Origin of the sequence: Edaphobacter aggregans DSM 19364, assembly GCF_000745965.1 — a bacterium.
Taxonomy (GTDB): domain Bacteria; phylum Acidobacteriota; class Terriglobia; order Terriglobales; family Acidobacteriaceae; genus Edaphobacter; species Edaphobacter aggregans.
The window spans coordinates 1-57,671 of sequence record NZ_JQKI01000025.1; the positions used below are offsets into that span (position 1 = coordinate 1).

Here is a 57,671-nt window from a genome sequence, read left to right on the forward strand (position 1 = left end):
GTTTGATGAAATGCAGGAAATTGGCCATGAGCACGCCATCGAGCGCAGGCAAAGAGAGATCGCTCTTTCCCAGGTTCACAACCTCCTTGCGGATGGTTACGTCTTGATACCGGTCGGGAATCTGCGATAACGATCTTTCGTCTTTGTCTATGGCATGGATGACGCTGCCTGGGGGCAGCAACGTTGCGAGGGCGAGGGTAAATGTGCCGGTCCCGCAACCAAGATCGCACCATGTCTGCGCACGTGCTCCTACAATTTGGTCTATCCTAATCAATTCGGTTGCGTCAGCAATGTACATCGCAATTTGGCTCTGCGAGCCTGCTTCCTTCCGGCTTCAAGGTTATTGTCATCCATCCTTCAGAAACAACGCTTCCCGGGCCAGCTTTATTTCATGCATGATGAAATTCCAAAATTGACGGGTCTCCTCAAAATCGGCAACAATTTCACCGCCAATGGGCGACGCCCGGACGCTTACTAACCGCCCTTCTATTGCTGATCTGAAAGTTGGGAAGCGCTGCTTGGTTCCCAAGGTCAGCACGAAAGTCAGAGCCGTGATGTAGCCAACACCGCACAATTGGTTCGTTACCACTGGGAGAATGGGTTCGCAACCAGATTTGCATTGAAGTATCGGGGATCGCCCGTCACTTCTTGATCGATCCAGCTCGGAAGCGTAACCGATTGAGTCTCGTCCTTGAGTTCGATTTCCGCAATGATTAGTCCCCGGTTGTCGCCCTCGAACTCGTCGATTTCCCACACCAAGCCTTCGTGCGAGACGCGATACCGGGTCTTTTCAATTAGCGGCCGCTCGCAAAGCCGATCAAGCATCTCGTTCGCGTCGGCAAGCGGGATTTCATACTCATACTCGGACCGGGTCGCGCCGACACTCTCTCCCTTGATCGTGATGAACCCCTTATCCCCTGTGGTTCGCACGCGAAACGTACGCTCTTTGACTGTGCTGAGATATCCCTGGCGGTAGCATTTCCCGCCGTCCTGGCCGCGCCAGGTATTGCCTTTGACTAGAAACTTGCGCTCGACCTCTTTCGCCATGCGATTCTCTCCAGCCTATCGTGATTCATATTGCTGCTGCGAATCTACGCTGCCAAATCAAGAATGCGGCGAGTTTTACGATCAAGAGCTATGGAAGGGCAGGATCGTCTATGTTCGATTTGTCTGGTCGGAGATCACCCCGAATTCGGCTCACTTCGAGCAATCCTACTCGGATGATGGCGGCAAGACCTGGGAAATCAACTGGATCACGGACCAGACCCGTGACGGGTCTGTCAAAACACACTGAACGCCGTTAAATTTCTGAAGGAGAGTCGCACGACTGCGAGACAGTTGTCATTGACGCTTTCACAGAGGACGGCGCAAGTCCAAGTGTCACGCGCTCGAACCAGCTGAGCTAACCGCCCTCTAATAGTCCCTCTTCTTTTCTGAGAGGAACTTCGACAGCTGATCCGCAATCTGGACGTTGTTCAGGTCCGACATCGGGAAGTGCGTGTTGCCCCGAATCCCAATCTCGGGCAGGTGCACGACGGTGAATCGCCGCCATGGCGGTTCACAGCATCCCGCCACCGCTTGGCCATTTCGAAGAAAATGCGCCATTGCTCCTGGCCCGGATTCATGCTCGGCTTGTCGGGAATGTTATCGCCGTAATAAATGATGATCGGTATCTTCGTGAGCAGCATGAAATCCGATTTGGGCACCGTGATGGCGCTCAGCGGTCTGCCGCCGAGCGTCATGGACGGCGGCACCTCTCCCTCGGGAAAAGGAAAGTCGAAGCCCGGCTCGTAGGAAACGATGCCGCGGACATTTCTGTTCTTGATGGCCGTGCGCCAGCCCAGCCCGCCGCTCTGTGAGTGTGTAACGAGAATGCCCGGACCGATCTTGTTAAATAGCGCCGAAACAGCCTCCGTATTCACCTGCACGTCATACGGACCGGTGTTGGGGACCATCTGCCGGAAGAACTGGTTGAGCGCCTCCGGCTCGCGGGAGAACTGCACCTCCGGATAGAAGTCCGGCCAGGCGCCGAGCCGGAAGATGCCGAACCAGAGCTGCTCATCTGGTGTGGCAGTGATGTTGATCGGCTGCGTGCCGTGTGCGGCGCGGCCACGCCGCGGCTGGTCGATCAGGTAGACCGGGAAGCGGCGGCGCAGGAAGATGTTTTGGAACCCTTCGCGCCCATCCGGGGTGGTCTCCCACGTTTTGGCAGACTGCCCGTGGCCGTGCCAGAAGACGAGCGGAAGTTTTCTGGCATTCACCGGGACCTGGTAGAAGACGTAAGCGTGGTCGCCGTGCAATGTCTGGCCTGCGGGATCAGTGCCGGCGGGGTTGTACGCGCCCTGCTTAATGGGGTCGAAAGTGCCGGGCACCGTAATGACTTCCCCGCCGACAGCGAAGCTGCCTTGCTCCTGGATCATCAGCGGCTCAGGCTTACTCTTGTTGGTCTCTCGTGCGCCCGCTGAAGTGAAGAGGAAGACCGCCATCAGCCAGAGCGCAATGGCAGATTTCCGACGCTTGCTGCTCAGAGAATTTACCCTGGTGACCCTGAGGGCGGGGGATTCCAGGTTGCTCTTTTCAGGTTTCTGTTTTTGCATGATTTCTCCAGCGATTCGCCATTCGTAATTCATTTCTTCTCGAAAACTTCCCTGGCAACGTTGATGGCGTTAACCGCGTTGGGCCAGCCGGCATAAAACGCCAAGTGAGTGATGGTCTCGATCAACTCCTCCTGCGTCACGCCATTCTCGAGCGCTCTGATGAGGTGAGACCGGAGCTGGTCTGGACGATTCAAGGCAATCAGCGCGGCCACAGTCACCAGGCTTCGGTCACGCTTCGACAGCTCCGGGCGCTCCCATACGTCGCCGTACAGCACATCGTCAGTCAGCTCGGCCAACTTTGGGAGCAAAGTCGCCGATTGCCCCTTGAGACGGCCTAGGCTGTGCGCCGGCGTCGATGCTCGCTCCCTCAGCGTGGAGCGGCGCGCCGTACTGCGCCTCGCTTACCTTCTCTATCCAATCGACGGCCTTGCCGTCGAGCTGTTCCACGATGGCGATGTGCGCCATCGAACTGTTCAGCGCGGCCCCGTGCCAGTGCTTCTGGCCGGGCGGAATCCAGGCCACATCCCCCCGACGGATTTCCTCTACGGGATCGCCCCAGCGCTGCACCCGGCCCGTGCCCGCCGTCACGATCAGGATTTGGCCCAACGGGTGGGTGTGCCACGCGGTGCGTGCGCCGGGCTCGAACGTGACGAGGGAGCCGGAGGTGCGCGCCGGAGCGTTCGCCTGGAACAGAGGATCGACGCGGACGGACCCAGTGAAGTTCTCGGCCGGTCCCGGCCGGGAGGGTTGCGATCCACTCCGAATGATCCTTATCGCTTCCTGCTGCATAGGACTTTGGCTCTGCGCACCTGACACGAGCATGCAGAGTGAGATTCCAATCGCCATATGAATTCTCATCGTGGTCCTTCCTGGTGCCCCTCGCACTTGCTCCTTTTGCTCGGCATTGTAACCCGCGCCATGCTTGCCAGCTGCTACGGCAGAGGTCGCCGTTGAGATTGCGCCCTTAGCGGTAAGACATTCGCAGGATTGATTCAGGAAGGCGATCGCCCTGAATCGGGATTTTGGGAGCTGCCGTATTGATCTCTTCAATATCTTCCGACGTCAGTTTTGTGAAATTGGGTGCCGTAGCTTTGCGGCTGGCCTTGTTGAGATATCGATCTAGCGGCGCAGCGCTGATCCATAGCGCCGAAACACTTCCCTTAGCCACGGCAACCATACGAGCGTATGGGCAAGTAAGTAGTCGTCCGCATTGGAACCGTGTTGAAAAATGGATGACGCGTATTCAAAGTCCTGTGCACTGTAAGCGTGCCGCCATCAACGATCTTGTGGACGTCGACGCGACGTGCTGCATCCTGCCGGTACATGTTCATCCCCTCCAGCTTTGATGACGCTGGCTTTGCCGAGCGCTCTAATCCTCCTGGCTGAGCCAGCCCTCGAAGCGTGTCGCTCCAATATGCGAGTTGCCTCTCGGAACGAGGGATCGCTCGTCCAATTTAGCGCCAAAGTAACGGGCGTGCGTATCGATGACGACTTGGCGTTTGTCCTGGGTTGCGCTCAGAAATTGGCGGATGATTTCGTCGAAACGAAACCGCTCGGGACCAGCTAAATCGATGATGCCGTTGACTGGCGCTCCCAGTGTGACATCGACCAGCACGGCAACCACATCGTCCGACAGGACGGGCTGGATGAGGGCAGGGGGCACGCGAACCGTTTGCCCATCCGTGGGGAATTGAGCGGTGATCCTTCCGATGAACTCAAAGAACTGCGTAGCGCGGAGGATCGTATAAGGTATTCCTGCGGACTGGATCAACTTCTCCTGAGCGACTTTCGCGCGCAGATAGCCGCTATCAGGGATGCGATCGGCACCGACGATTGATACTGCAACGTGATGACCCACACCAGCGTCTGCCTCCGCCGCAAGCAGGTTCCGGGATGACTTCTCGAAGAACTCCAACACCGCCGCATCCTCAAAGGATGGTGAATTCGTCACATCGACAACAACCTCAGCATCCACCAACACATCAGGGAGTCCCGAGCCCGTAACGGCGTTGACACCGGAAGAAGGGGACGCTGCCACCGCCTCATGTCCGCGCTCATGGAGCCTGGGCACAAGTTTCTTACCAATCAGCCCACTGCCACCAATGACGACAATTTTCATGACACACCTCTCATAATTTTAAAGACCATGGTTGTTGAGAAACCATGCAGTCCATGAACGATCGCGTGCATGACCACGATCGTTGCTTCATGTTGAGCAATCTTCATCTTGTCTCCCTTAACTTGTTAACTGGCATAAGCCCCGGTGGTGTCAACGATCCACTCCAACGGTCGCGGTTGAAAATTCAGTTCGCGTTTTGCTTTGGCATTCGATACGCCTCGCATCTGAGTTCCGTAGTACACCGCATCCGCACCACTCGCTTTCAGGGCATCCTCAACCGATATCTGCGGCGGTGGTGGAGCGTTCAGCCATTGAGCGAACGCAGGGAGCCATTCGCGCACCGCCAAAGGTTGATCATTCGTAATCAGATAAATCCCAGGATTGCCTTGCTCTGCTGCTGCAACGGTAGCAATCGCCGCGTCCTCAATGTGTAACCACGACCAGACGCCTTCGCCATTCCCGACGATCGGGAACTGTTGCTGTCGCACCTGTTGGGCAACATCGCCGTCGGGGTTGAACCAGGTGCCGGGTCCATAGAAGAAGCCATAACGCACGGCGATCCCTTCTGTGTTGGGATTTTCCAGTAAACGATGCTCTAGCTAGCTCAGTTACTACGCGGGCATCTGCTGCAACCGCAGGCGAGGCGTCAAATGCTAGAGGCGTTTCTTCATCAGCCAATCCAGGACCAGGAACCGCCCAGAATGCGATCGACTGCCTCAGGTAACGCCGCACACCCGCCGCTTGCGAGGCTGCCAGCATATTGGCACCCCCTTCTAAACGGAGGCGATTGTTGAAGACGGCGGCGGCACTCATTGACTCACGGGTGTAGGTTCTGGGTAGGGCGGTGAGTTGTTCAATCACGATCTCCGGCTGAGCGCGACTGACAACCGCTTTGACCGCATCGGAATCAAATACATCGGCTATCGCAGGTACTATGCCTTGTTTCACGAAAGCCTGAGCTTTCTCAGGAGAACGAGTCAGAGCAACGAGAGCGTGTCCTTTGGCAAGCAATTCCGCGATCAGAGGACGTCCGATCGCTCCCGTCCCTCCTGCAATAAAAATTTTCATCTGTGAACCTCCTGTTGCTGAATTTCCGAGGCGATTCGAAGGTAGGTCATACCGCTCAGGTCGAGGCGGTAGCACCCGCGGATGTACGTAATGCGTATCAGCGCCGTGTCGCAGTCGGCGCAGCGCAGTATTGCACCCATCCCGTGTTGGTAAAGCATCAGTTCGCCGATGGGTCTCATTGTGCCGCAGCCCCCGCAGGTCGCCTCCGCGGCCGTCATCTCAAACCGAAAGATTTCATTCAGCAGTCCACCCGCCGCGTTGCCGTCCAACCTCAAATCGTTATCCTGCATGTCGCTCCATCTCCGGTGGGCCCGAATCGCTCCGTCTTGATGCGTCCGGGCTCGTAGCCTAATTCCCCTAAATGTGTGGCGACCGTCTCGACAAAATCGGTTGGGCCGCAAGTGAAAGCGAGCGGTTTTTCCGCCGGCCGCCAGGCCGTGTCCGCCAACATCGCCCGGTCAATCCTGCGCCCGTAACCCATCCAGTTCGGGGGCCGCCGTCTGGTTAAAGTGTGAATGACGCGGAGCGTAGGGTCGTGCGCGGATAAACGGTCGAGCTCCTCGCAGTAAATAATTTCTTCGTAGGACCGCGACGAGTAAAGGAGTCTGGTCGGAACCTTATTGCCGGTACTCGTGCGGTGGCGAATCATCGACATCAGCGGCGCGATGCCGCTTCCGCCCGCGGCGAGAAATAGCGGAGGGGCCGTCGTCCCCCCGTCGCGGGCGTCCCAGACAAAATAGCCGCCGATCGGCCCGCGAAGCTCGACCCGGTCGCCGACGCGCAACCCGTCGGTTAAATAAGGCGAAACCTCGCCGTCCTCGATGCGCTCGACCGTTAGCATCAGAATGTTTATCTCCCGGCGGCGAAGCGATGGAGTAGCTGCGCTGCGCCTGGTAACCGTCTTCCGCCGTCAGGCGCACATCGACGTGCTGCCCCGCTAGTACTGTGGCCGCAGCAACAACTACGTTGGTCAGCTAAACAGGCCGCAGCCCTCAGCATGCAACTCGTTCCACTTCCAGAGCTTGGTGTGGAGCGGTGCGTCTCTAGAAGGTTCCCGCGGCTGGTTTCCCAGCGCGCTCGAAGAGGCGAAGATCGAAGGATACAGCTGGCATTGCAACCGCCATACCTTTGCCAGTAGACTGGTTATGGCCGGGGTGGATCTGCGCACCGTCGCAGAGCTGCTCGGGCACAGGACACTCCAGATGGTCATGCGGTACTACCATCTCGCTCCCGAACACCAGGCCTCGGCGGTCAACCGACTGGTGAAGTTGGGAAACCGAAGGGACACCAAAGCGGACACCAGAGGTTCTGCGGCGAAAGCGATCCAGCGCAGGAAGGTCGCAAGTAGCTGAAAAATATGTTGTTATAATGCGGAGAGGTGGCAGAGCCCGGTTGAATGCACCTGACTCGAAATCAGACATAGTCGCAAGGCTATCGGGGGTTCGAATCCCTCCCTCTCCGCCATCCACCTCTCAATCCCCACAGCAACTTACCTGACGTTCTCCAGACGAGGCTGGTTGGCCGACTGCAGGCGTTGCGCCTGCTCATTCTGGCGGCTCGCCTCCTCGTTGCGCCCCAGCATACGGTACGCCTGACCGAGCAGGTTATGCGTCATCGCATTGCCCGGATCCATCTTCTCGGCGCGCTCCAGATACATCGTGGCATTCACCGCATCCTGCCGCTTCAACAGCACCTTTCCCAGCAGAATATAGGGCCCCGTTGCGTTCGGCTCGAGCAGCACTGCCTGCTGCAACGCCTGTTGCGCGCGCACGTAGTCTCCCGCGCGAGTATACGCATCGCCAAGCCGGTCGTAACTGCTCGCTTCCAGAGGATTGCGAGCCCGTTCCTTCTCGAACTCCGCGATCGCCTCGTCCACATGCTCTGCTGCCAGGGCAATCTCTCCCAACAGAGCGTGTGCCAGCGGCAGCGACGGGTCTAGAGCGAGCGCCTTCTGCCCAAACTCCTTCGCCACCGGAACGTACTCTCGGCGCAGCAGCATACGAGCCGCCAGCAGATAAGCCGAAGCCGAAGCCGGCGGAAAGCCATACTGTGCAGCGAAGGCGCGTCGCGCATCATCGTAGCGGCGCGTATCGATATAGCAGAGCGCCAGCACATAGCTGGGATCGGTCTTCGTCTCGGGTGTCCAGTTGTGCGCCGCCTCGAGCAACGGAATCGCCTCCGCGGGCCGGCCTAGCCGGAACAAAGTAAGACCGCGCATCTGCGTCGCCTCTTCATCGCCTTGATTCTGCTTAAGAGCATCGGCAAATGCAGCGTCAGCCTCGGCAAACCTCTTCTGCGTGTAGAGCGCCACGCCTCGCAACGTCTGGAGTCCCGCCGTAAGCGGCTGCTGCGCCGCTAGAGCATCCAACTGCTTCAGCGCATCGTCTGCGCGACCGCGATCGATCATCTTTCGCATTTCAGCCAGGCCAGGCTGCGGTTCAGCATTCTTCGCGGCAACCGCTCTGGCGCTGTCAGGCACCTGTGACGCTTGAGCATTGGCAGTCCCCACCCCTGCAACCAGAAGCCCCACTCCCAACGCTGCCCGTACAACATCGAGTCGCTTCATCCGGTTCCCCTGCAATCCTCCCGAGTCTAACTCGAAAACAGAAAGGGGAGCCGAAGCTCCCCTCCCTCTCAAAACAAATACGGTCAGCCTCAGAACTGAACTCTCACCACTAACTGCAGCTGCCGCGGATGAGACGAGCCGTCTGGAAAAGGTCCGCCGGCGATCGTTCCATCCTGTTCGATGTTGCCGCTCGGTGTCCCGTAGTTGATGTAGTTGAAGACATTGAACGCGTCCATGCGGAACTGAACCGTCGCAACCTCGCGAATCGGGAAGCTCTTCATCACCGCAAGGTCCGTATTGAAAAGATGCGGCCCGAAGACGCTGTTTCTGCCAATGTTCCCGATCTGGTTCAGCCCAGGTGCCGTAAATGGTGTCTGACTCAATGGTTTGCCCTTAAAGTAGGTCAGACCACTCCCCGGGAAACCTGAGTACTCATGCTGGAAGGCACCCGGATTTCCATTGACCAGGCAAGGCGCCGACGCCGGTATGCTCGTGTTGCACGAACCATAGGAAAGACTGAACGGGAGCCCGCTCGAGTAGTTCATCACTGGACTCAGCTGCCATCCGCCAATGGCGTAGTTCAGCGCAGGGGACACACCACTGAGGAAGGGCTTGTTCCGCCCAAAGGGCAGCTCATACAGGCCATAGAGGATGACCTGCTGCTGTCTCAGCGCGCTGTCACGTCCCTTCACCGCACGTATGTCCCACGTCGAGAAACCGGTCTGGTAGCTCACAGCTCGCTGCCATGCGTAGTTTCCGTTCAGCGACATCCCTTTAGAGAACTGCTTCGTCACCGTAATCTGCAGCGCGTTATAGTGCGTGTTGAAGCTATTGCTGTAGAACGTAACGCCGTTGGTCCAGCCGCACTGGCCAGGGCCGATAAGCGGGTCATTGACCTGTGCCTGATAGCCAGGAGTGGAGCACGCAGGAAGCTTCCCTCCGTAATAGCGCTGCAAATAGGTCGAATTGTTCGTCCCCCCGGATGGCGAGATGCCAAGCACCGGCTGGCCATTCGTCGCCCTCACTCCGTAATTCGTGGTCAGACTGACCCCCGGATCATAGTGGAGAGGCTGTCCGGTGACACTGAACTCCGCCGGCAGGGAGATCGCTGTCTCGTTGGGATTGGTCGTATTGCCGCTCACATCGCCAAGGGTATGCGTACCCTTGTTACCCACGTAGGCAACCGTAAATGACCACGTCGGGCTCAGAGACTGTTGCAACGCAAGGTTCCAGGCATCAAGCGTCGGAAGGAGCAGCGAGTTGGGACGTGCTCTTGAGTTGACCGCGTATCCGGGGTTGGGCAGGAATCCGTCCGCCGGAACCTGAATCCGCGTCGGATCGGAAGGCCCCTGCGCCAGATTGAACGCCTGACTGAGAGGACCACCAGTCTGCGTAATCTGCTGGTTCGAGAGCACAGGCAGATTCTGCGTCGCTGCATGTCCGAAGATCGAGCCGAAGACGCCAATATCAAAGCTGCGACCATAACCGCCGCGGATAACGGTCGACGGACGCCATTGGTATGCGATGCCCACTCGTGGACTATACGTATTGGTCGTTCTGCCCCAATTCATATTGCTGGCAACGTCGCCAACTCCAGCCACATTCAAATAGCCCGTATTCACGTCCAGCAGTGCGCCATTGCCGGCAGAATTGATCGTCTCGGGAAAGTAGACCTCGTAGCGAAGCCCGTAGTTCAACGTTAGCTTCGGCGTGGCCCGCCACGTGTCCTGCGCATAGAAGAAGGTGCGCTTCTGGAACTCCTTCGCGTTCGTCGATGTGCTCACATAGCGGTTGAAGCTGGTCACCGTTCCCAAGGCAAATGTTGCAAAGCCAAGGCCACCCTGGGGAGCACCCAGGATACTCGGGTTCGACGTCGGCGTATTGCTGAAGTGCAAAATTCCCGTTCTATCGTTATCGCTGGGGACACGAAGATTTCGTGCATAGCGAAGATCTGCGCCGAACTTGAGCGAGTGATTCCCCAGAACCTTTGTCCAGTTGTTCACTATCTGGTACTGGTCCTCTTTTTGTTTCAGCGGGCAGTTGCACCGGTCAACATTCAGTCCAGCGCCGTACTGTGGTCCCTGGCTCTGCGGGTTCGTAGTCGCTGCACCGGTCGTCGTGCCGACCTCCGCCAATTGAAAGCTCGGAGCGCCGCTCGTAATCGGATCCGCCGTGTTCATGCCCGGAATACCTAGTTGATTCGCAAGATCAACGCCCTGGTCGTACTTGGAGGTGTTGATGTTGTAGCGGAAGTAGCCGAGACGAATGTCCGTCACCAGCTTCGGGTTGAGCACAATGTCGGCTCCCAGCGCAACGCTGCCGTTCTCTCCCTTCGACGTTCCACCGTAGCCTCCGAGACCAAAGCCGGCGCCGCCCGCCGCACCAAACATCGTCGTTCCCGATAACGTATCGGTAAATCGGCTGTACCTGCCAAAGAAGTGAACTTTATCATTTAGCTGAAAATCGCCGCGGATATCCCATTGGTCGCTATTCAGGCCACCCGTGCCAGATCCGGAATAGTTATTCCTCAGGCCGCCAAAGTTGCCCGGGGTATTTGGTGCGTACGGCTCCAACAGAGTGAGAAGATTCTTCGCCTGTTGCGAAACCTGCGATGCCGGAATCACATTTCCCGGATAAGGCTCGCGGGCGCCGGTAGCAGGATTGGTTCGATAGATAATGCCCGATCCGGCCGGAGTGACTCTCGCCGCATACTCACTGAAGTCGCAGCCGGGAATTCCACTCGGACCAACCTGCTTGCCGAGGCAGGTCGCAACCAGCAGCGCCGACGGGACCGTCTGCACATTTCCGGTCCCGACCTTCTGGCGGAGTCCCTGGTAGTCGCCGAAGAAGAACAGCCTGTCCTTGATGATCGGCCCGCCAATCGAGCCGCCGAACTGGTTCTTCAACTGGTCCGGAATGCTCGAGCGCCCAGGCCCCTGCGTAAACGGGTCCTTCGCAAGGTTCGCCCCGCTCTGCCGGTACCAGAATCCCGTCCCGTGGAACTTATTCGAGCCGGACTTTGTCTGTGCCGTCACCACCGACGACACAGCTTTGCCGAACTCAGCATCGAAGTTCTGCGTCGTGATCTTCGACTCCGACAACGAATCGAGGTTTGGATTCACGACAATGATTCCGAGAATCGGATCCTGGTTATCGGTCCCGTCAAGCTCGTAGGCCGTGCCCGCGAAAGCCTGCCCGTCGACCATGATCTGCTTGCTGCCCTGCGGATTCTCGCTCGCAGCATGGCTCCATCCCATCTCCTGTGCGCCAGGCAGAAGCAGTTGCAGGCCGGTGAAGTTTCTCCCGGCGATCGGCAGGTCGATAACCTCCTTCGACTGGAACACCGTCGATACGTCGGCACGGTCCGTCTTCAGCAGTGGCACCGAGTCCGCGGTCACTTCGACCGTCGTATCCGATGCGCCGACCGTCAGGTTCACCTGCATCTTGGTCGAAGTATCCGCAAAGACCCGGATTCCCGTCTGCTCGTAGCTCTGGAATCCCTGCGCCGTCACCTTGACGTTGTAAGGGTCGGGAATCAGGTGATCCGCGGTGAACTCGCCGCTGGCGTTGGTCGTCAGCGTGCTGGCGGTCCCCTTCGCACTGTCGGTCACCGTGACCGTTGCATTCGGAACGACCGCGCCGGTCGAGTCCGTTACGGTTCCATAGATCGAACCGTACACGGCCTGTGCGGATGCGCTGGTTGCACTGCAAAGGATCGTAAGGAAGATGGCAGACAAAAGCAGTTTGATTCGCGCCGAAACACTCATGACAAGACTCTCCTGAAAGGTACCGCTTTGTCTTGTCTCATCCCCAGGGGATGTCACTCGAAACCGTCGGACGCCTTACTCGTTTTCGCAAGCTCCTCTGGTTGAGACAAGATCGTCTGAACTGAAAATTCAACCTGCCTTCAGCAGGACTGAATTGTTGCTCGCAGATCGCGACGAACATTACTCGCAGTGCTATTCCGCTGTCAACATCCCCTCGGCGCTCACCCGTGCAAGCCTCGGTAGGTTGACCGACACGCTCATTTGCCACTCGCTCGCCTGGTCCCACAGGTCCGACCTTTCAGGGGTCACACCACACCGGGCATCCGCCTGCAAGCTCTTTCCCCTCCGCTACTTATCCCTCGAATCCTGCCTCGAACCGAGGCCGGTCCGCCTGAGGTGGTAGAACATCGACCGACCGCCGCTTCTGTTAGCAAACATGGTTCCACCTCTTCCACGAGCCATTGCCTTCGCGCACGGAGAAGTCGCTGTCGTACCGTGATCCTTTCCGCCGGCAACATTTGCCAGCACCTTGTTCTTGCTGTAGTGTTTGCGAAAAATCGGGAGGCATCATGGCCATGTCGAAACGCATGCGCAGCATCGTTCGCACTGGGCGCCTCGCCCTCGCCGCCTTCACCATCCTTGTTCTCTCCGCAACGGCAGTGACAGCGGCGCAGGCACCCCTCGCATTTCGCGGCGGCCAAACCTCGAAGCCGCAGGCAAACACAGCGGCCGCTCCCTGGTGGAAGCACGCCGTCATCTACGAGATCTACCCACGCAGCTTTCAGGACTCCGACGGCGACGGCGTCGGCGATCTGAACGGCATCACCCAGCGGCTGGACTATCTCCAGACACTCGGCGTCGATGCTATCTGGCTCTCACCCATCTACCCCTCGCCGCTTGTCGACTTCGGTTACGACATCTCCGACTACCAGAGCATCGACCCACAGTACGGCACGCTGGCCGACTTCGACCGCCTCACCTCCGAGGCCAACAAGCGCGGCATCCGCATCATCATGGACATGGTGATGAATCACACGTCCGACAAGCATCCCTGGTTCATCGAATCCGCCAGCTCGAAGACAAACCCCAAGCGTGACTGGTACGTCTGGCGCGACGGCAAACCCGGCGGCACTCCTCCCAACAATCCTCCGAATAACTGGACAAGCATCTTCGGTCACTCGGCCTGGCAATACGACCCGAAGACCAGCCAGTACTACTACCACCGCTTCTACATCCAGCAGCCCGACCTCAACTGGAGCAATCCCGCCGTCGAGAATGCAATGTTCGGCGCCGTTCGTTTCTGGCTCGATCGCAACGTCGCCGGCTTCCGGCTGGACGCCATCCCAACCCTCTTCGAAGATCCGAAACTCCGCGACGCAAAGCTGCAGCCCGGTACCAACGCCTACGGCGATCCCAACCAGGACACCTCGCTCTATGAGAATCTCCCCGAGGTCCACGACATCATGCGCCACCTGCGGGCAACAGTCGACAAATACCCCGGCCAGCGTGTCCTCATCGGTGAAACTTACCTGCCCAACATCGCCGAGCTCGACAAATGGTACGGCGGGACAAAACACAACGAGCTGCAGCTGCCGATGGACATGCTGGTTGGCTTCATCAACAAACTCGACGCCGCTACCTTCCGTCAGCGCATCTCCGACGCCGAGACAAAGATCAGCGGCAATCAGCCGCTCTTCGTCTTCGACAATCACGACAACATCCGCAGCTGGAACCGATACGGCGACGGAACGCATAACGACGCCATTGCACACCTTCTCGCCGCCATCCTCTTCACCACGCGCTCCACCGCCATGATGTACTACGGCCAGGAGCTCGGCATGACCACCACCCCTCCCGAGCGCAAGGAAGACGTGAAGGACCCCATCGGCATCACCGGCTGGCCTCGCGAAAAGGGCCGCGACGGCGAGCGCACTCCCATGCAGTGGGATGACTCCAAGAACGCCGGCTTCAGTACCGCCGCTTCCACCTGGCTTCCCGTCGCCGCCGACTACACCGCGAAGAACGTGAAGGCCGAGCAGTCAGATCCAAACTCCCTCTTCAGCTGGTACAAGCAGCTCATCGCCATGCGGAAGACCAATCCCACCCTGCGCGACGGCAGCATGACCATGCTCGACGTAACGAATCCCTCCGTCCTGTCGTATGTCCGCAAAAGCGTCTCAGGCCATCCCCCGGTTCTCGTCGTGCTCAACTTCACCGGCACAACGCAGACCGTCTCCTTTGACCCACGCAAGGATCACCTGCCTTCAGGCAACGCCCACACTCTTCTCACTAACGCTACCTCGCTCCAGCAGCAGTCCAGCCTCGCTCAAATCGAGCTTCCACCCTACGCAACCTGGATCGCCAGCCTACAATAGCAACAGATCAACTCACTGGCCCGGAGATCACTCCCGATGAATCGAGCGGTTCGCCTCCCTGCCCTTCTTGTTCTCGTCGTCACTCTCCTCGCCGGCAGCGCCGCACCACAGGCCCCTGCGCGCAACCCGTCCGGCAAAGCGAAGATACTCTCCTACATCCACACCAACTGGAATTCCCTCTCGCGCTCGATGACCAGCTGCAAATCTGTCGTCGATCCCAAGGTCACTACCGCGCCCATCCTCTATCTCCCCGCAGGTATGGCGACTCCCGCCTCCGTCGCCGCCATGCAGCAACAGTGCAAGGTTGAGGTCCGCAACCTCCCCAGAAAGATCGTCCACATGGGCGATGTCACCGTCGCCGACGTCCCCGATGAGGGGCTCCTCTACCTCCCGAATCGCTACGTCGTGCCCGGCGGCCGCTTCAACGAGATGTACGGCTGGGACAGCTACTTCATCCTTCTCGGCCTCATCGCCGACAAGCGCACCGATCTCGCCCGCGGCATGATCGAAAACTTCTTCTTCGAGATTGAGAACTACGGTTCCATCCTCAACGCCAACCGCACCTATCACCTCACCCGCTCGCAGCCGCCCTTCCTCACCTCCATGATCCGCGAACTCTACGAGCACCCCGCGGGCAAGCCCGTCACCAAGCAGTGGCTCGCCCGCGCCTACGGCTACGCCAAGCGCGACTACAACGTCTGGATCACCGAGCCCCATCTCGCCGGCGACACCGGCCTCGCCCGCTACTTCGACGTCGGTGCCGGCCCCGTTCCCGAGATGGCCGACGACAGCACCTACTACCCCGACATCATCCGCTGGCTGCTCGCGCACCCCAGCGTCCACACCGACTACCTCATCGAAGCGCCCGATAATCCCACTCCCGAGCAGGCCGCCGAACTCACCAAAACAAGCTGCGATATTGCCGCCTCCAAAGTCTGCGCCGCCGCACACGTCAACGGCCACTGGCTCACTGCGTCCTTCTATCAAGGCGACCGTGCCATGCGCGAATCCGGCTTCGACCCCAGCTTCCGCTTCGGTCCCTTCAGCGGCTCCACGCAAAACTACGCTCCCGTCTGCCTCAACAGCCTTCTCTACAAGTACGAGCGCGACATGGCCCACTTCGCCACGCTGCTCGGCCGCCGCGACGAGGCCGCGGAGTGGAATCGCCGCGCCGACGCTCGCAAAGCTGCCATCAACAAGTACCTGTGGAACGAGAAGACGGGCATGTTCTACGACTACGACTTCGTCAACCGCCGCCTCTCCACCTACAACTACATCACGACCTTCTACCCGCTCTGGGCGAGCCTCGCCTCGCCCCAACAGGCCGCTGCCCTCAAGCTTCACCTTCCTCTGATGGAGCGCACAGGCGGCATCGCAATGAGCGACTTCGACTCCGGCACCCAATGGGATCTTCCCTTCGGCTGGGCCCCCACCACCTGGCTCACCATCAAGGGGCTCGCACAATATCGTGACGAAGCAGACGCCACTCGCATCGCAACCAAATTCTCCCAGACCATCCTTGACAACTTCCTGCGCGACGGCACCATCCGCGAGAAGTACAACGTTGTCAGCGGCTCGGCCAACGTCGAGGTCGCCACTGGCTACAAGAGCAACGTCGTCGGCTTCGGCTGGACCAACGGCGTCTACCTCCAGATGAACAACCTGCTCGCGCACGCGGCCAGCAGGCGCTCCGCAGCCGCGCTCTATCGCGACTACGACCCCGACTCACTCAGCTACCAACTCAGAATCAACACCTGCTGCCGATACCCCTCTCCCGCCGGAAAGCTGACGCGCACGCGATCATCGGCAATCATCGTCCCTCCCTCCACGCGCACCGTCGGCTTTGCACCGTTGCGTCGAACCCGCAGCTCCACCTCTGTGCCACCCGCCGCCTCAAGCTCCAGCCGCAGCGAACCCGCGTTCTGAGTCTCCGACAGCACCTTCATCTGCGCCGTCCGCGCTCCCGGCAGCGGAAGACCATGCGGAACCTCAACCTCAACTGGCGCCAGCGAAAAGGCAACGGAGCTTCCGTCCTTGGCAACGCGCGCCCCCTCTCGTGACCCCACCAATCGCACCGGCTCTCCGCCCGTAGTCTTTACCTTGACTACCAGATCTCTCCCCTCGCGTGCATACGCCAGCGAACACACCGAATCCCCCACACGCAGCCTCTCTACCTCGGCACGGTCCCACGTAGCCGGCAGATGCGGATCGAGCCGCACCGTGTGCGCAAGAGCATCCACATCGATCCCGAACATCCCCCGCAGCGCAGGCGTCACCACCATCGCCGACGACCACAGCTGATGGCTCGTGCTTCGCCCGAACGGCGCAAAGTAATCCCCCGAAAGCAGTTCCGTCACTGCGCCCAGGTCCTGCGCCGTCGTCTGATCCGCGTTCTGCATCAGGTGTGCATAGCCTGACAGCGCCCGCCCCGCGCGGTACTCCGCCAACGACATCCATCCCGTAAACAGCGGCCACACCGAACCCTGGTGATAGCTGATCGGGTCGTACAGCGGATCGCTCGCCGCCACATCGCGCAGCCCCCAGTCGGTCGAAAAATCATGCGAGGCCCATCGCGTAAAGCTCGCGCCGGCATGCGCAAGTCCGCCATCGGCGCCGTCCCACCACGCAATCACCGGATACACCGTCGCCGTCCGGTCCATAGCACTGGCGTTCTTGCTGAACGCATACGCATCGCGCGAAGCATCGTAGTACTCCGCCTCAATCGTCTTCGCCACGGCATCAGCCCGCTTCGCCGCAGCATCCGCCGTCGCCGCATCTCCCAGCATCTGCGCCAGCTTCGCCATCGCACGCGAGGCCTGCTGATCCAGCAGCGCCAGATAGATCTCCTGCCCCGGCATCCCCGGAGGCCAGCTCTCCACCCATCCCGTTCCCTGCGAGTTGTCATAGATGCCATCGCCGTCCGCGTCATGCGTCGTCTCAAACCGCCATGCCTTCTCCACGGCATCACGATGCTTCCGCAGAAACTCCACATCGCCGCTCGCGCGCACATAGTCCAGCATCGCCGTCAGAAACAGCGGCGTCGCATCGGCCGCTGCATACATATAAGGCAGGCTCTTCCAATCCACAAACCCTGCCGTCTGCGAGTATTCGTGCATCATCTTGCCATCGTCGCGCTGCCGTGCGATCAAAAACTCAAGCTCCTGCCGCGACAGCGCAAAGTCGCCAAAGCCATTCACGGCATACAACGTGTACAGCGCGTCGCGCCCGAAGAACCACCCGAAGCCCGGCCGCGCCGAATCCCCCGACGCATAATACCCAGCCACCAACCCAACCTCGCCCGTCGGTAGAGCCTTCGCCCGCAACTGCTCAATCGAGATCGCCGCCCACGAAAACGCTTCATTGAAGCCAGCATCCGGCGTGTGAATCGCCGTCAGTTCCTTCTCCATCCGCGCATAGGCCTCTCCATGAGACCCATAGATCCTCCCCAGCGACGCGCCCAGCCGATCGATCTTCGCCTCCAGCGCCGCATTCGACGCTGTCCCCGCATCTCTCCCCACCGCCACCAACAGAGGAAAGTAACGGTCCCCATCGCGCTTCGGCTCATAGTGCAGCTTCAACTCCAGCGGATGAAACTGCGGCCTCTCCTGATACGGAGCCATGATTCCCGGCTGAGCTCCCGGCATCGCTACAGCTCCGGCCAGATTCGGAAAGTCCGTGTGCAACGCATAGAACCCGCCCGCACCGCGCTTCACCCACTCCACCGACGGCGTGCCCGAACCGGGCTGCGGCCACATCGGCCTCATCTCCGGCGTAAACCGAAAGGTCAGCTCCATCGGCCGCACAGCATCCACCTGAAACAGCACCACCGCTCCCGTCCCGTCATCGGTTTCATTCGGCGCAAACATAATCTGCCGCAGCGTAAACGCAATGTGCGAGTAGGTAATCTCCGTGCGATCCGGAGAGACCTCGATCTCCGCCGCATGCGCGTTCACGTCGATCGGAACAGCGTACCCCTCCACCTCCGCCTCGATGCGAAGATTGCTCAGCAGCTTCACCGGCAGCACCCACGCCTCGAAGACTCCCTCCTGCCGCCCGACGATCACGCTCTGCGTTCCGGCCACAGTAAACGGGGTTCCCGCCTCCACATGTCTGCGAATCGTCAAGCCATCTTCACGCAGCGCAAACCGTTCTGCACCCCTCGATGCCGTCTGCCCCACCGCAATTCCGCACAGCATCAGTGCTCCCGCCCAAAGCGCTCCCGTCCAAGCCAGCCGCATCGCTCCTCCATCCAAAGATTCACCAGTCTACCGTTGCATCATCGCAAGCGTTGCGGCAGCGCGACCGCGCAGGTACGATGGCAGCGCATGCTCCGTCACGTCTTCGCCGCCGCTCTCCTCACCACCCTCGCCATCACTCCGCTCCGCTCCGTCGCGCAGGCGCCCGCCGACTCCGCGCCAAAGCTTCTCAACGCCACCGAAGCCGGCGCCATCCTCCCGCCCTCCGTCTTCTTCCGCGGTCAGAGCGCCACCATCCAGGCGCGTAACTCCGGCGGCGTCCAGTTCTCCAAAGACGCTCTCCTCCTCGCCGCCCTCGTCGACACCTCCGGCTACTCCAGCGCCGTGCAGCAAAAGTACCAGGCCTACCTCATCACCGAATCCGCCATCGACATCGGCGACCACCGCCTCGCTCCCGGAGCCTATGGCTTCGGCTTCATCGCCAACGACCAGTTCATCGTGATGGACATCGGCGGCCACGATCTCTTCACCAGGAAGTCCACTCACGATGCCAACCTCCGCCGCCCCATGCCGCTACAGGTCCTTCCCGCACCCTCCGGACACTCCTGGCGTCTCTACGCCGGCCGCAGCTTCGTCGAGTTTGCCCTCGCACCCTCTGCTGCGCGATAGTCTCTCCATGCACCGCGGCCCCTTACGCACAACGCTGCTGCTTGTCACACTCACAACGCTCGTCCACGCCCAGAGCAAATCCGCTCCACGCCCCACAACCGAGACCGTCAAAGCCGCCGACGCTGCCTTTCGCGCCGGGACCGAAGCCTATCAACGCAACGATCTCCCCACTGCCCACGCGCAGTTCGCCCGCGTCGTCCAGCTAGCACCGAAGATCGCCGCCGGCCACACCGCCTTCGGAACCGTGCTCCTCGCCGAGAACAATCCAAAGGCAGCAGCAGCCGAACTCGAACTCGCCCACAAGCTCGACCCCGCCGACGCCAACGCCACCCTCAACCTCGCCCTCGCCTACACGCAGCTTCGCGACTTCACCCGCGCGATCCCGCTCTTCCAGCTCGCCGACTCAGCCCACCTCGCCCTCTCTCCCGACCAGATCATCGCCTACGCCACCGCACTCGCAGCAACCTCTCAGCCCGCCGCCGCGCAGGCCCGCATCGAACAGGCCCTCGCATCCTCACCCAACAGCGCTCCCCTTCACGACGCCCTCGGCACCCTCCTCGCGCAGCGCGAACAGTACTCCGAAGCCTCCGCGCACTTCCAGCAAGCCATCTCCCTCGATCCCACGCTCGCCCCCGCACACTATCACCTCGGCTCCGCATCGCTCGCCCAGCACGATCCTGCCGCCGCCGTCACCTCACTCACCGAAGCCACACGTCTCGCCCCCAACAACCTCGACTACACCCTCCAGTTCGGCCGCGCCCTCCGCGCCGCAAATCAGGACGCCGAAGCCCTCGCCACGTTCCGTCGCGCCCTCCAGCTCGCCCCCTCCTCCATCGACGCCAAATACGAATTAGCCCTCACCCTACAGGCCAGCGGCAATCCACGCGAAGCACTCCCCTACTTCGAGCAGGCGGCCGCCGCGCATCCCGAGGACGCCGCCACCCTCACCAACTACGCCCTCGCCCTCGTCCAGCTCGGCGACGCCAAACGAGCCATCCCTCTCTACCAGCGCGCTCTCGCCATCACTCCAAACAACCCCACCCTCCGCGAAGACCTCGGCGTCGCCTACCTCCAGCAGGCCGACCTCGACCACGCCATCGAGCACTTCCACGCCGGCCTCGCCGCCGACCCCAACGACCCCCAACTCCACTACGATCTCGGTCTCGCCTTCAAGCTCAAGGACGACGTCAACGCCGCCATCACCGAGTTCGAGCAGGCCGCCAAGCTAGACCCCAACCTCCCCGACCCGCCCTACACCCTCGGCATCCTCTACATGCAGCTCGCCCGCTTCCCCGAGGCGCAAGCCGAGCTCGAGCGCGCAACCACGCTCCGCCCCGACCACGGCGACGCCTGGGCCATGCTCGGCAACGTCTACAAGCAGAACGACCAGCCCGACAAAGCCATCGCCGCCCTGCGTCGCGCCATCCAGCTGATGCCCGCGCAGCCCAGCCCGCACATAACCCTCGCCTCCATCCTCGTCCGCCAGGGCGACACCGCAGGCGCCGCCGCCGAGCGCAAGATCGCCGCCGACCTCAGCCGCGTCGCCGTCAGCCGCCAGCGCGCCAGCTTCTCCCTCGACAGCGGCCGAGCCCTCCTCCAGCGAGGCCAAGTCGCCGAAGCCATCACCCAACTCCAGGCCGCCGTCGCCGCCGACCCCACCTACGCCGAAGCCCACGCCGCTCTCGCCGACGCCTACACCCGACAAGGCCGTACCGCCGACGCCGCCCTCGAACGCCAGCAGGCCCAGAAGCTCACCGCCCAACAAACGCCGAACACGCCCCACCCTTAAAGACCTATCATTTCGACCGAAGCGCGCAGCGCAGAGCGGGGAAACCTGCTTTTCTACCGAGACATTGCGACGAGGTCGACCCTTCTCTATACTTCACCCCACCGCAGTCCTGCGCCTCCGGCCTGCGCGCAAAACATAGGGAGAGCTCACGTTGACCTGGTCCCGCCGCACATTCCTCACCTCCCTCTCCCGCACCGCCCTCGTCCTCTCGCTCGAAGACGTCCTCTCGCTGGCGCAAGCCCCGCAGACGCCCCCCAGCACTCCCCAGATCGGCCCGCGCCCAACCTACGACGCCAAGCCGCGCCCCGCGCCCAAGGGCCCGCCCTCACCCGTCATCGGAACCCCGCTCGGCGTCACCTTCGTTGACGTAGCCAAGCAGTGCGGCCTCAACGCTAAAACCATCTACGGAGGCGAGCACAAGAACCGCTACCTCCTCGAAACCACCGGCTGCGGCGTCGCCTTCTTCGACTACGACCACGACGACTGGCTCGACATCTTCCTCGTCAACGGCTCCCGCATCGAAGGCTTTCCCAAAGGCCAAGAGCCCGTCTCGCATCTCTTCAAAAACAACCGCGACGGCACATTCACCGACGTCACCGCCAAAGCCGGCCTCGCCCACACCGGCTGGGGACAAGGCTGCTGCGTCGGCGACTACAACAACGATGGCTGGAACGACCTCTTCGTCACCTGCTACGGGCAGAACGTTCTCTACCGCAACAACGGCGACGGAACCTTCACCGACGTCACCGCCAAAGCTGGCCTCACCCAATCAAAAACCCGCTGGAACACCGGTTGCGCCTTCCTCGACTATGACCGCGACGGCAACCTCGACCTCTTCGTCGCCAACTACATCGACTTCGACATCAAGACCGCCCCACTCCCCGAGGCAGCCGGCTGCGCCTACAAGGGCATCCAGGTCGCCTGCGGCCCTCCCGGCCTCCAGGGCGGCAAGAACATCCTCTACCGCAACAACGGCGACGGCACCTTCACCGACGTCAGCGAAAAATCAGGCATGCTCGACACCATCGGCACCTACGCCCTCTCCGTCGCCGTGTCCGATCTCGACGGTGACGGCTGGCCCGACATCTACGTCGCCAACGACTCCACCGCCGCCACCTTCTACCAGAACCAGAAGGACGGCACCTTCAAAGACGTGGCGATCGAATCCGGCATTGCCTACTCCCCCGATGGCAAGCCCCAGGCCGGCATGGGCGTCTCCGTCGGAGACTTCAACCGCGACGGCATGCTCGACATCGTCAAGACCAACTTCGCCGGCGACACCGACTCTCTCTACCTCAACCTCGGCGGCGGAAACTTCGACGACCACACCTACCTCTCCGGACTCGGCGTCAACACCCGCTTCCTCGGCTGGGGCGTCGGCTTCTTCGACATGGACAACGACGGCTGGCCCGACCTCCTCATGTCCAACGGCCACGTCTACCCCGAGGTCGAAGGCACCAACGTCGACGCCCCCTATGCCCAGCACAAATACCTCTATCGCAACCTCCGCAACGGCCAGTTCGAAGAGGTCACCGCCGAGGCCGGCCCCGGCATCAACGCCACCGCCGCCGCCCGCGGCACAGCCTTCGGCGACTTCGACAACGACGGCGACATCGACATCGCCGTCAACTGCGTTAACAGCTACCCGCAACTCATCCGCTGCGATTCCACAACCGGCCGGAATTGGATCAAGATCCGCACCGTCGGCACCAAATCCAACCGCACCGGCATCGGCGCCCGCATCACCGTCACCACCCAACCCACACCCGAATCCAAACCCTTCGTCCAGATCGACGAGGTCCGCAGCGGCGGCAGCTACTTCTCCCAGAACGACCTCCGCATCCACTTCGGCCTCGACCGCGCCACCAAAGCCGACATCGAGGTCCGTTGGCCCTCCGGCGCCACCGACAAACTCCCCGCCCTCGCCGCCAACAACCTCTACGTCATCCAGGAGGGCGGCAAACTCCTCAAAACCGTCCCCATGGGCTCAGCAACAAAACCCGCCGCAACCAAGTCCTAATCTCGTGCCATTACCGACGTGTCATCTCGACCGAAGTCGGCAAAGCCGACGCAGTGGAGAGACCCGCTTCTCTACCACCGCCGCTCGCCCCTCCCAAGACGTCATCTCGACCGGACCCCGAGCGAGCCGGGTGCCCCATCTTCGCCGCGTAGCAGCTAAGGTGGGCAATCGCGCGAAAGCGCGATCCATCCTCCCAATGCTTCTCGCGCTCACCATCCACCTCCAGGCCCAGCAACCCTACCCGCCCACCCCCAACCACCCCGCCCCCGCCTGGTTCGTCGACGTCGCCCCCAGAGCCGGCCTCACCGCCCGCAACGTCAACGGCAGCCCCGACGCCAAGCACTACATCATCGAATCCACCGGCTCCGGCGTCGCCATCCTCGACTACGACCGAGACGGCTTCCCCGACATCTTCCTCGTCAACGGAAACACTCTCGAGCCATCCAAAGAAAAACCCACCAGCCACCTCCTCCACAACAACCACGACGGCACCTTCACCGACGTCACCGTCAAGGCCGGCCTCGCCCTCACCGCCTGGGGCCAGGGAGCCTGCGTCGGAGACTACGACAACGACGGCTACGACGACCTCTACGTCACCGCCTACGGCAAGAACCATCTCTTCCACAACCAGGGCAACGGCACCTTCAAGGACGTCTCCGAGCAATCCGGAACCGCTGGCACCGGCAAAGAATGGGGCACCGGCTGCGCCTTCGTCGACTACGACCGCGACGGACGCCTCGACCTCGTCGTCGCCAACTACGTCCACTTCGACCTCGCCTCCACCCCCAAACCCGGCGCCGGCCCCGGCTGCATGTGGAAGGGCGTCGCCGTGATGTGCGGACCGCGCGGCCTCCCCTGGGCCCCCAACACCCTCTACCACAATCTCGGTAACGGAAAGTTCGAAGACGTCAGCAAGCCCTCCGGCATCGAGCGCAGCAACGGCCACTACTGCTTCTCCACCACCACCCTCGACTCGAACGAAGACGGCTGGCCCGACATCTACGTCGCTTGCGACTCCACCCCCTCCATCCTCTACCGCAACAACCACGACGGCACCTTCACCGACATCGCCGCCGACGCAGGCGCCGCCTACAACGAAGACGGTCGCGAACAGGCCGGCATGGGCTCCACCGCCGCCGACTACAACGCCGACGGCCACCTCGATCTCTTCAAAACCAACTTCTCCGACGACACTTCCACCCTCTACCGCGCCCAGGGCGACGGCACCTTCACCGACGAGACCCACCCCGCCGCCCTCGCCATCAACACCGAAGCCCTCGGCTGGGGCACCATGTTCGCCGACGTCGACAACGACGGCTTCCCCGACCTCCTCGTCGCCAACGGCCACGTCTACCCCGAGGTCGACTCCGCCCGCCTCGGCTCTGCCTTCCGCGAACCCCTCCTCCTCTACTACAACCTAGGCAACGGAAAATTCCGCGACATCAGCAAGACCTCCGGCCCCGCCTTCGCGGATTCCCGCTCCGGACGCGGCCTCGCCACCGCCGACCTCTTCAACGACGGCCGCATCGAGGCCGTCATCAACAACCTCTCCGACACTCCCATGCTCCTCGTCAACCTCGCCCGCAGCCAGAACCACTGGCTCACGCTGCGCCTCATCGGCACCGCCTCCAATCGCTCCGCCATCGGCGCCCGCGTCACCCTCCGCAGCGCCAAGCGCATCTGGGTCGACGAGGTCCGCTCCGGCTCCAGCTACAACTCATCCAGCGACCTCCGCCTCCACTTCGGCCTCGGCCCCGAGACCCGCCTCGACTCCATCCAGGTCCGCTGGCCCAACGGCTCCGCCGAAGTCTTCGAGCCCCCCGCCGCACCCGATCGCATCCTCGAGCTCACCGAAGGAAGAGGCCGCGGAATCAATTCAGAAAATCACCCGAAAGTTCCCCGCTAGGTTCACGACCGGAAACAAAAGCACGTATACAATTGCCGCAGCTTTACCATGGCATCACTCGTTCTCAAGTCACGACAAGGAGAAGCAAATAGTGGCAATGAAGAAAGCACCCGCAAAGAAGGCTGCAGCTAAGAAACCGGCCGCAAAGAAAGCGCCCGCGAAGAAAACCGCCGCAAAACCCAAGGTCAGCAACATTGACCGTCTCGTCGCAGCAGGTGTGATCCACCAGGACCACGTCAGCGATCACAACGTTCAAGTGATCAACAAGTTCAGTGCCCTCGAGGTCTCGGCTCTGCTCAACCTGCGCAAGAAGATGGGCACCGCCCCCGAGGGCAAGGATCATCTTCGTCCCAACTTCCCCGTTTAATTGCGGGCTGCTTCACTTCGATTTGTTGTCGTCTCTGCCGGTTCAATCTGGTTCGTCTGGCCACATCTGCATGCCTCCACATTCAATCGGCAGAGACGATCACCCCTTCTCTCATTCAAGGAGTGTTTCGTCAGACATGAACCCGTCCCACAGTGACGTCCTCTGGGCCAAGATCCGCCTCGCGGAAAATCGGCTCCACGCAGCCAGCGACCTCTTCTGGTCCCGCCCCGACCTCCGAGAGCTGCTCCCCATCCCTCGACCGCTTCCTCGACCTCGCTGACGGCAAAGGCCGTCCCGTCGCGGGAACGGCAACTCCGAAATAATCCATAACTTCTTCACTTGTTTGCAATTCAGCCGACGCAAGCCATATACAATTGGGCGGACTTCCGATGGCTATATCTGTGTTTGCCGGGCTGGAAAAAGTACGTCCGTTCGGCCATCGGTCGACCTCATCTCAGTCAAAGGAGAACTACGTGCCAGAGTCCAACCTCGAAAAACTCACTCAAGCCGGCGTCATCAACAAAGCCGACCACACCCAGCACAATCAGGCCGCCATCAACAGCCTCGACGAAAACGAGGTCACAACCCTCATCAAGCTCCGCGAGAAGTTGGGCGCCGCCCCCGCCGGCAACGACAACCTCCGTCCCAACTTCCCCGTCTAGACTGCATCCCCATAAGCCGCACCGCGGAGTGAAGCTCCGAAACCCTCCGCGGTGCAGCCGCAGCCCTGTACCACTTATCTGGAGTACTTTCTGCCATGCCCCACTCTCACAGCGATCTCCTCTGGAGCAAGATCCGCCTCGCCGAAGTCCGCCTGAACTCCGCCAGCGACCGTTTCTGGTCGCACCCCGATCTTACCGAGCTTCTCCCCGTCTTCCTCGTTCAGCTCCACCGCGTCATGCAGGGCGGCATCACCCTCATGCGCATCGCCCGCGATCAGGCCCTCGCGCTGCCCAACGATCCCGTCTCCGGCATCGTCGCTCCCTACCTCCAGCAGCACATCGACGAAGAGAAGGACCACGGGGCCTGGCTCCTCGACGACATCGAGACCCTCGGCATCACCCCGCAGCAGGTGGCCGAAGCCACCCCACTCTCCTCCGCCGTCTCGCTCCTCGGCGCGCAGTACTTCTGGGCCCTCAACATCCACCCCGTCATCGTCTTCGGCTACCTCATTGTGCTCGAGGGCTACCCTCCCCTCACCGAGCAGCTTGAGGCCATCCGCCAGCGCACCGGCCTGCCCGCCACCGCCTTCCGCTGCCTCATCGCCCACGCCGACAACGACCCCCACCACATCGCCGATCTCAACCGCACCCTCGACTCCATGCCACTCAGCGCCGCGCAGCAGAAGTACCTCGCCCTCAGCGCCTTCCACACCATCGACGCCGTAGCCGCCGTCTTCGAGGAGCTAATCGATCTCCACACCGCATCCGGTCGGAGTAAACTCGGGACACTCACGGCATCCTATGGTTGAAGGCCAGACGATCTCGCACTACAAGGTTCTCCAGAAGCTCGGCTCCGGAGCAATGGGCATCGTCTGCAAGGCCGAGGACATGCTCCTGCACCGCACCGTGGCCCTCAAGAGCCTCTCCCCCGCCGTTCTCGAAGATCCTACCCACAAGCGCAGCCTCCTCGAAGAGGCACGCGCCGCCTCCGTCCTCGACCACCCCAACATCTGCCGCATCCATCACATTGAAGAGCTCCCCGACGGCCAGATCATCCTCGTTATGGGCTACTACGACGGCGAGACCCTCGCCGAGCACATCGCCCGCGGCCCGCTCGACCTCCCCTACGCCTCGCAGATCGCCATTCAGCTCCTCTCCGGCCTCCACCACGCCCACGGCAAAGGCATCATCCACCGCGACGTCAAACCTTCCAACCTCATCATCAACCCCGAAGGCGAGGTCAAGATCGTTGACTTCGGCCTCGCCCGCCGCCCCAACATCCAGCGCGCACTCACCGAGACCGGAATCATCGTCGGGACCATCGCCTACATGGCCCCTGAGCAGGTCCTCTCCAAAGCAGTCGACCACCGCGCCGACCTCTGGGCCGTCGGCGTCGTCTTCTACGAGATGCTCTCCGGCACCGTGCCCTTCCCCGGCAACACGCCCTACGCCGTCTTCGACTCCATCCTCCACACCACCCCACAGCCCCTCCACACCTACCGCACCGACCTCCCCGACGAGATTCACCAGATCGTCGAGCGCTCCCTCGCCAAAGACCCCCTCCAGCGCTTCCAGGACGCAGCCCAGTTCATCGCCGTCCTCACCCCGCACTCGCGCTCGCAGTCCGGCTCCTACAAGGTTCCCCTTCCCACTCTCCTCGTCGACTACCGCCCCAATCCCGACCAGCCCTCCGTCGTTGTCCTCCCCTTCACTACCCTCGAGGCGGTCGAAGGCGCCGACTTCTTCTGCGACGGCCTCACCGACGAGATCATCACCGACCTCTCCACCGTTCGCTCCCTCCGCACCATCTGCCGCGCCTCCGCCATGCAGCTCAAGGGCACAAAGGAGCCCCCGCAGAAGATCGCCAGCGACCTCAACGTCCGCTATGTGCTCGAAGGCTCCGTCCGCCTCGCCAGCAAATCTCCCGAGGGCTCTACACGCATCCGCGTGACCGCTCAGCTCATCGACCCCGTAAGCCAGTCCCTCCTCTGGGCCGATAAGTACAACGGAACCATGGACGACGTCTTCACCATCCAGGAGAGCATCTCCCGGCAGATCGTCTCCGCGCTCAAGATTAAACTGACCCCCGCAGAGGTCCACCAAATGCACGTAAGGCCACTTCCCGACGTCGAGGCGTACCGATACTACCTGATGGCCAAGCACGAGATTCTCAATTACTCCGAGGCCGCTCTCGCCCGCGCACTCGAGTACCTTGAGACCGGCGAGAAACTCGTCGGCAAAAACGTCCTCCTCCTCTCCGCCAAGGGCCAGGTTTACTGGCAGTACGTCAACGCCGGTATCTCGTCCGACACCAATTACCTCCTCAAGGCCCGCGAATGCGCCAACCAGGCGCTCGAGATCGATCCCGAGTCCGCCCACGCCCACCGACTCCTCGGTCTCATCTCCGTGCAGGAAGGCGACAGCCAGCGCGCCGTCCGCCTCCTCAAGCGCGCCATCGTCGCCGACCCGAACGACTCCGACACCCTCAGCTGGTACTCCGCCGTCTGCGGCCTCTCCGGCAAAGCGCACGCCGCCATGCCGCTCGCCCGCCGCATCCTCGAGATCGACCCCCTCACCCCCGTCTATCGCTTCATCCCAGGCCTGCTCTCTCTCATGGGCGGCGAGTTCGCCGACGCCCTGCCCTCCTTCGACGACGCCATCCGCCTCGACCCCACCAACACCATGCTCCTCTGGTGCCGCGGACAGATCCTCGCTCTCCTCCGTCGCGACCAGGAGGCCATCGACCAGTTCCACGCCATCCAGCAGCTCGACCCGACCCACTTCTTCTCACAGCTCGGAGCCGTCATGCAGGCCGCACTCGCCCGCGACCGCCCTGCCCTCGACCGCGCCGCCAACCCCGAGCTCGTCGCCATCACCGAGTGCGACCCCCACTACTCCTGGAACTTCGCCCAGTGCTACGCCCTCGTCGGCGACACCGCCAGCTCCCTTGCGTGGCTCGAAAAGGCTATGCTCAAGGGCTTCATCAACTACCCCATGATCAGCCGCTGGGACCCTCTCCTCGCCCCCGTCCGCCATACTGCCGACTTCGACGACCTCGTCGACCGCGTCCGCGAGCAGTGGGAGAACTTCGAGGTCTAGCCACCACCTCAAACCTCCGAGGTCGTCTCCACCCTTAAGCTAGCTGCAAAGCTCAATCCCACCGACCCCACCCCGACAACCACTCCAAAAATAAAGCGGCGGAAAGAGCGAGGCACATCAGCGAGGCACATCGTTGCCGCGCCCCTCCGCATGCAAAAATCAAACTGGCACGTCGTTGTCGATTCTTTGAAAAGCTATGTCAAAGCGATCCAAAAGTTCAACCGAACGCCGCCAAGCCCGCTTCATCGTCAACGGCTTCCACCATACTCACTTCGACGAAGCCGATCACGCTGGTGCCATCGACCCCGACCAGCCCCTTGCAGTCACCCTTCTCCTAACCCGACGCAAGCCGCTTGCCCATTCCGGTCGCCAACTCACCCGCGACGACATAGAACAGCATCACTCCGTCGCTCCCGCCGACGCAGCTCGTGTCCGTGCCTTCGCGTCCCGCCACGGCCTTAGCTACACGCCCCACATCCGGCACCACGCCACGGCCACCCTCACCGGGCCTGCACACGCCATCGCCAGAGCTTTCCGCATCAATCTTGTGCACTTCGATCACCCTGACTGCCGCTACCTGGCGCCCACCAATACCCCAACCATTCCTTCTTCTATCGAACCCGTCGTCGAAGCCATCTTCGGCCTTCAAACCCGCCCGGCAGCGCGCCGCGCTCCTACCCGCACCCCGCACCCCACAACCGATCTCACTCTCCCCCAACTCGCCGACATCTACTCCTTCCCACCCAACACCGACGGAGCCGGCCAGACCATCGGCCTCCTCGAGCTCGGCGGAGGCTTCCGCCTCTCTGACATCCGCGCCTTCTGCCGCGCTCACGATCTCCCCGTCCCCCGCATCACCGTCGTCGAGCTCAACGCCCGCAACTCCCCCGCCTCCCCCATTCAGATCCGCAAGCTCCTCGACTTCGTCGCCGGCCGCATCCAGCTCACCCCCAAACGGCTCGCATCCCCCGCCATCGAGGCCGCGCAGGCCACCGTCGAGGTCACCATGGACATCGAGATCCTCGCCGCCCTCGCCCCCGCCGCTCACATCGTCGTCTACTTCTCCTCCTCCGACGAGCAGGGCTTCTACCGCGCCATCACCCACGCCATCCACGACCCCATCCACCGCCCCGACGTCCTCTCCATCTCCTGGGGCGAACCCGAGACCGCCGTTTCTCGCACATGGCTCCGCAGTGTCAACGAAGCCTTTCGCGCCGCCGCCCGCCTCGGCATCACCGTCCTCGCCTCCTCCGGAGACGCCGGAGCACTCAACAACTCACCCGACAACCTCCCCGCCGTCAACTTCCCCGCCTCCAGCCCCTTCGCCATCGCCTGCGGCGGAACCACGCCCCTCAGTCACACGCCCGCACGCGAAGAGATCGTCTGGAACGACAAACTCAACGGAATCTCCGGAGCGACCGGCGGCGGAGTCAGCCGCCACTTCCCTCTGCCCCCGTGGCAACGCAACTCCCGCGTCCCCCTCGGCCCCACCGGCAAACCCGGCCGCGGCGTCCCCGACGTCGCCGGCCCCGCCGACCCGCGCCACGGCTCCCCCATGCTCATCGCCGGCGTCACCTGCGCCACGGCCGGAACCAGCGCCGTCGTCCCCCTCTGGGCCGCGCTCATCGCCCGCCTCAACCAGTCCCTCCAAAGACGCATCGGGCACATCAACCCGCGCCTCTACCACCTCGCCGAAGTCCACGAAACAACCCCGGCCTCACCCACCATCGACCTCGCCGCCACAGCCAGCCCACGAGCCTTCCAGCCCGTCACCCGCGGCCACAACGGCGCCTACAAAGCCCGCCCCGGCTGGAACCCCTGCGCCGGCCACGGAACCCTACACGGCGAATCCCTGCTCACGCATCTCCGCGCTCCCTTTTCCCATCGCCGCAACTCCCCCGCCACAAGGCAAAAATAACCCCCGATCGACTCAAAGAATTGTCATCCTGAGCGAAGCGCACAGCGGGAAGTCGAAGGACCTGCGGTTGCCTCTGCCTTTGCTGTTGCCTTTGCTTCTGAGGTAGGCCTGGGCTTTAGCCCAGGCTCTCAAACCAGCCCACAGACCGGGGCTTCAGCCCCTGAGGTATGCCTTCCCTACCCCCGGCTAGGCGCCTTGCCCAGCAGCTCCCGAGCAATCACCATCCGCTGAATCTCGCTCGTCCCCTCGCCAATCGGACACAGCCGCACATCCCTGTAAAACTTCTCCGCTGGATAGTCCTTGATGAACCCATACCCTCCATGAATCTGCACGCCCTCATCGCATATCCTGCACGCCGCCTCGCTCGCATACAGCTTCGCCATCGCCGACTCGCGCGTCACGCGCATTCCCTTGTCCTTCATCTGCGCCGCCCGCATCGTCAGCAGCCACGCCGCATCCAGCTCCGTCGCCATATCCGCCAGCTTGAACTGGATCGCCTGAAACTCCGAGATCGTCTTCCCAAACTGCTTCCGCTCCTTCGAGTACTTCACCGCCGCATCCAAAGCCCCGCGCCCCATCCCCAGGCCCAACGCCGCAATCGAGATCCGTCCCCCATCCAGCACCCGCATCGCATCCTTGAAGCCCTCGCCGAGCTTCCCGATCTGGTTCTCCTCGCCAACCTCGCAGTTCTCGAAGATCAGCTCCGCCGTATCGCTCGCCCTCAGCCCCAGCTTGTTCTCCTTCTTCCCCGGCCGGAATCCCGGCGTCCCCTTCTCCACCACAAACGCCGTAATCCCCCCGCTCGCGCCCTTCTCCTTATCCGTCACCGCTAGCACCACCGCGCAGTTCGCATACGTCCCGTTCGTGATGAACGTCTTCGACCCGTTCAGCACCCACCTGTCGCCGCGCTTCACGGCAGTCGTCCGCGCCCCGCCGGCATCGCTCCCTGACCCCGGCTCCGTCAATCCCCACGCCCCAAGCCACTCCCCACTCGCCAGCTTTGGAATCCACCGCTTCCTCTGCTCGTCATTCCCCGCAATCATGATGTGGTTCGTGCACAGCGAATTGTGCGCCGCCACAATAATCCCCACGCTCCCATCCACCCGCGACAGTTCCTCGATCGCCAGCACATACTCCACATACCCCATCCCCGAGCCGCCCAGCTCCTCGGGGAAGATCACGCCCATCAGCCCCATCTCGCCCAGCTTCTTCACCACCGCGTGCGGAAACTCGCTCTTCTCATCCCACTCCATCACATGCGGAGCCACCTCCCTCTCCGCAAACGCCCGAACTTCCTTCCGCAACTGCTCCTGCTCTTCCGTCAAAAACATCGCTTTTCTCTCCATAACTAAAACTAATACCGCTATCACCAAAAAACATACTCCTCAACAGCTACCTTTGTCTCCCCCTTACCCCGGAGACCGTCGCAAACGCATCAAAACACAAACCTGCGACCGCGCAAATACCTCTTCGTTCAAAAATTTATTTCCATCGCATACGGGAACCTTTGCTCACTCCCCGGAGTCTACAGACCCAGCAACGAACGTGTTAGCTGCACGAAAGGCCCTCACTTGCGACCCTTCACTGCCTCTGCCTTGCTCGTCTCCGCCGCCCTTACCCTCACCGCCCAAACCGCAAAGCCACCACACGCGGTCATCAAGTCCGCCTCCCCCAAACCTCAACCCGCAGAGAAGTCCACCCTCCTCCCCGTCACCCGCGTAGCCCTCTACAAAAACGGCGTCGGCTTCTTCGAGCACTCCGGCTCCGTCACCGGCGACCAGACCGTCACCATCGACTTCACTACCTCCCAGCTCAACGACGTCCTCCAGTCCCTCACCGCCATCGACCTCAACGGCGGCCGCATCACCGGAGCCGGCTACAACTCCGCCACGCCCCTCGACCAGCAACTCAAGGCCCTCCCCCTCGCCCTCTCGGAAGACCCCACAGTCGCCGATCTCTACGCTGCCGTCCGCGGAGCACACGTTGAAGTCACTGGCTCCGGGGCTCCCTTCACCGGCCGCATCCTCAACCTTGAGATTCGCTCCACACCCTCTCCCACGCCCAACACTCCCCCAACACTGCGCAGCTTCCTCACCGTTATCTCCGACTCCGGCTCCATCCGCTCCCTCGAGCTCACCCCCTCCACCCAGGTCCGCCTCCTCGACTCCGCCCTCCACACCGACCTCGCCCGCTACCTCGAGCTCATCGCCTCCAACCGCTCCGAGGGCCTCCGCCATCTTTCCCTTCGTGACAACGGCACCGGCACCCGCCAGCTCCGGGTCTCCTACATCTCCGAGGTCCCCATCTGGAAGTCAACCTACCGCATCCTCCTCACCGACTCACCCTCCTCCACCTCCCCGCAGTCCGCCACCCTCCAGGGCTGGGCCGTCGTCGACAACACCGTCGGCACCGATTGGAACAACGTGCAGCTCTCCCTCATCGCCGGCTCCCCGCAAAGCTTCATCCAACCCCTCTCCCAGCCCATCTACTCCCGCCGCCCCGACATCCCCATCGCCCAGGACGCCCAGCTCACCCCGCAGACCCACGACAGCAGCATCGGCCAACTAGCCGCTACTCCCATGGCCGGAGTAGCCGGCATGTCCGGCATCGGCTCCGGCTCCGGTGTTCCCGGCGGAGTCATGGGCGGCATTGGCACTGCCCCTCTACCCGCAAAACGAGATCGCTTCTCGGGCGGCGGCCTCGACTCTACCAACGATACCGTCACCGTCAACGCCGAAGCCATGCCCATGGTCGCCTACGAGTCCGCGGCCGCAACCTCCGTCACCCCCAGGACCACCACCGCCGCCTACGACGACTACTTCGAGTACAAGCTCTCCGACCCCGTCACCATCCGCAAAAACGAGTCGGCCCTCGTCCCCATCCTCCAGACCAAACTCCCCGTCGAGCGCGTCACCCTCTGGTCGCCATCCCACCCGCGCCCCCTCCGCGCCCTCTGGATCACCAACGCCAGCACCCTCACCCTCGATCGCGGCTCCTTCTCCATCGTAGAAAACGGAAACTTCGGCGGCGAAGGTCTACTCGATCCCATCCATCCCAGCGAGCGGCGGCTTCTCTCCTACGCCTCCGACCAGGCCATCCGCGTCACCACCGACTACTCCCACGAAACCCAGCGCGTCACCAGCCTCACCGTCTCCCGCGGCGTCCTCCGCGAATCCCGCTCCCAGGTCTCCGAGGTCGAGTACATCGTCCACAACGCCGCACCCGACGCCCGCACCGTCATCGTCGAACAGCCCATCCGCCCCGGCTGGAAGCTCGACAGCGAAGCCGGCAACTCTAGCGACCCCAAACCCGCCGAGACCACTCCCGACGCCTACCGCTTCCGCGTCGCCACCGCTCCCGGAGAATCCGTCCGTCTCCACGTCGGCCAGCGCCGCACCTTCGACCAGATGTTTCGCCTCGTCGATACCAGCGACCAGCAGCTCACCCTCATCCTCCGCAACGCCAACGCCGGCCCCGGGTTCATGCAGCAGATCCAGCCCATCTTCGACGCCAAGCACAACCTCGCCTCGCTCGACACCCAGATCAAGGCCCGCGAAGGCGACATCAGTCAGATCAACGAAGACCAGAAGCGCATCCGCGAGAACCTCTCCACCCTCAAAGGCTCCGCCGAAGAACGCTCCCTCGCCAAACGCTACACCGACGAGCTCAACCAGCAGGAAGACAAGCTGGCCGCGCTGCGCAACGACCTCGACTCCCTACACCAGCAGCGCGAGTCCGCCCTGCAAGACCTCAACAACAAGATCGAATCCCTCAACATCGAGGAGAACCGCAGCTGATCCGTGCCACTCGGCCCACGCGCAGAGTCTGTCAAGCCCCATTCGCACGGAAAAAACATGTAAGTAACAGATAATAAGTTGGTTAATGGAACAACGCGAGGTGCCGATTAATTACTCTCACCTTGCTAGAATGGATTCAGTAGCAAAAAGGCCCCGGGATCAACCGGGGCCCTTCCTTTGCCTGCAAACCCATTTCGTTTCAATACTTTGATACTTAACCCACATATTATCAATATTTTACAAAGGAGATACCAAGCTAAACCAAATAAAATGAACATTTTACGCAAATAAGGGGGGAGGGGGGGGGGTCACCCACCCAAAGCCTGATCCAGGTCCGCGATGATGTCGTCTACATCCTCGATTCCGACCGAGATCCGCATCAACCCATCTGTAATCCCAAGCTTCGCCCGGCCTTCAGCCCCCACCGCAGCATGGGTCATCGTCGCCGGATGGCAGATCAGCGTCTCCACTCCGCCCAGCGACTCGGCCAGAAACCCGAGCCTCAGCCGCTGAGCAAACGCATTCGCCCGCTCCAACGATCCCAGCTCAATCGAGATCATCGACCCGAAGCCGCTCTGCTGCTTCTTTGCCAGCTCATGCTGCGGATGATCCTTCAACCCCGGATAGAAGACCTTCTCGACCGACTTGTGTCCGGCCAGAAACTCAGCCACAGCACGACCATTCGCATCATGCTGCTTCATCCTGACTGCCAGCGTCTTCACGCCGCGCAGCAGCAGATAGCTCTCGAACGGCGAAAGAATTCCGCCCGTGCACTTCTGCACAAACCGGAACCGCTCCGCCTGCTCCTCCGTCGTCGAAACCAGAACGCCGCCCAGCCCGTCCGAGTGGCCGTTCAGAAACTTCGTCGTCGAGTGCATCACAATATCCGCGCCCAGCGCGATCGGCTGCTGCAGATAAGGAGAAAGAAACGTGTTGTCCACACTCAACTCCACGCCCTGCGCATGGCAGATATCCGCAACCGCCCGAATATCCGTAATCGCCATCATCGGATTCGTCGGCGTCTCGATGTGCACCAGCTTCGTCTCCGGACGAATCGCCGCCGCAACGTTCTCCGCGCAGCTCGTGTCCACATAGGTAAACGTCAACCCATAGTTCGCCAGCACCTTGTCGAAGACCCGCTGCGTTCCGCCGTACACATTGTCCGAACAGACAACGTGATCGCCCGTCTTCATCATCGTCAGCATCGCCGTAATCGCGGCCATGCCCGAACCAAAGCAGTGCGCGCTCGTCCCGCCCTCAAGCGAGCAAAGGCTCTCTTCCAAGGCATCGCGCGTAGGATTCGTCAGCCGAGCATACTCATGACCCTTGTTCTTCCCGATCGCCTCCTGCTGATACGTCGACGTCAGGTAGATCGGAACATTCACCGCACCAGTCAACTCATCCGGCTGTTGCCCATCATGAATCGCCCGCGTCGCAAAACCATGCTTCTTCTCAGTTCGCATCACTTATCGCCTCTCTAAAAGCACCGTCATTTCGACACTGAGCGGAGTCGAAGGGGAGGAACCCCCGCATTTTGCTCGAAGCGCCGCATCTCTCAGTCGCTCAACAACCCCTTCGACAGATACCGCTCCGCCGAATCCGGAATCACCGTCACCACGCGCTTGCCTTTACCCAGCTCGCCCGCAACCTCAACCGCCGCACAAACCACCGCGCCCGCGCTCGACCCCGCAAACACACCCGCTTCCGCAGCCAGCCGCTTCACCATCTCAAACGCCGGAGGATCCACAACCTTGATCACTCGATCGCAAACACTCCGATCAAACGTAGCCGGAATAAACGAGACTCCAATCCCCTCAACCTTGTGCGGCCCAGGTTCGCCACCTTCAAGAATGCTTCCCTGAGGCTCAACCGCAACACACAGAATCTCCGCGCACTTCCGCTTCAGAAACCTTGAGACCCCGGTAAACGTTCCGGCCGAACCCACACCCGAGATCCACGCATCGACGCGACCCTCCATCTGCTCCCATATCTCGACCGCAGTCGTCTGCTCATGGAAATCAGGATTCGCCGGATTCTCAAACTGCAGCGCCGCAAACGCGCCGTCCGTCTCGCGCTCGAACTCCAGCGCCCTCCGGATCGCGCCCGCCATTCCCTCATCCTCCGGAGTCCGAATCACCGTCGCGCCGAGCCCGCGCATCAGGATGCACTTCTCCTCGGCGAACTGCTCCGGAACATACAGCACCACCTTGTACCCGCGATTCACCCCGATCAGCGCCAGGCCAACTCCTGTGTTTCCCGCGGTCGCCTCGACGAGCGTCGAGCCTTCGCGCAGCACGCCGCGCCGCTCCGCATCGAGCACAATCCCCAGCGCCGCGCGGTCCTTTACGCTTCCGCCGGGATTCAGATACTCCAGCTTCGCCCATATCTCGGCGCCGCCCGCAGGCTCAAGCGCCGTCAGACGCACCATCGGCGTCCGCCCCACCAAATCTGTAATCTTCTCTGCTGTCTGCATTCTCAGGGCCGCGTTCCCGCGTCGCTCGCTCCTTGCGTATTCATCGCGGCCTCACCCGCCTTGGAAGCGCCGGCAGCGACCCGCGGATAATATCCTGTGCGCGTCCTCACCGACAACTTGCCCATGTTCTTCGCCTTCGCCTCAACGCGAATCTGCCTGTAGCCTCCCAGCGTCGGCGACTTCGTCGAGTGATACGCAATCGTGTACTGCGTCCGGATGTCCTGCGCCACCTGCGCCGCAACGGAATCTACGTCCTTCAGTGACCGCGGAAAATACGCCGCGCCGCCCGTCTGCTCGCTCAGCGTCTCCAGCACGCGCTTGGCATGGCGCGACTCACGCTTATCCGTATCCTGCCCAAACAGCAGTCCCATCGAATAGATCACTGGACCGTCGAGGTCCTGGATCCTGCGGATCGCCTGTTCGAGCGACGCGCTCGACGCATTATCCTCGCCGTCGGTCACCACCAGCAGCACCTGCTTCGGATGCTTCCCGTTCTTCGCCAGGTAATCGGCCGAGGCCAACAGCGCGTCGTAGACCGCGGTCCCGCCGCTGGACTTGATGTAGCTCAACCCCTGCCGCAACTTGTCGACGTCGCTGGTGAAGTCCTGGTCGATGAACGCCTCCCAGGAGAAGTCCACCACAAACGCCTCGTCTTCCCTGTTCGACAGCTTGATCAGATCCAGCGCCGCCTGCTCTACCGCAGCGCGCTTGTCGTACATCGAGCCCGAGCTGTCGATCACGATTCCCAGCGAGACGGGAAGGTCCTCATGCCGGAACGAGTTGATCGTCTGCGCAACTCCGTCCTCGTAGACGCGGAATGCGTCTTTGTCCAGTGTAAGGATCGATCTGCCGTCCGAGTCCAGCACCGTCGCGTTTAGCCGCACTTCATACGCATCGGCCCGCAGCGTATACCTTCCGCCTTCCCGAGTGATCTGCCCCGACGGCGCCGTGCCAGCCGCACCACCGCGCGCAGCTGGAGTATCCGGATCGGGCGACGCGACCGGATCGCGATCGACCGTCAGCGACGGCTGCGTGACCGCCGCAGGCTGTCCTTTCTGTTGCCCCGCAGCATTCTGCGCCGCATTCGCAGAGGAACCGGCCTGCCCGTTCCATCCGCCTGCTGCCGCCGGTATTGCCAGCAGCGCCGCGGCTACGCACGGTAGAACTCTACTCCGAAGGTGCATAGTACCCCTGACGATTGTGTACCGTCAGCGGAGGAAGCCCCGGAGGCGGCACCAGTCGTATCTTCAATTTACGCCAGTTGCCGTCCTTCTTCACCTCCGACGGCCTGTACCCGATCACATACTCGTTCCGCAGCTCGGCCGAGATGCGCGTCGCAATGTCACTCAGGTCGGCGATATCGCCTACGCGGAACATTCTGCCGCCGGTCATCTCGCAGATATCGCTCAGCAGAATCGGCCCGAGCTGCTCTTCCTGGGTTGGAGCGTACTGGTCAAAGATTCCAATGGAGTAGATCTGGACGTCGCTCTCGCGCACCGCGCGCCTCAGCTCGCCCTCGGTGTAACGGCTCCGGTTGTCGCCGCCGTCGGAGATAATCAGCAGCGCCTTGCGCTCGTACTTGCCGTCGCGCAGCTTGTTCATCGCCAGATACACGGCGTCGATCAGCGCGGTCCGGTTCTCCGGCTTCAGCATCACCATTCGAGCCTCGACATCATCGACGTCAGAGGTGTAGTCCACGATCACCGCAGGACGGTCATTGAAGCCGACGACAAAGAACTCATCCAGCGGGTTGGATGTACGCAGAAACTCGCTGAGCGCCTTGCGAGCCCGCTGAAACTTCGAGCTCATGCTCCCACTCAGGTCGAAGACGATGCCGATCGTCACCGGCGCATCCTCGGTCGAGAAGCTCTTGATGATCTGCCCGATGTTGTTGTCGTAGATCTCGAAGTTTTCCTTCTCAAGACCGGTCACCAGCCGGTTCATCGGATCGGTTACGGTAGCCGGGACCAGCACCAGGTTCACGTCCACACGAATCCGCGCATCCCGGCGTGTGGTCGCATTCGCCACAACGTTGCCCGAACCCTCAACGACCGGCTTTAGGTCTTCGGGCGACTTTGGCGGAGGAGGCGGCGGCTGCGTATGCACTTCGCCCAGCGGATTCTCCTGCGCTCGCGCCACCCCAGCTCCAAGCGCGGTCAGCATCACCACGGCGACGATCATCCACACCATCGCCGAAGCCGCCCTGCGGTTCGACCGCCGGACAGCGTCCCAACGATTCAACCAACATTCACGACTGGTACTCGTATCCTGCATGGTCTGGTCATCTCCGCGACCTGTCTCGCAAAACCGGCTGGCTGCTCCGGTTCCCCCTCTCTCGGAAAAAGCGCCTGGGGAAGCTACTCAATCGGCCGGCCGGGCATTCCTTCTCCGTCCGCAGACTATACACCGAAACCGGCCAAACCGCCGCGTCACCCAAAGAATAGACGCTGTCTCCGGCCCATTTGTCATCCTTTTGCAAACAGCCGGGCCTTCATCATTCAGGCGCCGTCACGCCCTCCCCGTACAATCGCGTGATATCTATCTGATTGGGAGATCTCAAAAAAAACGCATGGCCCGCATCTATCCCTTCCGCGCCCTCCGCTACGATCCTTCCCGCGTCAACATGGAAGAGGTCGTCACCCAGCCCTACGACAAGATCACCCCTGCGATGCAGGAGCGCTACTACCAGGCCAGCCCCTACAACCTTGTCCGGGTGATCCTCGGCAAGCACTACCCTGGCGACAGCGACGAGGAGAACGTTTACACCCGCGCCGCCGACACCCTCCGCACCTGGCGCCGCGAGCACATCCTCGCTGAGGAGCCCGAACCGGCCCTTTACGGCTACTCCCAGACCTACGCCGTACCCCACAGCGACGAGGTACGGGAGCGCCGAGGTTTCATCGCCCTCGGCCACCTGTACGACTACGCTGACAAGGTCGTCTACCGCCACGAGCAGACGTTTCCCAAGCACAAGTCCGATCGAATGAGTCTCTTCAAGGCCACGCGCGCCTACTGCGAGCAGATCTACATGCTCTATTCCGATCCCGCCTTCACCGCCGAAAAGCTCATCTTCGGCTCCAAGGGCCCCAACGGCTTCGACGACAACCCGGCCGACCTCGCCATTACGGATGAGTACGGCGTCGTCCATAAGGTCTGGAAGCTGACCGACCCAACGCTGATCAATCTGATCGTCACCGCGATGGCTGACAAGAAGCTGATCATCGCCGACGGCCACCACCGCTACGAGACCTCGGTAGGCTACGCCAAGGAGCGCTCAGCACAGCTCAAGCTTCCGCTCGATCAACCGCTAGACCTGGACGAGAAGCTCCCCTCAGGCCACCTTCCCACGCCGGCTTTTCCCGAGGCGGCCATGATGATGACCTTCGTCAATATGGAGGCGCCAGGAATCACCATCCTGCCTACCCACCGCGTCGTCCATGGCATCGAAGGATTCTCGTCGCCCGACTTCATCACACGTGCCAGCTTCTATTTCGAGATCGAAGAGTTGGAGTCTCCCGATGTCTCCGCACTATCCGAGACCGACAGGACCGCCTTTATCGCCGTGACCATCGACGGGAGCTACCTGTTGACGGCAAAGCCCGGCGTCATCGCCGAAGCGCTCAAGGATCTTCCGGCGCGTCAGCGGCAGCTTGACGTCGTCCAACTCCACCGGATCGTGCTCGACAAGCTGCTCGGCTTGGATCAGGAGACGATAACTCGGCTCGGCAGCGTCAGCTACATTCGCGAGGCCGACGAAGCCATCTCCATGGTCACTGAGGGTGACTCGAATATCGCCTTCCTTATCAAGCCGATTACGCTCGATCAGTTGAAGGAGGTCTCGTTCGCAGGCGATGTGATGCCGCAGAAGTCCACCGACTTCTATCCCAAGCTGCTGAGCGGCCTTGCGATCTACGCTCTCGACTAGAGCCACTCTTCCACTTGGAAGCACGCTCGTCTCAGGAGTTGTTCCAGCGGAGTCCCCAAGGCAAGAACCCTCGAAATCACTCTCTGTCCTCGCTACAATCGAATCGCACTCTTACACGCACGCGCCGTGACTCAAATCCGCCCCTTCATTCTAATGGCCGCAAGCGCTCTCCTCTTGAGTACGGCCACCTGCCTTGCCCAGACGCCTGCCTCACCGCAGCCCGCGCAGCCGCCGCCACCGGCGATCCCCTCTCCCGCGGCACCTCCAAGACAAGTTCCCGCTTTCTACCGCAATCTCATTCTGCTCGATCCCGCCCACGGTGGTCCGGACACCGGTGCTCAGCTTCCGGACAATGTGCTGGAGAAAGATGTTGTCCTCGGCTTCGCGCAGCGCCTACGGCCCGCGTTGGCAGCACAGGGGTTCACGGTGATTTCCACGCGCGACTCCGATCCTGCCGCTACACTCACAACCGACCAGCGCGCCGGAACGGCGAACCACCTCCATCCCCTTGCCTGCATCCTGCTACACGCTACCGCGACCGGCACTGGGATTCACATCGCCTCCTCCTCGCTGACACCGCTCGGCGATGGCATCTCGCCCTCCCGCGCTCTTCCCTGGGCGACCGCACAGGCTCAGATCGTGCCGATGAGCCTTCGCCTGGCGAACGAGATTGGCCTGGCTCTTTCGAACGCCCAGCTCCCGGTCGTTCTTCTGCGTGCCTCGGCGCCGCCGATCGACAACCTGATCTGCCCGGCGGTCACCGTCGAGCTTGCGCCGCTTGTGCCATCCTCCGGCGATCCTTCTCCTGTCACAGACCTCGCCTATCAGCAGCGCATGATCGAGGCCATCACCACAGCGCTCGCCTCCTTCCGTACACACAACACTCCGGCGCCGTCCGCGGCGCCGCCAGCACCGCCGCCGCCGGCTCCGAAGCCCACACCTGTGCCCGCAGCCAACCCCGGAGCCGCCAAGTGATCCCTCGCTATCAGCGGATTCTCTTCTGGAGCCTCATCGGCAGCATCCTGCTGATGGGAGCCTTCCTTCTTCGCGGCTGCCGACAGGCGCATCAACGGCTTACTGCACTGAACGATGCCACTCCCATCGCTGCTCCGACCACCTCCGCGACGGAGGAGGTCACCCTTTATCTGGCCTCCGACGCCGACGCCACGATCACGCCAACCCGTTCCGAAGTGGCCCTTCCGCAGGAACCTTCGCTTCGCGCCCGAGCCCTGCTGGAGCACCTGCTTGCCCAGTATGCGCTGCCTGCCTCGGGGCACCCGCTCAAGAGCGGCCCCACCGTCTATGACGTCTTCCTTCTGGCGAATCCCGCCGATGCCAAGGCAGGCCAGATAGCGGTCGTCAACCTGCGAGGCTCCTTCGTGGACAACCACCCCTCCGGCGTCGAAGCCGAGCAACTTACGCTCAACTCCATCATCGGCACCCTGCACGCCGCTCTCCCCGAGGTCACCGAGGTCCGGTTTCTCGTCGATGGCCAGCCCCACGATACGCTCGCCGGCCACGTCGCTCTCAATCGCTCCTATTCCCTGAGCGACACCACCACTCGTCCTACGGCTCCCAGCGAGGCAGCCACACAGCCATGAACACCATCGGTGTCTTCGACTCTGGTTTCGGCGGCCTGACGGTGCTCCGCGCCCTGCTCGCCCAGGCGCCCTCAGCCCGGTACGTCTATCTGGGCGACACCGCACGGCTTCCCTATGGCTCGAAGTCGCACGAGACCATCGCCCGCTACGCGGTTTCGAGCGCGAAGTTCCTCGCAGCCCAGGGAGCGGAGCTGCTCGTCATCGCCTGCAACACGGCCACCGCACTCGCGCTAGACGACATTCGGTCGGCACTACCGATTCCCGTTGTTGGCGTCATCCAGCCTGGCGCGGAGGCCGCCCTCCATGCAGGGTCTGGGGTTCCCGCCTCGCAGCAAGTCCTCGTCCTCGCCACGGCTGCGACGACGCAGTCCGGAGCCTACACCCGCGCGCTCCATGCGCTGGGTCTCCGAGCGACCGAGAAGGCCTGTCCGCTTCTGGTGCCGCTGGTCGAAGAAGGCTGGATCGACAGTCCCACGCACTCCGCCGTCACGCTGGAGGTGCTTCGCATCTATCTTCTCGAAGCCCTCGCCCAAGCCCCGGACGCATCGACTCTCCTGCTGGGCTGCACGCATTACCCGCTTCTCAAGCCCCATTTCGAGGCCACTCTGCGCAATCTCCACCATCCCATGTGCATTATCGACTCCGCTGCGGCCACAGCGTCCACAGTCGCCGCACTGATGCCCACGGCAACACAACCGGCGTCCGCCACGCCGGACTGCGAGTTCTACGCCACCGACTCCATCGAGAAGTTCCAGCGTTTGGGCTCCGCATTTCTCGGCCGACCACTTCCTGCCGTCCAACTGATCGATCTTGGCGGCTGAACAAGCACAGGGTAGTCGTCGAAAAACCCTACTCCCTATTCCCTAGTCCCTATAACCTGTTCTTATGCCATACCTGCTCAAGACCGAACCGAACAAGTACTCCTTCGACGACCTGGTGCGCGACGGCGAGACCACGTGGGACGGCATCGCCAACCCGCAGGCACTGATGACGCTTCGCAACATGAAGAAGGGCGAAAAGCTTGTCATCTACCACTCGAACATCGGCAAAGCGGCCATCGGAACCGCGAAGGTCGTCTCGGTCGATCCCACCGATCCGAAGAACCCGATCGTACGCATCGCTCCGATCAAGCGTCTGAAGCGGGAAAAGACGCTGGCCGAAATCCGTGAGGCTCCGGTCTTTCACGGCTCGATTCTCTTTCGCCAGTTCCGCCTCTCCGTTGTCCCCCTTACGGAGGAGCAGTACGACTGGCTTACACAGCCCTGAGGTCGAAGACGTCGAACGCGTTCGTCCATCCTGAGGTCAGGCAGCCCTGTACTGTCCCAGGACCTTGACCATCCTGCAATGCTCGGCCAGCGCAGCGACAGCGACCTCGGCTTTTGCCGGCGTGTCAAACCTCACGTCCACATAGAACACATACTCCCATGGGCTTCCCGGGACGGGGCGCGATTCGATCTTCGTCAGGTCGACCCCCGCCCACGCCAGCCGTTCCAGGGCCGCCACTAGAGTTCCCGGCCTGTGCTCGATCGCGAAGGCCAGGCTCATCTTGTTCGCAGGCTCCTTCATCTTTGTCAGAGGGGCATCCTCAAAACGCCGCACCAGATGAAACCTCGTGAAGTTCTGCGCATGGTCTTCAATGCCGGGCACCAGGACCGAGGCACCGTACTCGGTTGCGGCCAACTCCGGCGCGATACCGGCAACGTCTCTCAGGCCCGCAGCCATCAGGTGTTTTACCGCGCCCGCAGTGTCGTAAAACGGCATAACCTCAAACTCTGAATGCGAGGCGAGAAATCGTCTGCACTGCGACAACGCCACCGGATGCGAGATGACTCTCCGTACCTCGCCCAGTCCCACGCCAGGCGCGGCGATCAGATTATGACGGATTCGAAGCATGCTTTCACGTTCGATGCGGACATCGAGTTCGAACAGAAGATCGTAGTGCTCGACGACTGAGCCATGCAGGCTGTTCTCGATCGGCAGCACTGCGGCATCCACCTCACCGGATACCACACGCGCCAACACCTCCGCCGAAACGTTGCACGCCACGATGCTGAGATCCGAAACGTCGTTGCCCAGCATTGCAACCGTTGCCATATGACTGTTTGAGCCCAGCTCTCCCTGGATCGCTATCTTCAACAAAAGGCCTCCACTGGGCTTCTATTTTATTCACGAATGCAACCTGACCTTCGCCACTGGCAACTTACAACAGGAAGGACTGGCTGAGGCTCGACCGCAACCGGTCGCAGCGATCAGCGCAGATCGTACTGCCTTCCGCAGGAGAGCCAAACATGCTTTGGACGATCACGATCATTCTGTTCATCCTCTGGGTCCTGGGATTGGTCAGCAGCTACACCCTTGGCGGGTGGATCCACATCCTTTTGGTCCTGGCAATCATCGTTTTGATCTTCAACCTGCTGTCCGGCCGACGACCAATTTAGCTGAACAGCCATCGCCCTCCCGAAACACCATGGGGTTGGAACATGAACAAGGAAACCGTAGAAGGAAAATTCGATCAGGCCGCAGGCGCTGTGAAGCAGAAAGTCGGCGAGACCCTCGGCAATCAGAATCTCGCGAACTCCGGAGCCGCCGATCAGGTCAAAGGCGCGGCGAAAGAGACGTGGGGCGAAGCAAAAGATGTAGCCGCCGAGCGCCGTGATGACGCAGCCGTGCGGACCAACGATGCAGTTGCCCAGACAAATGTCGAGCGCGAGAGCTTGGCACAGCGTACCGAGGACGCAGCCCATAGTCTTCGCGAGAAGCTTGTGGAAGGCGCGCAGAGCGCAAAGACTCGCATCAATGAAAAGCTCGGCGAGATAAAGGAACGATACAACCGGGCATAGTCCTCCGCTACACTTCCTCTCAGGCCCGCCAAGGATGGCGGGTCGTTTCTTTTATCTGCGCAGCAGAACATCCGCCGTAACGAAGCCAAAGAAGACGACCGAGATGACGCCGTTCAGCGTGAAGAACGCTGCATTCATCCGCCGCAGATCGTTGGGCGAAACAATCAGGTGTTCGTAGAGAAGCAGCAGGGCCACGACAGCGATCCCCAGCGCCGCAAGCTTACCGAGCCCAAACAGCGCCACCAGCCAGCACAGCGTCGCAAGCATCGCGAGATGCATCAGGCGCGCAATCCAGAACGCCGCTTCACGGCCAAATGCCTGAGGTATGCTGTTCAACCCCGCGCTACGATCATGCTCGAAGTCCTGACAGGCATAGAGGACGTCGAAGCCGCCGACCCACAGCAGCACGGCAAGCGTCAGAACGACGATTCGCGGCTCGAGAGAGCCGCGAACTGCGATCCACGCCGCCGAGGGAGCGATCCCCAGCGCCAGACCCAGCACCAGGTGCGACCATCGCGTCACACGCTTCATGTAGCTGTATGCGAGGACCACCGCAAGCGCAATCGGAGCAAGGAAAAGAGTCAGCCGGTTAAGCATCGCCGCACCCAGAAGAAACACGGCCGCCGAGAGCAGCACAAAACCCGCGACAAAGCGGTTCGTCAGCGCACCGGCGGGCAAAGCTCGCATGGCCGTGCGCGGGTTTGCCGAATCCAGCTTCGCATCGACTAGACGGTTAAAAGCCATCGCTGCCGAACGCGCCGCTACCATGCAGACGATGATCCAACCCAGCACACGCAGCGACGGCCATGCTCCGGCCGCAAGCACTGCCCCTGTCAGCGCAAAGGGCAGCGCAAAGATGGAGTGCTCCCACTTGATCATCTCAAGCGTAACGGCGGTACTCTTCCACAACGAACTCATACCTTTATCCTAAAAGAGTTCGGCGGATGATTGTTCCATGACGGCGGTTACTTCTCCTGCGGTGAGCCCGCCACTTGCAGATTATTGATGACCTTGAAGACGCCGGGGACGCCGTTCGCTCGAATGTTTGCGACGTCCTTATCCGCTTGGTTATCAACCACTCCGGATAGCGTCACGTTTCCGTTGACAACGGTGATTCTGATGGGCTTCGCTGGGTCAATGGCATACTTGTTCAGCTGCGGCGCACCGTAGACAGCCCGTGCCGTAGCCAGACGGATGCGATCGTCCATTGGCGAAACCGGAGCGACTTCGATGTTATCCACCACGTCCTTCACGCCCGGATAGTTCGAGACGAGGCTGACTGCGGAGTCTTTGTCGGTCGGCCCATAGGCCACGCCACCCAGCGTCACAACGCCGTTCTGTACGCCGATCGTGAAGGCGTTGAAGGCCGTTGTGCCGTAGCCTACTCGGTCATAGGTCAGCTTCTCCGCCAGCTTGTTGCGTAACGTCACATCGTCTATTGTTGGCCCACCCACTTCGATCAGATTCTCTACGCCCTTCACGTTTTTGCGGTGATGCGCCTTTTTGTCGGCCTCTTCTTTATCAGCGTACAAGTCCACGGTTCCCGTCAACAAGACCACACCATTGTGTAGGGCCACTTTCACATCCTTGAACTTTTTGTTGTCGAGGGCTTTAGCTACATCAGCCTGAATCTGTGAGTCCTGCGAATTCTCCGCCGCCGTCTGTGCTGTCGTGCGTGCCCACGCGGACAGGAGCACCTGCATCACCAGTGCCAAGGCAACAGACCTTCCGATCTTCCTTGCGATCATAACCCTCCTCCAGAAATCAATCGACCGGCGCCGTTCGGCCCTGGTCTGCAATCGTTTCTATAGCATACAGATGCAGTTACGCCCTGAAAGTCGTTAGCGATATCGCCGGCGCAGCTTATACACGATGCTGAAGACACCGGACTCATCCCGCGTCACCACGATGGAGGAGTTGTATGTGAGATCGTACTGCACCTGGATGAGTTGCTGCGCCGTCGTGTTTACATTGGTCGCAAAGGTCGCGGTCACCTGTTTGGAGATCTGCTCCTGAATCGTAATTCGCGCCGAAGAATTGCCGAGTGTACCCACGAAGGCAGGATCGATCTTGACGCTTCCCACGCCGAACAGCTTTTCCACGCGCGAGCTGACGGTGGCATTGAGCGCCCCACCCAGAAGTGCGCTCGTCGTTGGATCGGTGCCGGCCTGGAGCTGGCGCTCCTGGTAGATCTGCGCCTCCTCCTGGGTTCGCCCCAGCGCCAGCAAGGCGAAGACGTCAGCCTCACTCAGCGGAGGCTCGGAGCGATACGTTGGCTTCAAGTTGCTTGCCGTGCCATGGAGTCCAACCGTAACTTCATAGTTCTCGACCTGTGCGTTTGCATCGATATCGATCGTCGGATCGATGCGAACAGGATTGGTGAAATAAATATCGCCGCGCTGCAGCTGATATTTCGTGTTTGCAAAGGTGGCACTGCCTTCCGTGATCTGGATGCGTCCGAGAATTGAGGGCACAGCCACCGTTCCGCGGATATTCAGGTCGACCGATCCCGCGAGCTTTGCATAGGAGTTCTGAAAGTCGAGCTGCGGCGAGCTCGTTATACGGACATCGAGGTGGACTTTGTTGGAGGGCGCATTTGGATCGGGCGGCGCGCTGACCATACTACCGGCGCCGGCAAACGCCGCAAAGTCGACATCCTGTCCTACACCGAATCGCGTAATCAGGATGTTGCCGCTCAAGACCGTGCTCGATGCCGTTCCCTGCAGCTTCAGATTGGCGTTTGCCGTTGCACTCAGGCCGTACATGCGAACTCGGACGGCATCGCCGGTCGCGGTCAGGTCGGCATAGAAGCCGTTGCGGAAACGCAACGAGCCTCCGATCTTCAGCTCGCCTCCGCCTGTCCTTGCGCTCAAACTCTGCACCTGCAACCGGTCGTCCGTAAAAATCAGCGTTCCGTTTAGATCACTCAACCCATTGGGAACACCTTCCAACGCAAGGTTCACATGATCGAACTGCACCTTGCCGCTAAGCGTGGGATTCATCACCCGCCCACCTGCAGCGGCCGCGAACTCCACCTTGCCACTCGAGATGATGTCTGGATCAAAGGTGTGCAGCAGGACCATGCTCACGCTTCCGGCACCCTTTACATCGAGCTTTCCTCCCTTCGGGTCCGTTGCACCAAACAGTTGTGCGGTTCCGGAAAAACGCGCATCCGTATCCTGACCGGTGATGTGCACCTGCTCAAGCGTTGCAAGGCCATCACGCAGGCTCACGCGCAGGGGCTCAGCTGCCTTCAGCTCAACTCCCTGTAGCCTTACGACCACGTTGTTTAGCTCGGCCGCTCCGCTCAGGTCTCTTGGAGTCCTAAGCGGCCCGCTCACCGTTGCCGTTCCGCTGATCGAGGACTGCGCCTTGATGTTTCCCGATCCGAACAGACCCAAGGGGCCATTCACATCGAAGTCAGTCACTGTCAGCCTGGCTTGCGTCTGATAGCTGTCCACGAGCTGCGTCTGGCCTTGCAGGTTCAGCTTTGCACCCATTGCCGTCGCATTCGCGATGACGAACAAGGTCTTGCCTTCGCTATGCACTTCGGCCGTTGCATCTCCGACCGGCTGGTTCGCGTAGGTCGCGTTCTGGAGCCGCAGACTGGCCCGTAATCCTGGCTCGAACGCCGTGCCGTTTGCATCGGCCACCAGCGTCAACCGGCCATCGGCACTCACGCCACTCTTTTTAATCGTCTCGAACTTCGCCAGAGCAAGGTCGTTTCCTTCTACGTGTCCATGAAAGCGCTTAGTTCCGAGATCATAGCCTCCGCTTCCGGCGATCTGCATGCCATCGAGCCGCAGCAACACATGGGAAGCCTCGATGTTCTTCCCCTGCGCTGTGATGTCGGCAGCAATCGACTCATAGGATTCGCCGTATGCGGCCCCGTTTGCCAGCGAAACCTGCCCACCGCCGTTCATATTGCCAATGGTCCCGATAACGTGCGCATTCGTCGCGATGGTTCCTGTCACTGGAATCTTCTGCTGTTGGCCAGCAATCTCGAGCAGGTCCGAGACCTGCGCATTGGCCAACTGAAGGCGTGCGTTGATTTCCATTCCCTCATCCCATACATATGTGACCACGCCGCGCCGTGAGACCTCGCGCCGTGGCCTCAATGTTCCGGATGCATTTAGCACCGCCGTTTCACGATGGACGGTAGCGCTCGCCACCGCCACGCCGGTGCTTGGTGAATACTCCGCATCGGCCACCAGCGAGTCGATGAGTGCGTCCGTTGATCCCATTACGAATTCTAGGTTGGCCGCCTGAACACGTCCTTTCACATCCAGATCGTGGGCAGCGCCGCGAGCTGTTCCCGTGAAGTGCAGCGCGCCGTGCAGCTTCAGCGGAATTGCCGCACTTCCCCTCTTGCCGCCATCCTCAAGCCCGAGGGTGGTCAGCAGCTGGTTATATTCGCCAAGGTCGCGCACTGTCAGGTCCACGTGCAATGCAGTCAGCGGGTCTCCCAGGTTGACCCCGAGAATGCCTGAGGCTTCAAGCGTCGACTCGAGCGTCTGCACCGCCAGCTGCTGAACACGAACCGTCTCGTCTTTGCCCGTGTAGTGCGCTACAACACGTCCTGTCACTGGCACGTTTGACGGTACTCCCTTGCGGCGAACACCGGTCGGCGCAAGAGTCAGATTACCGTCGACCTCTACCGTATCGGCAACGTCCTTCGCTGCCCCTCCCCACTCCACCTTCACCGGGCCGCTCACCGCCGTGTCGAAACCAAGATCGCCGTAGTGCTCCGCGGTCACATCTATGATCGTTCGAAGAGGAACCGTCGTCAGGGTGGCGTTGAGATAAGCGTGGGACGGCTTCACCTCAGGAACTCGGGACACCGGTGGCTTCGCGTTAACTGACTTTGCCGTAGTGTTCGCAGTTTCTGCTGCGGCCTTCGCCGTCGGCGACGTTGTCGCACTCGCCGGTGCCGATCCCAGCCAGCTCTCAATGCGTAGATTGGCCTCTGCCTTTCCTCCACCCGGCAGGTTGCCAACCATATTCGTCAAAGACAGCTCTGCCGGCGTCATGCGAATCTCAGCTCCACCGTCGATGTCATGCAAAGTCACATACTGGTTGCGATATCCAACTCCACGTGCCTTGGCCGAACCGACGATCACAAATGCGGCCGGACACGCAGGCTCCAGAACGGTTGGCGCCTTTGCTTCCTTTTCCTCGGATCGAGGATGAATGTGCCGCCAGAAGGGCGGCTTCTTCTCCGCCTGCGGAGTTGTCTCCAGACAGTTGCGCCCACGCAGGTCGAGGTTCACCATGCCGGTCTTCAGGCTGTCGACGCCGGTCATCACAGCAATCTGACTCAGCTCAAGCGAACCGGTCGCCTTTGCGCTCCATTCCGGTCTTGCAAAGTGGTTCAGCGTGCCCGAGGCCTCCAATCGCGAGGCTTTGCCTGTGCGCAGGGTCAGACGATTCAGGTCGGCCTCGTCCCGCCCCACCTCCACCTCAAGATGCAGCGACGAGTGCGCCTCAGGCTCCTTCGCAAGGCGCGTGCGCAGATCGTTCAGATCGATCGTGGCTCCATAACGGTCAGTGTGAAAGGTGTAATGGACCTCCGCGTTGAGATCGCGTGCAGCCAGATCAAACGGAATCGCACGGTCATTAATCAACGCGACGCCATTCACTAGTTCCACCCGGCGCGCCTTCAGATCGAGCAGCGTATCCGTCAATGGCGTCTTGCTCGTGCGGGGATGCTTCGGCACCGGCTGGTTTGTGTGGCCGTCTTTATCGACGATCAGATGAAACTGCGGATGCTCCACCCGCAGATAACTCAGTGCGATGTGGGAGATCAAACCCTTTCCCGCCATACGCGAGAAGAAGTTGAGAATCTTGACCCTGACCAGAATTCGATCGACCGACAGATACGGCATTTCCTCTGGACCTTCGAGTCCGTGAATCACCACGCCGTCAGCTTCAACGGCCAAATGCCAAAGATCGAACTGAATCCGCTTCAGCTCGACCCTTCCGCCGGTGGCGTCACCCAGCACGCGCACAACCTGAGCCCCTACGCGGCGCTCGAAATCGGGCGTCGTCGTATACCATGCAAAGGCTCCGACGAGGACGAGCAACAGAACGAGAATGCCGCCGAGCGTCCATAACGTGCCACGCGTGATACGCGCCGCGATCGAGCGCTTCACCTCCACCAGCTTGTGCTCGATTTGCTCCTTCGTCTCCTCGAGCTTCTCCTCAAGCTGGTGGCGCTTCTCTTCGATCCGCTGTTCGAGCCTGTGCCGGTCGCGTCCTGGAGGCTGAGGGAGTTGCGGAGGCTTCTGCTGATCGCTCACGGAGCCACCTCACCCGGCTTCATCACCCAGACACTGCCCTGCGCACGCAACGACTTCAGCCAATCGCGCATCAGGTTCCCCACCTGCTGTTGCAGCAGCACCTCCTCGATACGAGGTGAAATCGAATCAAGCTTGGGCGGAGTGACATGTTGTCTTGCATACTCCGGCAACATCGTCTTCTCGTAATAATCCTTGATCTCGTCATTCGTGATCCGGATACCACTGCGGAAGCGCACCTCAATCAGCCGCAGCAGTTTCATCCTCTTCCGCCACCGCTGTCGGAACTCGCTAACCGTGAACCCGTTGTCGCCGAGAAACTTTGCCCAGCCGGCGTCCGTCTCGCAGTGGTACTCCCTGCAGGCGGGGATGTCGTTCCGTAACGTTTGCAACTGCTTATCGAGTTCCTGGTCGCTGACCGCCGTCTCTGCGGGTTCAAGCTCGGCCTGCTGCTGAATCAGCGTTCGGTCAATCAGCCGCTGCACGGCTCGGTCGCGGGAAAACTCGTTCGCTGAACCGCGATAGGGCTGGATCTTCTCGAACCTGCGCTCCTCATCGACGTCGCTCTCGAGAACTACGTCGCCGTTCACCACGGCCACGACACCATCAATTACAGTCCCCTGTTCCTCTACGGCGGGGACGGCCGCTCCCGCCTGGAGCGGGGACGAAGCAGATGGCGGCGCGGGCACTGGAGCCGCGGGCTGCTGTCCCTTTGCTGCCACCGTAGCAGCCAGGGCCAACAGAGCGAGGCATCCCCGCGACCATCGCAACGCCGGATTGTGAGCCGATATCCGCATGCTCAGAAGCTCTGACCAATGCTGAAGAAGAAGTTGAAGTTGTGCCCCTCACCAACATAGGGAGGCTTACCGTTATAGTCCTGGATCACAGGATAGATCGGTGGATTCAGGTTATAGCTGAAGTCGAAGCGCACGGGCCCGACGGGCGTTCTGTAGCGCGCGCCGAGGCCCACCGCGTGAGAAAAATAGTTGAAGTTGCAAGTGCCGATTGTCACACCCACGACCTCGCGGCAGGTGTCGCGGTCCGGCTGATGAAAGCGCAGAAAGCTCGGGAACATGTCTTCGGGATTCTGAAACACGTTGCCCATATCGTGGAAGAGCACAAAGCTGACGCTGTCGCCCACGTAAGGCAGCGTAGGCGGCGGCATGCGCAGCTCGACCGTATTTACAAACGCTGCCGATCCTCCTACCGGATAGCCTGTCTGAAGATCGCGAGGGCCGGCACCATTGATTCCGAAACCCCGATGAGAGTTTGCGCCGCCGGCATAGAGCCGCTCCGGCAGAGGGACCGCATTGCAGGTCGGATTGGTCGTCAGCAGATCGCCGACGCACACCGCACTACCTGCGTTCGGATTGGTGCCTGACGCACGTTCATAGCCGATGCGCGTATTGCGCGCCAGCGTGTATCTGTGATGGAAAAGCTGATAGTACGTCGAATTTGTCCCATCCAGTCTCCAGAAGTCGGTCTCCGAACCGAACTTCGACGACGCCAGGAACCCCTGCAGCGAAAAATACATTCCCTTCGTTGCATTCAGAGGGCTCGGCTGGCGTGTGTCGTGAAACCACGTAACGCCTGGTCCGCCCACACGCACGGGCTGCGACAGCAGAGGAATCAGGTCTGGAGCGACGCGGAGGCTGTTCGGATCGACCTTCACACGCCGATACAGAAACTCGTAGATGAATGTGTTGGGCCTGCGCCACTTCTCCGTGACTCGAAAATCCTGCTGAAGCGTCGACGACGCAAAGGTCGTGATGTTCTGGATATTCGTGTACCCCCCCGAGAGCAGGCTCGAGAAGTTCTTCGAGCCGAAGAGGTGTGGGTTCTGGAATGTGAGGATAGCAATCTGCTCCAGCAAACCGTACGTAGTGTGCAGCGTCAGCGAGTCGTCCGTTCCGCGGAAGTTGATCCGCGACACATCGAGCGATACTCGCGGGCTCACGCTACCCCTACCCTCCGGCGAGTAGGCCCCTGGGTTCCCCGAGTTGGTCTGAATCGTCCCACCTGGATTTCCAGTTTGGGCTTCAAAGCCGAAGCCATAGGTTACGTTCCATCGCTTCGCCTCAGTGATCTGCACCAGCACGTTCTTGCGCGGCGCGTTGCCTGTCGGGTTCTGGACTGCTGTGAGGACCTCGTTGAACAACGCAAGGCCATACAACTTCCGCTGCGTCTCGAGGAGCGCCGTCTGGTCCAGCGGGTCGCCTGGATGCATCAGGATCTGGCTTTCGGCAATCTTGGGCCGGGTGAAGTCCAGGCCGGAGAGCAAGACGCGTTCCACAAAAACCTGCTGCCCTTCTGCCACTGCCAGGGTCACATCGGTCCGCGTAGGATCCGCCTCTTCCTTATGCAACTGGAGCTCTACCTTCACCTGATCGAAGCCATGGGCCAGGTAGTACGCAAGCACAGCATCGCGGTCCCCGGAGAGAGTCACCAGCGAAAACGGCTGACCCTGCTGCGCATTCATCAGAGACTTCACCTCCGCGAGGCGACTCGGGTTCACGCCCGCAAGCTCCACCGCGCCAAACTTCCTCTGCTGCCCCTCCACAATGTTGTAGACGATGGAGATCTCACCGACCTTCATTGGCTTGCCGCCCTCCTGGTCAATGTCTTTCACATCGGTCGTGATCGTCGCCTCATCGAAGCCGTTGGCCCGATACAGCGCCTGAATGGAGCTGACGTCGCTGGCAACCAGTCCCGGACTGTAGCGTCCGCTGCGCTGGTAGGCGTCCGCCTTCTTCACCTGCATGCGCTCGCGCAGGATGTCGTCAGAGAAGTACTTGTTTCCTTTCAGGTCCACCGCGATCACCTTATGCTTGATGCCGCGGTCCACCGTAAAGACGACGCGCTCGTTCGGAGTATCCTGCCCGATCACCTTCACGTTGACCTGCGCATCGAAGTAACCCTGCTGCTTCACGAAGTCGCTGATGTTGTGCTTGCCCTCGTTGAGCAGGTCGTTGTCGATCGTTCCCTCCTCGAAGATCGGCACCAGCAGGTGCAGGCGCCTGCGAGACACTTTGACGCCCTCCACGAGCACCTTCACCTCCGGACCCTGGTTCACATGAAAGTGGTAGTCCAACTGCCGCCGCGATTCCACGTAGGTCTGTTTCTGCAGGCTGACGGTCGCCTCCAGCCGGTCCTGCTTTTGATACTGCGACCGCAGCTTGCTCAGCGCAGTGCTGGTCGTATCGCGCGTTACCTTGCTGCCCTGTTTCAGCTTGCCCTTCTTGCGGAACTGCTCCAACGTCATGCCCAGGTCAGGGCTCTCCACCGTCACCATGCCGATCCGTGCCTGGGGGCCGATGTCAATGTTATAGACAATGTTGATCTGGCTGTTCACCTTATCGAGCGTCGTGCCTACATACACCTTGGATTCGTGGTAGCCCTGCTGTTTCAGCATCTCCTTGATACCCTCCGTTCCCGCGGGAATCGAGGTATCAGTGTAGGCAGTGCCCGCGTTCAGCTTCGTCGCGTACGTCAAAAGAGACATGAGCCGGGCGCTCTTTACTCCAGTAATCGTCACCCGGCCGACGTAGTAACGCGGCGTGCCGGCGAAGATCAGCGTCATCCCGTCCCCCTGGCGCACGCCGCGTACGGTGATATCGCGGTACCGTCCGCTGTCGAAGAGCCGACGCGTGCTCTCGCGTACCTTCTCCGGGTCCAGCGGCTCGCCCGCTTGCTGAGCGATCTCCCCGGGCAACATATCGCGTTCGTCGAAGGTCACGCCTTCAAATTCGATCTTGTTTACTCGCAGTCCTTTCCACTCCCACACCGAGGTCTTCAGTCCGGGACCGGTTGAGATCACCGGCTGCTCCGCCTCCTGTCGCCGGCGGGTCTGCGTCTGTGATGCCTGAGGAGCCGTAGGCGGGCGCGTCGGCTGCTCTGGAACGGCAGGCGCCTGACCAGCAGAGGGTGTGGAAGGAGGGGAGCCGGAAGGCTGGGTCTGGGCCAAATTCAGAGATGGCGCCAGCAGAAATGAGAGAAGCCAAATCAAACGAGTGGCCAGGGAGCGTCTCGGCGTCACTTCGCTCGGCCACCTCGTCGTTCGACCTCTTCGAAGCTGACCCAAAACACCCATCCTCTCCCACAAGTCACACCATCATGGTCTTCTGCACAGCAATGAAACCGTCCCTGCACTCTTCTCCTTAGTACGGCGTGAAAGCCGTCATCTCCTGCCGCCTTTGGATGCCGGTTTGCCCGCGGCACGCTGTCCTGTTCGCGACGCTGCGATGCATTCCCTATACTACGAAAGAGCAGCGTCCTTTGGGCGCATAAAGGCACCCCATGTCGCATCCTTCACACGAGTTCGCCAGTGCCTTCACCCCGTCGGACGAAACTCCGGGCGTGGCGTCACCCGCCATCGACGATCAAGAGCGCTACTCGCGCCAGATTCTCTTTGCAGGCATCGGATCCGAGGGCCAGCAAAGGCTCGCCCGCGCACACGTCGCCATCGTAGGCTGCGGGGCTACCGGGGCGGCGGCGGCGTCACTGCTCGCGCGGGCTGGCGTCGGAACGCTGACGCTCATCGACCGAGACTTCGTGGAGCCCTCAAATCTTCAGCGCCAGATCCTCTTCGACGAGTCAGACGCTCTCCAGTCGCTCCCCAAAGCCGAGGCCGCCCGGCGCAAGATCGCGCAGTTCAACTCGGGAATCACGGTTCACGCTCATGTTACGGATCTGGTTCCCTCTAACATCGCCGAGTTGCTCGGCGGAGCGCAGCTTATCCTCGACGCCACCGACAACTTCGAAACCCGATACCTCATCAACGATTTTGCGGTTCAGCAGGGCAAGCCATGGATCTACGCCGCCGCCATCGGTGCCTACGCGGCGACCATGAACGTCCTTCCGCAGACTGACTCCGCTGCGCCCTGGCAACCCACCGCCTGCCTCGCCTGCCTCTTTCCCAAGCCGCCGTCCGGCCCGGTGGAAACCTGCGACACCGCAGGCATCCTGTCGACCGCCGTCAATCTGGCTGCATCCATCCAGGTCACCGAGGCCCTCAAGCTGCTCACGGATCAGGCTAAACTTATGCGCCGCACCCTGTTCTCCTTCGACCTGTGGTCGAACGAGCGTTCCGAGGTCTCTGCCGCCTGCCCGCGGTCGGGTTGCACTGTCTGTGGCGAGCGCGCGTTTACCCATCTTGCGGGCAAAGGCCGTGCCCACATCACGTTGTGTGGCCGTAACTCTGTGCAGATCCACGAGCACCATCGCCCCGTCGATTTTGCTGCCATGCGCGACCGGCTCGCGCCGCACGGTGTGGTGCGATTCAACGATCTTCTTCTTCGCTTCGAGCGACCGCCTCACACGTTGACCCTCTTCGCCGACGGACGCGCCATCATTCAGGGCACCACCGATATGACGGTTGCACGCTCTCTCTACGCGCGCTTTATTGGATCCTGAGCGGACTGCGCACTGATTCACTGCTCCGTTGTCCACAAAACGCTTGCAGTCACAACAACATCCGACCGACAACCTTTCTCCTCACAAAAGACTCAAACTTCACTGCGAGAAAGTTCTTTCCGATGCATTAGGCTGGGAGAGGCGAAACGAAGCGTTGCAGAACCCAAACAACCCGGAGTGGAGCCATGGAGACCCAAGGCCTACAGATG

45 protein-coding genes, 1 tRNA gene and 3 pseudogenes (1 of these 49 running past the window's edge) are annotated in these 57,671 nt (G+C 61.2%); 23 read left to right on the top strand and 26 right to left on the bottom strand.

What is annotated here, in order from left to right:
- The 12 genes and pseudogenes from Q363_RS12535 to Q363_RS45440 all read right to left on the bottom strand — a co-directional run.
- The coding region (locus tag Q363_RS12535; protein WP_157466788.1) for a class I SAM-dependent methyltransferase at window positions 1-298 on the bottom strand (298 nt) is incomplete at its 3' end.
- A 48-nt stretch (window positions 299-346) separates the two neighbouring features.
- Entirely contained in the window at window positions 347-589 is a 243-nt protein-coding gene (locus tag Q363_RS12540; protein WP_035350554.1) for a hypothetical protein, read from the bottom strand.
- Window positions 583-1,047 carry a CYTH domain-containing protein gene (locus Q363_RS12545; protein WP_035350555.1) on the bottom strand — a complete coding sequence of 155 codons (465 nt, stop codon included), beginning with the start codon at window positions 1,045-1,047 and terminating at the stop codon, window positions 583-585. The genes Q363_RS12540 and Q363_RS12545 overlap by 7 nt, the downstream gene beginning before the upstream one ends.
- A gap of 428 nt (window positions 1,048-1,475) precedes the next feature.
- Window positions 1,476-2,630 (bottom strand): alpha/beta hydrolase, encoded by a 1,155-nt coding sequence (locus tag Q363_RS12555; protein ID WP_211256173.1) that lies wholly within the window; start codon window positions 2,628-2,630, stop codon window positions 1,476-1,478.
- Window positions 2,627-2,893, bottom strand: coding sequence for a carboxymuconolactone decarboxylase family protein (locus tag Q363_RS12560; protein ID WP_211256174.1), 267 nt, complete (start codon window positions 2,891-2,893; stop codon window positions 2,627-2,629). Before Q363_RS12560 ends, Q363_RS12555 begins: the two co-directional genes overlap by 4 nt.
- Complete coding sequence (locus Q363_RS12565) at window positions 2,877-3,443, bottom strand: (R)-mandelonitrile lyase (RefSeq protein WP_245632186.1); 567 nt, start codon at window positions 3,441-3,443, stop codon at window positions 2,877-2,879. The genes Q363_RS12560 and Q363_RS12565 overlap by 17 nt, the downstream gene beginning before the upstream one ends.
- A gap of 523 nt (window positions 3,444-3,966) precedes the next feature.
- Complete coding sequence (locus Q363_RS12575; RefSeq protein WP_035350565.1) at window positions 3,967-4,716, bottom strand: SDR family oxidoreductase; 750 nt, start codon at window positions 4,714-4,716, stop codon at window positions 3,967-3,969.
- A gap of 125 nt (window positions 4,717-4,841) precedes the next feature.
- Window positions 4,842-5,270 (bottom strand): NAD-dependent epimerase/dehydratase family protein, encoded by a 429-nt coding sequence (locus Q363_RS45435; protein WP_281175988.1) that lies wholly within the window; start codon window positions 5,268-5,270, stop codon window positions 4,842-4,844.
- A 208-nt stretch (window positions 5,271-5,478) separates the two neighbouring features.
- Window positions 5,479-5,784: pseudogene (locus Q363_RS46180) on the bottom strand (SDR family oxidoreductase); the annotation flags it as partial.
- Window positions 5,781-6,074 (bottom strand): DUF6510 family protein, encoded by a 294-nt coding sequence (locus Q363_RS12585; RefSeq protein WP_035350568.1) that lies wholly within the window; start codon window positions 6,072-6,074, stop codon window positions 5,781-5,783. The gene Q363_RS12585 and the pseudogene Q363_RS46180, both read right to left, overlap by 4 nt.
- Window positions 6,056-6,532, bottom strand: coding sequence for a ferredoxin reductase domain-containing protein (locus Q363_RS12590; protein WP_281175990.1), 477 nt, complete (start codon window positions 6,530-6,532; stop codon window positions 6,056-6,058). Before Q363_RS12590 ends, Q363_RS12585 begins: the two co-directional genes overlap by 19 nt.
- Window positions 6,533-6,535: 3 nt before the next feature.
- Window positions 6,536-6,652, bottom strand: a pseudogene (locus Q363_RS45440) (hypothetical protein); the annotation flags it as partial.
- A gap of 157 nt (window positions 6,653-6,809) precedes the next feature.
- Between Q363_RS45440 and Q363_RS46185 the strand changes: the two are divergent.
- The gene (locus tag Q363_RS46185; RefSeq protein WP_211256177.1) at window positions 6,810-7,136 is read left to right on the top strand and encodes a tyrosine-type recombinase/integrase; all 327 of its coding nucleotides are present in this window, start codon (window positions 6,810-6,812) and stop codon (window positions 7,134-7,136) included.
- 20 nt (window positions 7,137-7,156) lie between these two features.
- Window positions 7,157-7,248 (top strand) — tRNA-Ser (locus Q363_RS12600).
- 25 nt (window positions 7,249-7,273) lie between these two features.
- On the opposite strand, the gene Q363_RS12605 is transcribed toward Q363_RS12600, so the two are convergent.
- Window positions 7,274-8,350 carry a tetratricopeptide repeat protein gene (locus tag Q363_RS12605; RefSeq protein WP_084080295.1) on the bottom strand — a complete coding sequence of 359 codons (1,077 nt, stop codon included), beginning with the start codon at window positions 8,348-8,350 and terminating at the stop codon, window positions 7,274-7,276.
- Between the two features lie 89 nt (window positions 8,351-8,439).
- Complete coding sequence (locus Q363_RS12610; RefSeq protein ID WP_035350574.1) at window positions 8,440-12,117, bottom strand: TonB-dependent receptor; 3,678 nt, start codon at window positions 12,115-12,117, stop codon at window positions 8,440-8,442.
- A 569-nt stretch (window positions 12,118-12,686) separates the two neighbouring features.
- Between Q363_RS12610 and Q363_RS12615 the strand changes: the two genes are divergently transcribed.
- Both Q363_RS12615 and Q363_RS44025 read left to right on the top strand, forming a co-directional pair.
- Entirely contained in the window at window positions 12,687-14,492 is a 1,806-nt protein-coding gene (locus tag Q363_RS12615) for a glycoside hydrolase family 13 protein (protein WP_035350578.1), read from the top strand.
- A gap of 36 nt (window positions 14,493-14,528) precedes the next feature.
- Window positions 14,529-16,418, top strand: a complete 1,890-nt coding sequence (locus Q363_RS44025) for a trehalase family glycosidase (RefSeq protein WP_157466790.1) — start codon at window positions 14,529-14,531, stop codon at window positions 16,416-16,418.
- Between the two features lie 359 nt (window positions 16,419-16,777).
- Here the strand turns inward: Q363_RS44025 and Q363_RS45855 are convergent.
- Window positions 16,778-18,730, bottom strand: a pseudogene (locus Q363_RS45855) (amylo-alpha-1,6-glucosidase); the annotation flags it as partial.
- 87 nt (window positions 18,731-18,817) lie between these two features.
- Between Q363_RS45855 and Q363_RS12625 the strand changes: the two are divergent.
- From Q363_RS12625 to Q363_RS12670, 9 genes are all read left to right on the top strand, one after another.
- On the top strand, window positions 18,818-19,357 hold the full coding sequence (locus Q363_RS12625; RefSeq protein ID WP_035350581.1) for a hypothetical protein: 540 nt from the start codon (window positions 18,818-18,820) through the stop codon (window positions 19,355-19,357).
- 7 nt (window positions 19,358-19,364) lie between these two features.
- The gene (locus Q363_RS12630) at window positions 19,365-21,146 is read left to right on the top strand and encodes a tetratricopeptide repeat protein (RefSeq protein ID WP_084080315.1); all 1,782 of its coding nucleotides are present in this window, start codon (window positions 19,365-19,367) and stop codon (window positions 21,144-21,146) included.
- A 151-nt stretch (window positions 21,147-21,297) separates the two neighbouring features.
- Window positions 21,298-23,166 (top strand): CRTAC1 family protein, encoded by a 1,869-nt coding sequence (locus Q363_RS12635; RefSeq protein WP_035350585.1) that lies wholly within the window; start codon window positions 21,298-21,300, stop codon window positions 23,164-23,166.
- A gap of 130 nt (window positions 23,167-23,296) precedes the next feature.
- A complete protein-coding gene (locus Q363_RS12640) occupies window positions 23,297-25,072 on the top strand; it encodes a CRTAC1 family protein (RefSeq protein WP_245632188.1) in 1,776 nt (591 codons plus the stop codon).
- A 97-nt stretch (window positions 25,073-25,169) separates the two neighbouring features.
- The gene (locus Q363_RS12650; RefSeq protein ID WP_051978709.1) at window positions 25,170-25,439 is read left to right on the top strand and encodes a hypothetical protein; all 270 of its coding nucleotides are present in this window, start codon (window positions 25,170-25,172) and stop codon (window positions 25,437-25,439) included.
- Window positions 25,440-25,912: 473 nt separating this feature from the next.
- Window positions 25,913-26,101 (top strand): aroma-sacti cluster domain-containing protein, encoded by a 189-nt coding sequence (locus Q363_RS12655; RefSeq protein WP_035350590.1) that lies wholly within the window; start codon window positions 25,913-25,915, stop codon window positions 26,099-26,101.
- Window positions 26,102-26,196: 95 nt separating this feature from the next.
- Complete coding sequence (locus tag Q363_RS12660) at window positions 26,197-26,910, top strand: iron-containing redox enzyme family protein (protein ID WP_051978710.1); 714 nt, start codon at window positions 26,197-26,199, stop codon at window positions 26,908-26,910.
- Window positions 26,903-29,200: a protein kinase domain-containing protein gene (locus tag Q363_RS36045; protein ID WP_051978711.1), complete on the top strand. Its 2,298-nt coding sequence runs from the start codon at window positions 26,903-26,905 to the stop codon at window positions 29,198-29,200. Before Q363_RS12660 ends, Q363_RS36045 begins: the two co-directional genes overlap by 8 nt.
- A 196-nt stretch (window positions 29,201-29,396) precedes the next feature.
- Complete coding sequence (locus Q363_RS12670; RefSeq protein ID WP_051978712.1) at window positions 29,397-31,118, top strand: S53 family peptidase; 1,722 nt, start codon at window positions 29,397-29,399, stop codon at window positions 31,116-31,118.
- A gap of 176 nt (window positions 31,119-31,294) precedes the next feature.
- On the opposite strand, the gene Q363_RS12675 is transcribed toward Q363_RS12670, so the two are convergent.
- Window positions 31,295-32,449 (bottom strand): acyl-CoA dehydrogenase, encoded by a 1,155-nt coding sequence (locus tag Q363_RS12675; RefSeq protein ID WP_035350593.1) that lies wholly within the window; start codon window positions 32,447-32,449, stop codon window positions 31,295-31,297.
- Between the two features lie 240 nt (window positions 32,450-32,689).
- Between Q363_RS12675 and Q363_RS12680 the strand changes: the two genes are divergently transcribed.
- The gene (locus Q363_RS12680; RefSeq protein ID WP_169746969.1) at window positions 32,690-34,915 is read left to right on the top strand and encodes a DUF4139 domain-containing protein; all 2,226 of its coding nucleotides are present in this window, start codon (window positions 32,690-32,692) and stop codon (window positions 34,913-34,915) included.
- A 308-nt stretch (window positions 34,916-35,223) separates the two neighbouring features.
- Here Q363_RS12680 and Q363_RS12685 read toward each other — a convergent pair whose 3' ends face one another.
- The 4 genes from Q363_RS12685 to Q363_RS12700 form a co-directional block, all read right to left on the bottom strand.
- Window positions 35,224-36,378 carry a trans-sulfuration enzyme family protein gene (locus Q363_RS12685; RefSeq protein WP_035350599.1) on the bottom strand — a complete coding sequence of 385 codons (1,155 nt, stop codon included), beginning with the start codon at window positions 36,376-36,378 and terminating at the stop codon, window positions 35,224-35,226.
- 92 nt (window positions 36,379-36,470) lie between these two features.
- A complete protein-coding gene (locus tag Q363_RS12690) occupies window positions 36,471-37,388 on the bottom strand; it encodes a PLP-dependent cysteine synthase family protein (protein WP_035350602.1) in 918 nt (305 codons plus the stop codon).
- Between the two features lie 2 nt (window positions 37,389-37,390).
- Window positions 37,391-38,572 (bottom strand): VWA domain-containing protein, encoded by a 1,182-nt coding sequence (locus tag Q363_RS12695; protein ID WP_051978713.1) that lies wholly within the window; start codon window positions 38,570-38,572, stop codon window positions 37,391-37,393.
- Complete coding sequence (locus Q363_RS12700) at window positions 38,556-39,662, bottom strand: VWA domain-containing protein (protein WP_084080297.1); 1,107 nt, start codon at window positions 39,660-39,662, stop codon at window positions 38,556-38,558. Before Q363_RS12700 ends, Q363_RS12695 begins: the two co-directional genes overlap by 17 nt.
- A gap of 295 nt (window positions 39,663-39,957) precedes the next feature.
- On the opposite strand from Q363_RS12700, the gene Q363_RS12705 reads away from it, so the two are divergent.
- From Q363_RS12705 to Q363_RS12725, 5 genes are all read left to right on the top strand, one after another.
- Complete coding sequence (locus tag Q363_RS12705) at window positions 39,958-41,313, top strand: DUF1015 domain-containing protein (RefSeq protein WP_035350604.1); 1,356 nt, start codon at window positions 39,958-39,960, stop codon at window positions 41,311-41,313.
- A gap of 174 nt (window positions 41,314-41,487) precedes the next feature.
- Entirely contained in the window at window positions 41,488-42,288 is an 801-nt protein-coding gene (locus Q363_RS12710; protein WP_169746970.1) for an N-acetylmuramoyl-L-alanine amidase family protein, read from the top strand.
- Window positions 42,285-42,914, top strand: a complete 630-nt coding sequence (locus Q363_RS12715) for a GerMN domain-containing protein (RefSeq protein WP_035350608.1) — start codon at window positions 42,285-42,287, stop codon at window positions 42,912-42,914. Before Q363_RS12710 ends, Q363_RS12715 begins: the two co-directional genes overlap by 4 nt.
- Window positions 42,911-43,735, top strand: coding sequence for a glutamate racemase (gene murI / locus Q363_RS12720; protein ID WP_035350610.1), 825 nt, complete (start codon window positions 42,911-42,913; stop codon window positions 43,733-43,735). The genes Q363_RS12715 and murI overlap by 4 nt, the downstream gene beginning before the upstream one ends.
- Before the next feature lie 64 nt (window positions 43,736-43,799).
- Entirely contained in the window at window positions 43,800-44,180 is a 381-nt protein-coding gene (locus Q363_RS12725; RefSeq protein WP_035350611.1) for an EVE domain-containing protein, read from the top strand.
- A gap of 36 nt (window positions 44,181-44,216) precedes the next feature.
- On the opposite strand, the gene Q363_RS12730 is transcribed toward Q363_RS12725, so the two are convergent.
- Window positions 44,217-45,050: a prephenate dehydratase gene (locus Q363_RS12730; protein WP_035350613.1), complete on the bottom strand. Its 834-nt coding sequence runs from the start codon at window positions 45,048-45,050 to the stop codon at window positions 44,217-44,219.
- A gap of 152 nt (window positions 45,051-45,202) precedes the next feature.
- On the opposite strand from Q363_RS12730, the gene Q363_RS40430 reads away from it, so the two are divergent.
- A complete protein-coding gene (locus Q363_RS40430) occupies window positions 45,203-45,352 on the top strand; it encodes a lmo0937 family membrane protein (protein ID WP_157466796.1) in 150 nt (49 codons plus the stop codon).
- A gap of 42 nt (window positions 45,353-45,394) precedes the next feature.
- Window positions 45,395-45,754 (top strand): CsbD family protein, encoded by a 360-nt coding sequence (locus Q363_RS12735; RefSeq protein WP_035350615.1) that lies wholly within the window; start codon window positions 45,395-45,397, stop codon window positions 45,752-45,754.
- A 51-nt stretch (window positions 45,755-45,805) separates the two neighbouring features.
- Here the strand turns inward: Q363_RS12735 and Q363_RS12740 are convergent, their stop codons facing one another.
- From Q363_RS12740 to Q363_RS12760, 5 genes are all read right to left on the bottom strand, one after another.
- On the bottom strand, window positions 45,806-46,672 hold the full coding sequence (locus Q363_RS12740; RefSeq protein ID WP_035350617.1) for a UbiA-like polyprenyltransferase: 867 nt from the start codon (window positions 46,670-46,672) through the stop codon (window positions 45,806-45,808).
- Window positions 46,673-46,719: 47 nt separating this feature from the next.
- Complete coding sequence (locus Q363_RS12745; protein ID WP_035350618.1) at window positions 46,720-47,502, bottom strand: BON domain-containing protein; 783 nt, start codon at window positions 47,500-47,502, stop codon at window positions 46,720-46,722.
- A 93-nt stretch (window positions 47,503-47,595) separates the two neighbouring features.
- Window positions 47,596-52,053, bottom strand: a complete 4,458-nt coding sequence (locus tag Q363_RS12750) for a translocation/assembly module TamB domain-containing protein (protein ID WP_245632189.1) — start codon at window positions 52,051-52,053, stop codon at window positions 47,596-47,598.
- The gene (locus Q363_RS12755) at window positions 52,050-52,847 is read right to left on the bottom strand and encodes a SurA N-terminal domain-containing protein (protein WP_035350619.1); all 798 of its coding nucleotides are present in this window, start codon (window positions 52,845-52,847) and stop codon (window positions 52,050-52,052) included. The genes Q363_RS12750 and Q363_RS12755 overlap by 4 nt, the downstream gene beginning before the upstream one ends.
- 2 nt (window positions 52,848-52,849) lie before the next feature.
- Window positions 52,850-55,867, bottom strand: coding sequence for a POTRA domain-containing protein (locus tag Q363_RS12760; protein ID WP_245632190.1), 3,018 nt, complete (start codon window positions 55,865-55,867; stop codon window positions 52,850-52,852).
- A gap of 479 nt (window positions 55,868-56,346) precedes the next feature.
- Here Q363_RS12760 and Q363_RS12765 point away from each other — a divergent pair, with 479 nt between their 5' ends.
- Window positions 56,347-57,462 carry a ThiF family adenylyltransferase gene (locus Q363_RS12765; RefSeq protein ID WP_084080301.1) on the top strand — a complete coding sequence of 372 codons (1,116 nt, stop codon included), beginning with the start codon at window positions 56,347-56,349 and terminating at the stop codon, window positions 57,460-57,462.
- A 206-nt stretch (window positions 57,463-57,668) separates the two neighbouring features.
- Window positions 57,669-57,671: the 5' portion of an RNA polymerase sigma factor gene (locus tag Q363_RS12770; RefSeq protein WP_245632191.1), read on the top strand. 636 nt of this gene lie beyond the right edge of the window; 3 of the gene's 639 nt are visible here — the first part of the coding sequence; its start codon is at window positions 57,669-57,671; its stop codon lies off the right edge, out of view.

Bases quoted from the DNA above. Each gene is read 5' to 3' on its own strand.
- Q363_RS12545 (WP_035350555.1), bottom strand. From the start codon at position 1,047: ATGGCGAAAGAGGTCGAGCGCAAGTTTCTAGTCAAAGGCAATACCTGG.
- Q363_RS12555 (WP_211256173.1), bottom strand. From the start codon at position 2,630: ATGAATTACGAATGGCGAATCGCTGGAGAAATCATGCAAAAACAGAAA.
- Q363_RS12565 (WP_245632186.1), bottom strand. From the start codon at position 3,443: ATGGCGATTGGAATCTCACTCTGCATGCTCGTGTCAGGTGCGCAGAGC.
- Q363_RS12575 (WP_035350565.1), bottom strand. From the start codon at position 4,716: ATGAAAATTGTCGTCATTGGTGGCAGTGGGCTGATTGGTAAGAAACTT.
- Q363_RS12585 (WP_035350568.1), bottom strand. From the start codon at position 6,074: ATGCAGGATAACGATTTGAGGTTGGACGGCAACGCGGCGGGTGGACTG.
- Q363_RS12605 (WP_084080295.1), bottom strand. From the start codon at position 8,350: ATGAAGCGACTCGATGTTGTACGGGCAGCGTTGGGAGTGGGGCTTCTG.
- Q363_RS12610 (WP_035350574.1), bottom strand. From the start codon at position 12,117: ATGAGTGTTTCGGCGCGAATCAAACTGCTTTTGTCTGCCATCTTCCTT.
- Q363_RS12615 (WP_035350578.1), top strand. From the start codon at position 12,687: ATGGCCATGTCGAAACGCATGCGCAGCATCGTTCGCACTGGGCGCCTC.
- Q363_RS44025 (WP_157466790.1), top strand. From the start codon at position 14,529: ATGAATCGAGCGGTTCGCCTCCCTGCCCTTCTTGTTCTCGTCGTCACT.
- Q363_RS12625 (WP_035350581.1), top strand. From the start codon at position 18,818: ATGCTCCGTCACGTCTTCGCCGCCGCTCTCCTCACCACCCTCGCCATC.
- Q363_RS12630 (WP_084080315.1), top strand. From the start codon at position 19,365: ATGCACCGCGGCCCCTTACGCACAACGCTGCTGCTTGTCACACTCACA.
- Q363_RS12650 (WP_051978709.1), top strand. From the start codon at position 25,170: ATGAAGAAAGCACCCGCAAAGAAGGCTGCAGCTAAGAAACCGGCCGCA.
- Q363_RS12660 (WP_051978710.1), top strand. From the start codon at position 26,197: ATGCCCCACTCTCACAGCGATCTCCTCTGGAGCAAGATCCGCCTCGCC.
- Q363_RS36045 (WP_051978711.1), top strand. From the start codon at position 26,903: ATGGTTGAAGGCCAGACGATCTCGCACTACAAGGTTCTCCAGAAGCTC.
- Q363_RS12670 (WP_051978712.1), top strand. From the start codon at position 29,397: ATGTCAAAGCGATCCAAAAGTTCAACCGAACGCCGCCAAGCCCGCTTC.
- Q363_RS12675 (WP_035350593.1), bottom strand. From the start codon at position 32,449: ATGTTTTTGACGGAAGAGCAGGAGCAGTTGCGGAAGGAAGTTCGGGCG.
- Q363_RS12685 (WP_035350599.1), bottom strand. From the start codon at position 36,378: ATGCGAACTGAGAAGAAGCATGGTTTTGCGACGCGGGCGATTCATGAT.
- Q363_RS12690 (WP_035350602.1), bottom strand. From the start codon at position 37,388: ATGCAGACAGCAGAGAAGATTACAGATTTGGTGGGGCGGACGCCGATG.
- Q363_RS12695 (WP_051978713.1), bottom strand. From the start codon at position 38,572: ATGCACCTTCGGAGTAGAGTTCTACCGTGCGTAGCCGCGGCGCTGCTG.
- Q363_RS12700 (WP_084080297.1), bottom strand. From the start codon at position 39,662: ATGCAGGATACGAGTACCAGTCGTGAATGTTGGTTGAATCGTTGGGAC.
- Q363_RS12705 (WP_035350604.1), top strand. From the start codon at position 39,958: ATGGCCCGCATCTATCCCTTCCGCGCCCTCCGCTACGATCCTTCCCGC.
- murI (WP_035350610.1), top strand. From the start codon at position 42,911: ATGAACACCATCGGTGTCTTCGACTCTGGTTTCGGCGGCCTGACGGTG.
- Q363_RS12725 (WP_035350611.1), top strand. From the start codon at position 43,800: ATGCCATACCTGCTCAAGACCGAACCGAACAAGTACTCCTTCGACGAC.
- Q363_RS40430 (WP_157466796.1), top strand. From the start codon at position 45,203: ATGCTTTGGACGATCACGATCATTCTGTTCATCCTCTGGGTCCTGGGA.
- Q363_RS12735 (WP_035350615.1), top strand. From the start codon at position 45,395: ATGAACAAGGAAACCGTAGAAGGAAAATTCGATCAGGCCGCAGGCGCT.
- Q363_RS12740 (WP_035350617.1), bottom strand. From the start codon at position 46,672: ATGAGTTCGTTGTGGAAGAGTACCGCCGTTACGCTTGAGATGATCAAG.
- Q363_RS12745 (WP_035350618.1), bottom strand. From the start codon at position 47,502: ATGATCGCAAGGAAGATCGGAAGGTCTGTTGCCTTGGCACTGGTGATG.
- Q363_RS12755 (WP_035350619.1), bottom strand. From the start codon at position 52,847: ATGCGGATATCGGCTCACAATCCGGCGTTGCGATGGTCGCGGGGATGC.
- Q363_RS12765 (WP_084080301.1), top strand. From the start codon at position 56,347: ATGTCGCATCCTTCACACGAGTTCGCCAGTGCCTTCACCCCGTCGGAC.